The sequence below is a fragment of the Comamonas composti DSM 21721 genome (genome assembly GCF_000429845.1).
GTDB classification, from domain to species: Bacteria; Pseudomonadota; Gammaproteobacteria; order Burkholderiales; family Burkholderiaceae_C; genus Comamonas; species Comamonas composti.
Genome location: NZ_AUCQ01000013.1, coordinates 1 through 54,227, shown reverse-complemented (window position 1 = coordinate 54,227; position 54,227 = coordinate 1). Strand labels below are relative to the sequence as shown.

The window sequence follows — 54,227 nt, the reverse complement described above, 5'->3', positions numbered from 1 at the left end:
CCGGCGATAGACGACCATGCGCACGCGCCGCGTCTGGCCGCGCCAACGCAGCCGCGTGACCACCGTGTCCTCGAAGAGCCCGCCCGGCTTCGCGACCGCGCGCAGGTGGTGTCCGAAGAAGCGAAGGTAGAACTCGGTGAAAGCCGTATTGCGGGCGCGCGGCTGCACGTAGTCGCGCAGGGTCTGCATGTACTGGTCGAAGCTGGGTTCGTCCTGGGCGTAGAGCTGGAGTACCCAGGGGTTCTCGTCCAGTTCATCGAACGAGTCCTGGAGCGCGTTCTCCAAGGCGTCGCGGGCATGCGCGAGCCAGCCGGGTTCCCGGCCCTCGGTGCCCAGTGGCACCAGCTCGTAGAATGCCGCGACCGATTGCCCATCTTCCAGCAGCATGGACTTCGAATCGGGCAGGAACTCCACCCAGGGCAGGAATTCCGCGAACGACGGCGCGACGTCGTACAGCGCCTGCTCGTCGGCCACCGTCGCCGGCCTGCGGCCATGGGCCGCCGTGCCGGGTTCTGGGATGCCGGCCTGGCGCAAGACCTCGACGTGGCGCTGCCAGCCCTCCGGCCACTCGTCATCGCCTGTGCCGGATGCGGCCAGCTTCGGCGCAGCCGACTTGGGCCAGGGGAGTTTCCAGCGCATCAGTAGTCCTCCACGCGCTCGCCAGGCATGGCGTACTGCACGCGCTGATACAAGGGAAAAACCGTCGTATAGCCCGGCACGGGCACCGGGTCCGTGCCTGCCAGGTGCGGGTACAGGTACATAACCAGGTCGGGATTCGGCAGGCGCTGGAACTGGCGATAGACCTCGTTGCGCGCTGTGCGCGTGTAGCGCATCTGCTCGGCGGCCGCGGCCTGTACATCCATCTCGGTCAGCGGCCGGCGCAGGCTCTGGCGCGCGTCGAGCAATTGCCTGCGTGCCACCTGGCCGGCGCCACCGCCGCCGTCACCGGCGTTCTGCTGCCAGATGTCCATCATCGTGCTGTCGCCGTGGGGCAGCAGCTTTTCCTTGCTGGTGGCACAGCCACCGAGTACTGCGATGGCGAGGGCCAGCGCCAGGCCCTTATTCAAGTTCGAGAGCATGGCTTTCTCCTGCGCGGTGATCGACCTTGCGACCTTCGGGATCGAAATCGATGGCGAGCGGCTTTTCGAGGTGGACGGCGACCTTTGCGCCGGGCTGGACATAGACGGCGGCGAAGGCCTGGCCGTACAACTTGTTGACCCAATCGGCCATGTCCCGCACGCCACCGGCCAGGATGCGGCCCACGGCCTCATTGCTGGAAATGCCGACGCTGCCGATGGAGCCGTCTGCGCCTACGTAGGACATCTGGCCGCTGTCGCTGTCGATCAGCGAGGCCACGCCAGCACCGGCCGCAGTGATTAGAGCCTGCGAGCCGAGGTACTGCTGGGCGTTGCTGCGCCGCTCCCCGCTGACGCAAGGAATGCCATACGGGTCGCTGATCCAGCCCAGGCCGTCGCGCTGCTGGTTGTTCTGCTGGTTGCCCTCACGGTCTTCGGGAATCGTCCGAATGGTCCCGTCATGGAACACAAAGGTGATGCTGCGCACCTGACCGCGCACGCAAGAGAGCGTCCAGTCGCCCGAGGCAGTGCCAGAAAACACGGCGCCGGCCACGTCGGGAATGTCGATGCCGTTTGCCGTGAGATTGTCGGGACCGACGAGGACTTTGAACGGATACGGATCGTTGACCGTACCGTCGATCGGCACGCGGCCGATCAGCGCCGTCATCGCCACCGATCCCATCAGCGTCGAGTTGGTCGGCACCGTGTAGACCGGCTTGGCGCTATTGGCGCCTGCGGCGCGGGCGCCCGCGTTCGCCACGGTTTTTGCCGTGGCATCCAGCGTGCTCTGCGCGGGGCCAAAGCTCGTCGGAAAGCTCATGCCGCCACCCGTGCCACGACTGCCGTTACGCCCATCAGCCGGCTTCGCGTCGTCTGGCTCGACCCAGCGCACGCCGCCTTCCATGCCTGCCTCGTCGCCGTCGCGCAGCCCCAGGCCCACGGGCAGATCGTTGTGGCCGCCGCCGCGCCCGCCGATGCCTTCCAAGCGCCGCTGCAGGTCGGCGAGCTGCCCCTCGGTCTGCTGGCGCTCGCTGGCCGCCTGCTGCTGGTCGCGGCGCAAGTTGGAGCGCTCGGATTCGAGGGCCGAACTGATGCGCTGGTCGATCGAGTTCTCGCGTTGGCGCAGGCGCTGGTTCTCCTCGCGCTGGGACTTGTTGTCGGACAGTGCCGTCTGAAGCTCGGTGCGCAACTGCTTCACCTGCGCCACGAGCGTCGCCACGGTATCGCGGGGGGTATCGCCCTCGATGCCCAGCGCCTTCATTTCCTCCGGTGTGAGCTTGGCGCCGGCACCCGCGGCGGGCGGCGCCGACGAGCTTCCACCCGAAAACAGCCGGATGGCGACAAACAGCACCAGCAGGGCTACGGGGATCATCAACCACTTCAGGAGTCCGTTACTGCGCATGGCGGGCCTCCTTGGCGTCGGTGGCCTCGGCTTCGGGCTGCGGCAGATGCGCGGCAGGATCGAAGCGGTTGATCGCCGGCAGCAGCGATTGCGCGAGGCCGTGCCCCCGCGTCACCAAATACAGGACGGTCGTGTCCTCTGGCGTCCCGCGCGGGCCGAGGGCTTCGTGCTGAAAGGTGGCGGTGAGGAAATCGCCCTGCAACACGCGCGGGTCGAGGGTGATCCAGCCGCCGCTGCTATTGGTGAGGCGGACGGCAGTGACCCACTGGTCTTCCAGACGCCATGAGGCGAGCGCGACCGCGCGCACCGGCAGCGTCGGCACCAGCGTGCCGAGGTCCAGGTCGCGGCGCAAGTTCACCCGCATGACGCCCGCCAGCGGCTCCACGGTGCGTAGCGGCGCGTAGAGGTTCTGCGCGGCGAAGCGCGTCAGGACAACCGGCACCGGGGTCTCGCGTCGCGCCGCCCGCGCGCCTGCCTGGTCCTGGGCGCGCACCGGAGCTTCGTTGTCATCGCCGGGCTGATCGCCATAGCGCGCCGGGGTGCTGTTGCCCTCGACGATGCGCACTGGTTCCAGCTCGGCTTCCCCGTCCTTGGCTGGCTCCGCCGCAATGTCCAGCAGGATCAGCGCGCCCGTGTCGGCGTCCTGCAATTGCAGCCGCGTGGGCTCGATCGGCTCGCTGGCGCGCAGGTACACCGCGCCGCCCGCGCTCTGCACCCGTAGGCGCTCGCCGACGCCCGCAGGTACGCCCACGCGGACGTTGCGGTCGATGAACACGATGCGCTCCTGGCCGACCTTCAAGGGCACCGCCAGCGGCATGCGTTCCCAGCGCAGGATTTCCACCGCCTGGGCAGCGGAGGACATGACCACTGCGGCGGCCACGGCCAACAGCCCCGGCAGCTTGAATACAGGATGCTTCATGGGGTGCTTCCTCCTTGGGGCGCTTGCGGAGATAGGCCGCTTGGCGTCGGGCGCGTCGGCTCCGGCGTACTGATGCGCTGGGGCGTGCCGTCGTAGCAGTCGAGCGCCAAGCCGAACGGGTTGCGCGCCGGATCGACGTCCACCCGCGTGACCTTCACGGGGTAGCGCACCAGGGCTCGCTTGACCTGCTCGGCGCCGTAGTACTCGTCGGCGGTGATGTCCAGCGTCACCACCCAGTCGCGGTCGGACACCACGCGCACGCGCGCCGTGGGGTCGTCGCCATAGCCGCGGCCGGGGATTTCGTAGATGCCGCGCACGCGCTGGCGCAGCTCGCCCGTGGAGCGGCGGTAGTCGTAGTCCGCCCGCAGGTAGGCCTGGCACGACGGGGTGAGGTACGGCGAGAGCGTGTGGAGGTTGCGCGCGTAGTCCTCTTCGCCATTCGTCGGCCAGCGGTTGAGGGTCTGAAACACGTAGAACGTGAACGCGTAGACCGATTCGGGCGGCACTTCCCACCACTTCCGGGTACTGCCGGAGCGCAGATCAGGCGGGACGTGGATGGTCAGGTCGCGCGGAGCGCTCCACCAGCCGCCGCCCATGACCAGGGCGACGATGACCAGCGCGCCAGCACCCAGGCGAAGCGTCTTGATGTGCGCCTGCAGATGGGTGATCTCGTTCTTGAAGCGGCTCATCGTGCCCCCCTTGCAACAGACCTTCGGGTGGTCCAGAAGCCGGAGCGTGAAATCAGCACATGGCCGCGCACCCAGCCCGCCACCGCCGGGTAGCGCGTGGCGATGCGCCACTGGAGTTGCCGATACAGCCAAGTGTCGGGACGTCCCCGCTTGAGGCGACGCAGGATGCCGCCCCCGATGAACACGCCGAAGGCCACGCCCAGCACAACGAAGGTGGGCGCGAGCGCGATCGTGCGGAACACCCAGGACAGCGGTGCACCGACCAGCAGGCCGGCGACGCCGGACAGGCCGCAGCAAATCCACAGCTCGTCGGCGGTGAGGCCGCGCACAACAACGGGATGGCGGTTGAGCCGGTGCGGAAGGAACGTGACCGTCCCGTCAGCACGGACGTGCTGCTGCTCGGACATACCGGCCTCGCCTTACAGGATGCCGGTGGCTTCGGTGAGCAGCCAGATGCCGATCACGAGCAGCACCGCGCCGATGGCAACGGTGAGGCCGAACTGGCCCCAGGTCTTGCGGCCCGTGTGGATTTCCGCGTAGGTGCCATAGGCGTGGTAGCACACGCCAATGAACATCGACGCCACGACCAGCAGGGCCACGAGCATGATGATGTCGTAGCCGTAGTTCCTGATCGTTTCCATGATGCCGTTGCCCGTGCCGCGGGTCGGGTTCTCCAGTTGCGGCAGCCCCTGCGCGAACGACAGCGCGGGCAGCGCGGCGGCGCCCAGGGCCACGGCGGCGCGCTGGACAAAACGGGAAGTGAGGATGCGGTTTTGCATGGTCAGGCCTTTCAGGTCAGGAGAGGAGGAAGAAAGTCAGCACGAGGTACATCGCGACGAAGCGGATGCAGACGCCGAGGAACTGGCGCTGGTTGAGGCGGCTCTCGGACCACCCCACGTAGGCCGTTCGGATGGCCCAGACGCCCCAGACGAGCAGAACCGCGAACACGACGCCGACCAGGACGGTCGCCATCGCGGAAGGCGCGATGCCGCTGTTGGCTTGAAACGCCGAGACTTGGGCGCCGTTCATTGCTTGCCCTCCGCAGCCGTTGCCGGCAGTGGCTCGGCGGCCCGCTCGGTGCGGTAGTCGCCGGCCAGTTCGGAGGGGTCGCGCGGCTGAGCGCGTGATGGCGTCAGGTGGAACTGGATGCCGGCACGCACTCGCGCCAGGTCAGCCAGGAGCCGCGGGTAGTCGAAGTGGTAGCGCTCGCCCGGGATGACGGGGGTATGCGCGGCGCTGTCCGCGACGGTGCGCTCCAGCGCGTCGAGTTGGCGCAGCGCGGCGGCCAGTTCCTGACGTTGCGCCGGAGACTCGGCCAAGGCCATCGGGGACTGGCCCAGCAGGAGGGCCATCACGAGAAAAGTGGGCACGCCGCGATGCGCGGCGCGCAGCCAGGTTGAAGCCACCATCGCGCCATTCCTGTGTGATCAGCAATGGCTTGATCGTGGAGATCAGGGCTGCTTTAGGCTGCAAACAATAGGAACCCGCGGATGACCGGATTGATGGCTTAGAGGTACTTCTTGAAGCTGCCTGCGGTCAGGCTCACGGCCAATCCAAGCAAGGCAGCGCTGGGCAACAGGATCACCAAGGGATGCACCGAGATCGGCAGTGCCAAGTACGTGACCCAGGGCAGCACGGCCAGCGGCATCAGACTCGCCTTCGCGCGGTGGTAGATGAAGCCGGATTCGCGGCCCGCGCCGAACCGGCGCACATCCCGTCGCACCAGGCCGTCGATCAGGCCGACGAATGCGGCCGTGAGGATCAGCGGCAGCGTGAGCACCAGGACCAGCAGGCGCACCAGGAAGGTGAGCGTCGTGAAGGCCGCAGCGATCAGGTAGCTTTCGGCCCAGACATAGACTTGGCTGATGTAGTAGCGGAAGTTGCGGCTCTGCCCGTGGCTGGGCGCGCGGGCGCGCTCGGCGGTCTGGCTCATGCGCTCCAGCAACCCCGAGCGCACGAACACCCACTCGTACCCGGTATCCACCAGCTCGTGCGCCGTGCGCCCGGGCTCCTGCACGACCACGCTGCGCGTAAAGTGGTTGGACAGGTGCCCGAGTTCGTACTGCAGCATCTGCTGGGAGTGCCGCCAGCCCTGGTCCTTCCAGAACAGGTGCATGCCGACGCACTCCACCACGATCGAGAACAGCAGCGATCCGATCAGCACCCCGAGCAGGCGGAACGGCAACGTGATGGTGCCGACGATCAGCCCCTGGCGCTGGTTCTGCTCCCGCTGCGCAGTCGAGGCGGCGTCCTTCATGGCGAGGCCTCGCCGGTGCTGTCGTCGGCGCCGGTGGCCACCGCGTCAGGCTCGGCTGGAGCGGCATCATCCAGCAGGTCGTCGGGCAATGCCGCATCCTGCAAGGCCGGAAAACTGGTGAACTCCCACCACTGCGTGGCCTCGCTGTAGCTCTGGCGCATGTACCCAGCCAGTTGCTGCAAGTCCGTCGGCATCACTTCATCGGGGTCCGGCGCCGGCAGCGGCATGCGCACCTTCCAAAGCTGACCGCCCTGCAGCAGCGCGAAGCATTGGCCCTTGGGCAGGCCGACGACGTGCGATGGCTCGATCATCGGCACGCTGGACATACTGATGCGGTCTTGGGTGTTCGACGTGAAGTCGGTTGCGCCGCGAATGTCCGAGCTGTCGGTGGCGCCCGAGACGATGGTGGTGGTATAAACCTCGACCTTCGGCAACTGCCGGGTCAGCAGTTCGGCCGTGGCGGTCTCCCTGACCCTGAGCATGAACAGGTTGTTGAAGTTGCCGATCACCTGACCGGCCTTCGCGCGGTTGCCGATGCGGGCCTCGATGTCCGAGAGCGTCTGCGTGTACGCCGTGACTTGCAGGCCAGCACCGCCGCCCTTGTTGATGAGCGGGATGAATTCATCGCCCATCAATTCATTGAACTCGTCGGCATGGACGTTGATGGGCACGCGCGCACCGGCCGATGCACCCGGCAGACCGTCGTCGATCCCGTGCTTGTAGATGTGGCCGGCGACCGAGACGAGATCGCTGAACATCGAGTTGCCGACCGCTGCGGCGACCTCGGCATCGGACAGCGCATCCAGGCCTACATAGACGATGGCCCGCTTTCGGATGACCTGCATCCAATCGAAGATCGGGCGTGGATCGGCGAGGTCGGAGTAGTTCGGTGCCAGAAGCTGGGCGATCTTGCCGCTGGTGAGCTTTTCCAGCAGCGGCAGCAGCGATGCAACGATCTTGTCGAAGTAGGTCTTGTCGTAGCGCACCGCCGAGCGCAGGCCATCGAGCACAGGGTCGTAGTTGCGCGCCTGGGAGAGGTATTGCTCCAGGGCGACCACGCGCTTCTCGCGCCCGATCATGTTCCTGGGAATGTTCTTCTCGTTGAGCTTGGCCTCGATCTGGACGATCACCTCCCATGCCTTGGGTTCGGTCTTGGCGAAGTAGTGCTGGGCGTACTCGATGAACAGCGCGTCGATGTTGATGACGTGCCGCTGGATCAGCATGTAGTCCGGGCGCTGCCCAAGTTCCACCAGGGCGTGCGCGATGATGTTCACGAAGCGCCATGCGAACTCCCTGAAGGCGGCCGAGTTGCCTTCGCCGGAGAGCTGGCCCGCGATGCGCGTCGCCACTTCCGAGATGCGGCCGAAGCGGCCCACGGCGTTGTAGCGGGCGCTGATTTCCGGCCAGCCCAAGTGGAAGATGTAGAACTCGCCTTCACGGCCCGCGCGCTGGGCCTCGACGTACATCCGCTTGAGCAGGTCCGCGTCCCCTTTGGGGTCGATGACGATCACGACCTCGTACTCGCCTGCGGCGTTCTTGCGCCGGATGTCCTGGGTGACGAACAACTCGGCCAGCCGTGTCTTCCCCACACGCGTGGTGCCCAGCACCAGCGAGTGCCCGACGCGCTCGCCCAGTGGCAGGCTGACGTCCACCTCGTCGGGTTCGATGCCATGCAGGCGCGGCAGTCCGCCCACGGGCGGCAACGGGCGCACAGGGTTGAAAGGCACATCCCAGCCCGTGAGCGCGGGCAGCCGGGACAGAGGGAACGGCGCGAACTCCAGCCGTTCCTCCAGGCGCCTGGCCAGCCGGTAAGCCGGCGTCGGCTCGACGTAGCGGCGGAATTCCGGCCGGTACGTCTGCATCAGCCTATGGGTGTGCTTCTGCTCCCAGAGGAACCCGCGGCCCACGAACAGCCGCTGCTGGCTGACCGGCACGTCGCGGCTGGTCATCACGTAGCGCGGCAGGCGGCGGATGTTGCGCCGGTAGCGCAGGATGACGCGGGCATCGCGGTAGCGGATCGCGCCGTAGGCGCCGAACGCCAAGGCGCTGCCGACGCCCATCGACGGACTCAGCGCGAGCGACCATGGGGCCACCAGGCACAGAAACGCGGCGCCTGCACACGCCGCGACGGTGTATAGCTCCACCGCTGGGCGTAGCAGAACCTCGACCGGCTGTTTGCCCGACATGGCGTCATTGCTCGATGCCGGTGGCCGTGATCAGCGCCGGGTAGTGCCGCAGGCCCAGGCGATCGGCCAGGTCGTCGCCGGCCACGGGCGCGAGCGGCACGCCCGGCGCCAGGGCGCGCAGCCGAGCCAGGCCCTGCACGGTCTCGACGTTGACCACCAGGCCGACCGCGCCGCGTTCGCGCAAAGCGGCGGCGCGGCGGTGCAACCAGGCCCGGGAGACCTCGTCGTCGCCGACGACCACGAACGGCCGCAGGCCGGGTGCTTCGATCACGCGCCGCGCGACGGTGCCGGGCGTGAGCTTGGCGCTGCGCACCGGCAGCATCGTGGCCTCGTCCGCCGGTGTGGCAGGAACCTGGAGCGTTGGGATTGGCGGCCGGACCGGCGCGCTGGCGCGCGGCTGGAGATTCAGAGCTTCGTAGTACGGCAATGCCGACGTGCCGCCACGGTCCTCGACCACGATCAGCGGTTCGCCGGCACGCGAGGCCAGCGGCAGACCTGCCAGTAGCGCGAGAAGGCCCGTGAACGCGAGATGGGCCGGATGGGGTTTCGTCATGGGGAAGTCTCCTGGCGCGCGGCGAGAGCCGCGGCCGTTGGGCGCGTGCCCTGCACGCGGGCGAGGTGGCGCGACACGCTGCGCCGATAGCGGGCGGCGGGCTCGCCGCCTGCGGGGCGGTGGTAGCGGCCGATCGCCAGCAGCCAGTCCTCGCCGGGGGTGTGCTGCTCTTTCAGGATCTCGGCGGCGATGGCGAGGTTGCGGTACGGGTCCAGCAGGTCGCACGCGCTGGTGAAGCGGTGCTTGTGGTAGCCGAGGTTGATTTGGCCCAGGCCCGCGTCGATGCGCGTGTGCGGCGTGGCGCGCATCGCCTGCTGCAGGCCAGCGCAGGCGTCGGCGCGCGTGGCGAAGCGGCGGGACTGGCCGGCGACGTTGAGTGACCAGGGCCACGGCACCAGGCGCCCGTTGCGCCGGATGCCGCTCTCCTGCAAGGCCACGGCGTAGAGCACGGTCGAGGGGACGCCCGCGCGCTGGGCGGCAAGCTGGTAGGCCGGTGGTGGAACCTCCTGGGCGTGGGCGATGCCGGCATACAGGCCGGCAGCGAGCACCAGTGCGCGCAAGAACCGCGATACGGAGGCGGCTACGGCTGGCGTTGCCATTGGCCGTTCACCTCGCGCACGGCGGCGGGCAGATCGCCGGGCAAGCCCAGCGACAGCCAGCGGCCGCCGTCGTGGTTGAGCGTGATGCTGCCAGCGCGCACGCGCGCCGGGTCGATCTGCGCGCGTTTGGCCCAGTCGCGGATGCGCGCGTCGTCCTGGCGGCTGCCGACCATGTACAGGTCGAACTCCTCGCCCGAGAATTGCAGGCGCTGCACGACCTGTCCGCAGGCTGCGCAGCCGTCCTTGACAAACACCGCCATGCGGCCGCTGCCGCGCAAGGGACTGCTGGATGTGCCGGCGCCCGGCTTGTCGTCGGGCAGGTTCACGCGCTGCATACCCGGATTCAGGCGCTGCCAGGCCTCGTCGTAGGCGCGCTGGTAGGCGAGCAGCTTCTCAACGCGGCGCGCCTCGACCTGCACCTGCAGTTCCGCATAGCGGCGCCGTTCTTCGTCCGTGCGAGCTTCGATGCCCAGGGCGGACAGCGGGTCCAGGTTGGGCGAGTAGATACCCAGTGGCCCATCCATCAGCTCGCGGTAGCGTGCCCATTCTTGTGGCTGCAAGCCCCATTCGGTTGCCACCCGGTCGTCCAGCACGCGGGCGGCCAGCGGGCGCTCCTGGCTCTGTGCGTTGCGCGCCGGGGTCGTGGCGGGCTGCTGCGCCCAGGCGGGCCATTGCGCCGACGCCAACAGGGCCGCGAGAAGGATGATCGACGGCTTCATGGGGTGCTCCGGTCAGGGGATCGCCACACGGCGGGTCTGGTTGCCGGCCTGGAACACTGCGGTGTTGCCTTCGATCGCCTGCAGGCGCCACGGGCCGACCGCATCACCGGGCAGCAGCACCTGAAGTTGGGCGGGCGTGACGTCCCCGGTGCTCGGCGCGACGGACACGCTGCGCTGGCCGGCGCGCAGTTCGGCGCCGACGACGCGGAACGGCAGCGGCGGCGGCTCGGTCTTGGAGGCGGCGGACGTGCGCGATGCGCGCGGCTGGGCGGGTGCGGTGGCACGTGCGGCGGCCTGGCGCGCCTTGATCTGCTCGACCTCCGCGTGCAGCGCCTGGAGGTCGTCGGCCGCTGCGTAGCCACTCAGAGACTTCTCGACCTGGGCCGCGCGTGCTTCCAGGATCTGGCGGGTGTCCTTGAGGTCAGCGGCCGTTGCGACGGCTGGGCGCTGCTGGATGGCCTCGATCGTCTCGGCCAGGCCAGTCGCCTGCGCTTCGAGGCGTTGCAGGCGGGAATCCAGCCGCTCCTGGTCAGCCTGGTCGCTGAGGGCCTGGTAGCCCAGGGCCACGAAGACGCTGAGGAAGATCAACCAGAGCCACATCAGGCTCTGCACCACCACGGCGGCGGTCGATCGCTGGGCGTGTTGTGGGGCGTTCATGGCTGGCCTCCCGAAACCATGGGTGCCAGCGGGAACGTCTGCACCGCCTCGGTGGCGGGTGGCTCGGATGGAGACTCGGCGACCGCGCGATCGCCGGGCCGCTCGAAGCAGATTTGCCGTGCGCGGTCATCCGCGTGCAGTTCCCAGGCCGGTCCAGCCAGCGTGAGCAGCGCATCGCGCAAGGTCATGGGGCCGAGGTGCAGGTGTGCCGCCGGCAACGGCAGCGCGTACAGCTCGATCACGGCATGCGCGGTCTGGCACAGGCCGTAGCCGCTACGTTTGAGCACGTGCCGAAGCCCATCCCCGACCGTGGCGCGGGCATCCTCGGGCATGGACACGTCGATGGTCTGCAACAACAGGTCGCGCTGCGCCGCCATGGGTGCCAGTTCGACCAATGTGTAGCGGGCGTAGCGCACGACCGGGATGTACTCGGGCGCCTCGGGTTCGTGCGCGGCCGAGACTTCCTCGATGGTGTCGGGCGCGACCGGCGCAGTCGTCGTCGCGCAGCCACCGGCCAGCACCGACCACAGCAGGCCGAGAAATCCCGCCAGAAGGCGGCGTTCGGGATGGTGATACCACGGTGGAGAGGGGCACATAGCTCGGCGTCCTGAAACATCGAGCCCTCACCATCGCCGCTCGGGCAACGAGCGGCAGCAAACAATGCGAACCAGGCGGCGTCCGATTTACCGGGAGCGGCAAAAAAAACGGCCCCGAAGGGCCGTAAATGGAACGTGTCATGCGGCGACAAGCTGCCGGGCCAGTGCGACCTCGACGGAATCGCCGTCCTGGTTCAGGACATCGAGCCCGGATTCGGGCACGTCGCCCGAGGTGGACTGCGAGACCATGATCTTCTTGGCCATCAGCCCCAGGCAGGTCATCTGCGAGGAACCGGCGTAGCCGAGGTAGATCACGCGCACGGGCTGCTTCTGCCCGATGCGCCAGGAGCGGCGTGCCGCCTGCTGGAGCGAGTACACGTTGTAGCCCGACTGCATGAACACGATCGTCGGGAACTCCAACAGGTCCAGCCCCGTCTTGACCAGCTCGGGGTTGGTGATGAGCACGTCGATGCCACGGTCAAGTTGCTCGGCGATCCAGTCTTCGCGGCGGCTGGCATCCACGCTCGCGCGCAGCACCGCAACCTTGAAGCCTTCTTGCTCCAGCAGCACCTTCAGGCGCGACGTGGTGTCGCGCGTGCCGGTATAGACCGTGTAGGCCAGAACCTTGCGGCCCTGCGCCTTCTCCTCTTTGCAGATGTCGATCAGCTCACGCTCCTTGGGGCTGATCTCGAACTCGTTGAACTGAGCCGGGACAAACGCCAAGGTGTTGCGTGTGCGCGGATGCACCACGGTCTCCGACCGGAAGCAGCAATCCGGCCAGGCCAGCAGCACGTTGAGGACCACACCCAACAAGGTCGTATCGCGTCGCGCCAGAGCCTGTTTCAGCTCCGCGGTCAGCCGACCCGCCAGGTCGCGGTAGGCCGCGGCTTGCGCCGTGTCCATCGCAACTTCGCGGAACTCCTCGTCATACGGCGGCAGGACGTTTCCGCCGATGTCCTTGAGCTTGAGGAAGATGGTGAACGGCAGGATGCAGCGCAACACGCCCTTGGGGCCGAAGCCTGGGGCCTTGACCGTGCGCACCGATACCTTGGTGCCCTTGGCCGTCTTGTGCGCCGTGCCGGTGCTCTCGGAGTAGATGTCCTTCAAGACCCCGTGATCGCGCATGAACGCCATCGCAGCCGAGGTCATGCTGCCGCTCGTGGTCGGGCGATAGCCGTCTTCGATCATCCGCCCGGGAAGGGCTCGGAACAGCAGGTGAAAGAGATCATCACCGTAGCCGCCCATCAGCGTGCCAGTCAGCAGCAAGGTCTTGCGAGCCTTCGCCGCCAGCACGCCCATGGCCTGGCCCTGGGCACTGCCGCCGTTCTTGTACTCATGCGCTTCATCAGCGATGAGCAGGTCGAACGTACCTTGTGGAAGATAGCGCTTCACATACTCGGACGGCTGGTAGCCGCCCTCGCCAAAGCCGAACTCCATGTTGGCCATCGCCCGTTCCATGCGGGTAGCCTGGCGGTCGGAAAACACCAGCTCGCCGTTGCCATCCATGAGGTTGATGAACTCGTGGATGTTGTCGCCGAGCATCGATGCCAGGAACCCGTCCCCGAACTTCTGCATCAGCTTCTGCGCGGTGACTTCCCCGATGGTCGGAATGCGCTTCAAGGCTTTGAGCACGGCCGAGGACTGGTCGCTGCCGGACAGGCTTCGCGGGCGGATCAGCGTCCACAGGGGCGCGGCGCAGTGGCCGCACTTCCTGCGGTACTCCTCGGCTTGAAGCGCGACCGGATTGACCGGCTCGCCGTCGAGGTCGGTGATGACCGTGCCGCAGTCCGCGCAAGCCGCCACGTCGCCGTGGCGGGTGCGTCGCTGGGTGAAGACGGGCTTCCAGTGGAAACCCATCCGCATCCTGACGCGCCCCAGGACGAAGAACTCCTGGCCCGTGGGCTGCACACCCAACTGCTCGCGCAGCCGAATGAGCTTGACGAGCGTATCCGGCCCGTTGAGCACCCACACCTTGGCGCCCGCCACCGTCTCCTGAATCTCCCGCCGCCACTTGTAAACCAGGTGTGGCGGCGAGAGCACCAGAGTGCGGCGGTAGCCTTCGGCGTTGAGCACGGCGGCCGTGGCGATGCCGACGGTAGTCTTGCCACAACCCATCTCGCCATTGACGATCGCGGCGCGTTCGCCACGATCGACCAGCAGCTCGGCGGCAGCGTGGACTACTTCGGCCTGGGCCGGGAACAACTTGCGCTTGAGGCTGGCGACGACGAGTTGCCGGTGCGCCTGCGGTTGGCCGGTATAGACCGGCGGGTTGGCGCTGTTGAGGGCGTCGAGCAGTTCGTCGCCGAACTCGCCGACGAAATCCTGAAGGCTCAGGGTCAGAGGGGCAGATTCCGCATCGAGCAGTTCGCCTTGGACGGGCGCGGCTTCAGCGGCAGTGGTTTCGAGATCGAGGGACATGGTGATGCTCCAAAGAAAAATGGGGCATGCACCACCCCCAGTGGGGCAGTGGCATGCCCCGTGGTGGGAAGAGAATCGGCGCGCGGCCGAAGGTGGTTGAAGATGCTGGTCTGGGTGGCCCGCGGGTGAACCGTGCTCAGTCTTCGGACGGCAGCACAATGGCGGTGACGCTGCGCCCCGCATCGGTGACGATGCGAATGGCGAGCCCCGGGTGGATCACGTAGTGCGATTCCAGAGGCGCGCCTGATTGAAGCGCAGAGCTATTGGCCTCCCATTGCTGGGCAGACACGTCGCCCCAGTCGCCACGGGTGTGCCGTCTGAAGTACGGAATTGGGTTCAGGCGACCCGCGGTGACCAAGCGGTTGATGCCTCTGCTGAAGATGAGCGCCCCGACGGGGAACGCCAGCCGCTGGCAGTAGGTTTCGATGCGATGCGATGCCATGGGCTCCTCCTTGATGGGTCATTGAGCCACGACACCCCTGGCGGAGTGAAGTGGCTCCGTCAGGTGGATGAAGATGACGATGCAGGACCTCAGATCAGGTCTCGCTCTTCGGGAAGCTGCACCACCGTGGTCTGGTGGTCCTCGCTGGTCTTGACGATCAGCACCAGGTCCGGCGTGATCCGATACTGGGAGATCATCAGGTTGTCCTGTTGGATCGCCACGTCGTTGGCTTGACGGGTGGCCTCGTCGATCTCGCCCCAGTCCCCGCGCACATGGCGCTGGACATAGGCCAAGGGGTCGATCAGGCCACGCCGGGCCAGCCAATGCACCTTCTCGCTCAACTTCAACGTACTCGGTGCGAACAACGGTTGCTTGTGCGGCGCAGGCCGCTTGAACGGATTGGGGAACATGGTGTTTCTCCTTCGATGTGGTACAGCAGGACGGCGGTGCGTCCGGTGGATCAGCGGATGGTCAACACCTCGCCCCGTGTCGGGGAGCCAGGCGTCATGTCCCACGCGCGGATAACAGGCACGAACTTGTCGGTGAGGATGCGGGTCTCGGCGATGGAGCCGTCTTCGCGTTCGGTGAACTCCCGCTGGAGCGTCTTGTCCTTGTGGGTGTCACCTTTGACGACGAGCACGCGCCCGGTCTTGGAGCGCACAACCCCCGAGATCGCACCCGCGGCCAGAGCCAGGGCGAGATGCCAGTGAGACAAGGCACGCGCCGGCGGACGCAGCGACTGCTGCGCGGCCCCCAGGTGCGTGTCCAGCGACGGCCAGAGGCCTTGCAGCCGGCCGACTTCATCGGCGAACTGTTCGGGCTCCATCGTCACGCGGAAGAAATGCTCCGGCTCGGCCGGACTGGCGGGGACGATGTACGGCAGGAACGGCCATTCGCTCGGCAGTTCCTCCGTTTCGACTTCGCCTTGCCCAACCTGCAGCAGCAGATTGCGCACGGCCTTGACGCCATCGGGTGCCAGCTCGCGCTGGCGCACCCGGCGGCCGAAGATCACCACCTGCTTGAACTGCGTTTCCACCGCTCGGTAGATCCGCAGATCGGTGTAGTGGCGCGTCAACCAGCCGACCAGCTCCGCGTCGAGCACGTAGCCGGGGACGATGAAGACCAGCACGCCGCCGTACTGCAACAGCGACAGGCTGCGCTGGTAGAACAGCTTTTCGAGACGGGCACGGCCCTGGCCCTGATAGCCGATGTTGCCGTTGACGTCCTTGGAGAGGTCGCCATACGGCGGGTTGAGCCAGAGCAGCCCGAACGACTGCTTGGAGATCATCGTGTCCATCAGGTCCGCGTGCAGGCAGTGATCGACCAGGCCGCGGGCATGGCGCGCCCGCTCCGCGTCGAACTCGACCGCGAACGCCTTGGCCTGCTCGCGCCCGAGGGCGTGGGCGGCTTCGGCGATCGCCACGCCTTCGCCAGCGCAGGGATCGAGGATGCACATCGGCCCGTCGCTGGGCATCAGTGCGTTGAGGGCTCTTTCGAGCGTGGGTTCGTCGGCCGGGAAATATCCGTTTTTGACGAAATTGCGGGCGAGCCGCGGGAACATGAGGGCCATGGAAGTCTCCTGGTTGGCGGGGATGAAGGACGGAAGCACGCCAAGGCGTGCCTCCGGGGGTCAGGTCGCCACCACTTCCGGCGTCCAGACCTTGGCCGGATAGGGATAGGCGGTGAGCACGTCACTGCGGATCAGGGAGCCCAGCGCCAGGCTCAGCGCTGGCACGTCGATGGCGAGCCGATGACCTTCCAACGGCCCGAGGGCGAACGGAAGGCGGGCCAGCATCTCGCGGCTTTGCAGCAGGTCCAGCACGGTCTCGCGCCAGTGGTCGAGCAGCGGCAACGGGCAGGTGTCCCGCACGAGCATCCACAGGCGGTCAAGCCGGTGGGCGCTGTCGCGCGGCAGCAGTGCCAGTGCGCTGGCGTTGGCCTTGTCGGGCTTGACGCACCGGCAGTCGAACAGCCACACGTTGGACAGCGAACCGAACAGCGTTCGCCGGTAGGCGCGCGTGACGCGCTTTTCCAGGCGATCGACGTTGCCGATGAACACCGGGACGCTGCCGCCCTGGTCGGTGATGACGTGGAACTGGTCCAGTCCCTGCTCGTCGCGCCCGAGGGTCAAGCGAGCGAGGAACTGCTGGACGGCGGTGTCCCGCGCCCAGATGGACAGGAAGATCAGGTTGCCCTGGTCATCGCCGACGCAGGCGTCGGCCATCACGTCCGGGCATTCGTCGATGCGGTACAGCGTGGTGGATGAAGTGTGTGCGGGCATGGTGGTGTCCTCGGATGAACGGGAACAGCACCGCCCGCTGGGGCAAGCACTGCCCCAGGGGGTGGGAGAAAACCGCTCAGTCCGGCTCGAACTGCCGGGTGTGCGGATTGAAGTGAAGCGCCTCGTCCACCGCGGTGATCGGCGTGAAGCCGTCCAGGTAGATGTTGTTGAGGTACTGGTCGCGGTAGGTCAGCGCCTGCCGCGCCTGTTCCTCGGTGAGGCCGTTGTCGATGAAGTACGCCAGCATTTCCTCGTCGGAGGACACTTCGTCGTTGGACAAACTTCCTTCAACGAGTGCCAACAGCGAGGGTGAGAGCGCAGCCAGGATCGGGTCCATGTTGGTTCCTCCTGGCTCAGGCCATCGGCGCCGCGGCGGGAGCCGTGACAGCCGTGGGTGTGCGCCGCCGGGCGTGGTAGGCGCGAACGCCTGCACGCCAGTCGGCGGACTGCTCCGGTGCGAGGTCCAGATAGGACAGCGGGCACGAGTAGTAGTACGGGTGCATGGACTCTTCCAACGGCTTGTAGCCCCACTGGTTACCGCTGCGTTCCAGCAGATCGCAGCGGATGTAGCGCAGGGACTGGCCCGGCGCGAGATCACGATGCACACCCTCGACCTTGGCGGTCAGTTCGACCACGGACCACAGCACGTTGCCGCGCAATGCGTGAGCGATGACCTTCGCGCTGGCGCGCTCGGTCTCCTGTGGTGCGATCAGTTCCGCGATCAGTTCAGACCGCGATTGGGGAGAGAAATACCAGCCCATGAGAGGCCTCCTCGAAAAGTTGAGCCGGAGGCCTCCCCGCTGGGAGGAACCCCCAGCGGGTGATGAAATGCCGCATCTGCAGCGATGGAACCTATACCTTGCCCTCAATCCCAGTCGTCATCGTCTCGATCACAACCGGCCGGGCAGTAGCCGAACTCGATGCCGTGCGAGCAGTAGCCGTGCGTCGCATTCCAGTCCTGGGATTCCTGCCGCTCGGCAGGTGTTGCGTAGTCCCATTCCTGTGCCGCGATTTCCAGAGCCTGAGCACGCTGCTCATCCGGCAATCGATTGGCCTGCGCGTCGATCTCCGAACTGAAGAGCGTCACGTAGTGGTCGTAGGACAAGCCGCAACCGCGCTGGGCGTGTGCGGCGGCCGCTTTACAGAGTTCCCGCCACGCGGGTTCATCCAGCGTGGCACGCGGGGTGTCGCAAGCGATGGTGGACATGATTGAGACCTCCGGAAGAAAGCCGGGGCCTTGCCCGCATGGGGAAAGGAACCCCGGCGGGTGGATGAAGACACCGCGGATGCGGTGCCGGCGATCACGCAGGTTGCAGTTCGGCCTCGCGGCTCCACTCCTGCGTCTTGAAGTCCAGCGCGTAGCCCAGCTCGCCCAGGCGGGCGATCTGCGCGCGCAGGGTGCGGCGGTCGATGGTCGAATCCAGTTTCACGGACTCGCCCAGCGGCCACAGCAGGCCGAACAGCGCGGCGTCACCGTCTTCGGTGCTGCCGGGGGCAGCGGCCGTAGCAGGCGGTGGCGCATCCACTCCGAACGGCGTGGTATCGACCAGCGGGTCCTTCGACGCCTGCACGGGTGCGGGCTTGGCAGGCCTGGATGCCTTGACGGGCTTGGCCGGCGTTGCCGCAGGCTGCGCCCCTTGCTCTTCATCGAGCGGATCGACGTCCTGGGTGGCGAAGCTGCGGGCTTCGTCGCGGCTCAGTTTGTCGATGCCGTTGAGCGTCATGCCGTCGAGGCTGGCACGGATCTCGAACCGCATGCCGCCGCCGACCGGGTAGGACTTCGGGAAGATGTACCTGATGATGAATTCCCCGTCGTACTTGCCTTCGGGGTACTGCTCCAGCTCCGGGTCTTTGACCTCGAACGTACCGAGGTGCGTGGCGAGGCGACCGACCGTGAACGGGCCGTTCTTGCCGCGGATGGTGCGCAGCGTGAGCTGGCCGGGGACGACGATGGGCGCGACCGATTTCTCGGGTGCCGGTGTGGCTGCCATGATGGTTCTCCTTGAAGAATAGGAAAAAGCAAGGCCCCGTGAGGGGCCATGCCGGATCAGAACGAAGCAGCCAATGCCGGCTCCTGCTCCTCGACTTGCGCCTCGGGCTCGCGCTCGGCGGGCTCGGCAGGTTGGTTGGCAGCGGGGGCGGCGGCGGTGTCGATGGCGTCGTCGGCTTCGGACGCGGATGCGTCTTCGGCCGGCGGCGCCTCGGCTTGCGCCTGGCTCGTCGGATAGACCTGGGTGCCGTCGATCTTGATGAGACCGATGTGGACCAGCGTCGATTCCAGGCTTGCGGCCGGTTCCCCGGCGTGCTCGCCCTTGGTGCGGATGTACGGATCGATCTTCATGTCGTTCAGACGGAAGGCGATCAGCACCTTGCGGTCTCCCTCGATGGCCTGGACGCATCGGCGGACAAGATGCTCGGCTTCCGGGGTGGCGACGATGGTGTCGAAGTACCGATACTCGGGTTCATCGACAGGGCCAGCCAGTGCTGCGACGCAGCACGACAGGAACGGATCGCCATCCTTGGGGATGACGTCCTTCGGACGGTTGAGATAGCCGATGCCGCGGGTGATCAGCTCGTGCTGCTCGATCGAAGTCAGTTCGGCCCGCTCGATCAGCTCGGCCTTGAGCAGTCGCGCCTTGAGGGACGCGGCGGCCTGACCTTTCTGCTCACCCTTGTCGCGGATGTACGCATCGCCCCACAGGTCACCGAGGCGAAAGCGCACCAGCGGGCGCTGCTTGGGATCGTCAATGCCGATGTAGTGCTGAACGAGCTTCTTGGCCTCGGCACCCGAGACCTTGACGTCGAAGTAGCGGTAGCTGGGGTCCCGGGCGGGGCCGACCATCGCGGCGATGGTGCATGCCAGGAAAGGCTGCGCACGGCGGCCGCCCCGGACGGGCACCTCACGGACACGCTGGATGTAGCCGATGCCCGAGGTGTGGAGGTCGAAATACGATTTCTCGTTGGACGTGGTGTTCATGGTGAATCTCCATTGGGATGAAGCGAAGACACACCGGCCCCACGCATGCGGGGAAAGGTGCGTAACCCCGCGGTGGGTTGATAAGTCGAAAGCATCCGCCACCAGAGACTGGTGGCCGCTCGCGAACGGATGCGGTGCGAGCTGGCTCGGTCACGCAGTGGGAACTGCGCCGCAACCTCGAAGACCGATGGTTGCCTGGCATGTCGCTGACAACGTCAGCAGGCATGGGGTCAGCATGGCCGGGCCTCGCGTGCGCGACAGCAATAAATCGGAATCCGAGCGTTTCCCCTTTGTCCAGGTCGCCCGGTTCTACCAAAAGGGAAGCCCCCAAACTGGGGGCTTCGAGGGGTATGCAGAGATTTTTTAGCTATGCCGATTCCACCGCTGCCAGTGACAGGTACGTCGAAGTGGCGGACAGCTCCAGATCATCCGAGCTTTGCAGAATGCGGGTGAAAACGCGGTCCTTCGGGTCGAAGAATTCACCAAAGTCGTCACCACCCAGCTCGGCGCGCGCCAGTTCCCACCAGTCATCGAACGGGTCGGTATCCGGGTTGCAGCCGACGGCATAGGCCAGCAGCTTCACGCGGCCATCGGGACGGCGCTCTCCGTGCTCGGCGAGGAAGTACACGCCCTGGTCCTTGGCGAGGACGACGCGGCATTGGTTGGCAGCGGCCTCGGCCAGCACGGGGCGCAGGTCGGAGCCTTTGAATCGTAGTGACATGGTTGATCTCCTGAAGAAAAAGGCCCTCCACCCGAATGGATGGAAGGCCTATGGGGCAAGTCGCCGGTAGGCTGCGGATCAGCCGTAGCGCCGCTTGGTTGCCTTGGAGTCGATCACGCTCACGTCGATCAGGCGCCAATGCCCGTCGTCGATAAGCCGCTCCAATACTTCGCCGAGCATGTCGAAATACACCTCATCGTGCCGGTCGATCAGTTCACCGTCGCGGCGCAGCTCCACCACGTAGGTGTCGCCGCCGCGGTCGTAGAGGATCGTCACCTGGCCCTCGAACTTCGCGGTCGAAACCGAGAAGCTGATCGCCGGGGGCGTCTCGATGATCCTGGACGGCTTCGGATCGACCCAGGTGAAGTCGCGGGCGCCCGCATCGACCAGCATGTGGGTGATGCGCCGAAATCCGTCGGGAGCCGGCATTTCCTCCAACTGCTGGATGAGCTGCCCCAGTTCCATGCACTGCGGCTCGGGAATGGGCAGCTTGGCAGGCGCGGAGCCGAGGATGTGCCTGGTGACGGTGTAGGGAACACCGTCTGCGGTCTTCTCGGTGATCACTTCCGGGGTGTCCGCGCGCAGGCCGTCGAAGCGGCGACGGGCATACGGTTGGACATGCACCTTGGCGCCTTCGCTGGGAACGGTGGTCACCAGGTTGGGATCGAGCACCGCGAACTCGCTGGGCTTGAGCTTGACGACGATGGCGTCGTCGTTGGCCGCGACCACCTTGCCGTCGAAGGGCTTGGGGTCTATGGCGAAGCCCAGTGTTGAGGACTGTGGCTGATCATCGAACACGCGGTACTTGAACGACCGCACGTTGCGGGGCACATGGCCTGCGACAAGCGAAGGCATCATGGATTTGACGAGGGAACGGTCCATGGGAATCTCCTTGAGGAAGAACAAGGGATTCCCCGCCCGCAAGGGAGAGGTCCCTTGTGGGTGGATGGACGCGGTGCGTCCGTAGGAAGAAACGACCAGCGCGGTTTCCCGTGCATGCAGCCTCGAAGGTCGCGGCTGCCTGGGCATGTGTCGGCAACGCCGACGAACATGAGGGCAAGGATGGCCCTGGGCCGAGCTACCCGCCTGCATGAAACGGCACTGCGCCGCACCCGGTTTCCTGCGCTGCGGGCGAAAAAAAGCCCCTCGAAAGGGGCTTGGTTGGGTCAGGCTTCGTACACGAAGTAATGCTCGCGCTGACGCGGGAAGAAGACATGCTTCCATGTATCGCCGCTGGTGTTTCCACCGTCGAAGACGACCATTTCGTAATCGTCCACGTCGGTGTCCACCAGGTCGGCGCTGGCGATATGGCGCATGTGCAGCGTGCCGTTCATGCGCTCAAATACCAGGATCTGGCCGATGGCGTCGTCCTGGCTCATGGCGTTGACGCAGGCGCCGAGCTGGTGCTGGAAGTCGGGTGCGCGCGAGATGAGGTCGGGGAACATGAGGTTGCTCCTGTGAAAATGGATCAGCCCGACTCCTCGCAGAGAGTCGGGCTGGCATTGGGGGGACAATGAGGAAGGCTGGCGCGTCGCGCGGCTGCTAGGACTCGGCCAGCGGCAGGCCCAGCAGCGCGGGTGCGTCGGCATCGAGGATCAGGATGCGCACATCGGCCTGGCCCGCCAGTTCAAGGATGTTCGCCAGGTCGTCTGGCATGCCCTTGTCCCGGTGCTCCTGCCGAAGCCGCTCGGCGTTGATGCCCTCGGCGTGCTCCAGGTTCTGATCCGTCCAGGGCGTGGAGATCAGCTTGACGCCGATCGCCGGGCTGTACGGCACCCGGAAGGCGATGAACAGCATGGCCTCCGGCGTGGCTAGGTCAGCCAGGTTGGCGAGGTAGTGCCAGGTATCGACCGTGATGTGCTCACGGCTGATCTCCCAGCACCGGCTGTAATAGCCAGTCTCGAAATTCAGGCGCTGCATCACTTCCCGCGCGGCCTCGGCCGAGTAGGTGTCGCCGACGTGGACCGGGCGGCCGTCGAAGTCCTCACCATGGATGGCATAGACCACGGCACCAATCACGCCTTCGCCGCTGACGCCTTCAGCAGCATCGCATTCAGCCAGAACTTCGGCGCTCACGGGTTCGGGACCGTTGCTGACCACGGCGAAATCGTTGGTGACTATGCAGGGGGACGAAACCAGTTCCTCGTCGGAGAGGTGCCGCTGGCTCGGGTGGATGTTTCGCCAGACATGCGGGCTTCCGTCCTCATGACTGATGGACAGCGTGCGGACGATTTTTTATTTCACCATGACTCCAGCACCGAACTTCGCTGGACTACGCCGCAGCACGATACAGCAGGTTTATCAATAACTTAGGCGGATTCATCATATGCCGGTGCTTTCTGAAACTTGACCCGGCTTCCACCCGCTTGGCTCCCAACAGGCTCCTGGAAATCGGGTCTTCCGAGGAGTCATCATGGCGAAAATCAAACTCACCAAGTCCGCAGTCGATGCGGCACAAGCCCAGGCGCAGCCAGTCGAACTGCGCGATACCCTGGTTCCTGGCTTCCTGTGCAAGATCACCCCGGCAGGCCGCAAGGTGTTCATGCTCCAATACCGCACGAACGCCGGAGAGCGGCGCAAACCTGCCCTGGGTCTGTACGGGGAGCTGACCGTCGAACAGGCTCGGTCGCTGGCGCAGGAGTGGCTGGCGCAAGTGCGCCGGGGTGGAGATCCTGCCGCAGAGAAGGCTGCAGCGCGCCAGGCACCCACCGTCAAAGAGTTGTGCATCAAGTTCATGGAGGACTACTCAAGCCAGCGCAACAAGCCGAGCACCCAGGAAGGCTACCAGAGCGTCATTGATCGCAACATCGTCCCGATGCTTGGCCGCATGAAGGTGCAGGATCTGAAGCGGCCTGACGTGGCTTCGATGATGAAAAAGATGGCGCACAAGCCCGCCGATGCGAACCGCACGTTCAGCGTGATGCGCAAGATGTTCAACTTGGCAGAGGTATGGGGCTATCGCCCTGACGGCACCAACCCATGCCGACATGTGCCCATGTACCCGAACAGCAAGGCGACTCACCTCATCAGCGACGAGGAAATGGGCAAGTTGTTTCGCTACCTTGATCAGTTGGAGGCGGAAGGGCTGGAGCATGCTGTGATCCCGTTGGCCATCCGTCTGCAATTCGAGTTTGCCGCTCGCCTTTCTGAGATCGTCTCACTCCAATGGGATTGGATTGATCTGGAAAACCGGCGGGTGGTGTGGCCTGACAGCAAGACAGGCGGTATGTCCAAGCCCATGAGTGAAGAAGCCTATCGGCTTCTTTCGACGGCGGCTCGCAATGCTACGACGCCCCATGTATTACCGTCTCCGCGTCACCCTGATCGGCATTTGACCGACGGAGAGTATTACAACGGTTGGAGCCGCACTCTCAAAGCCGCTGGCGTGACGCATGTGGGTACGCACGGCATCCGTCACCGCTCGGCGACGGACATTGCCAATTCTGGCATCCCGGTGAAGGTCGGTATGGCTCTGACGGCGCATAAGACCGTGGCGATGTTCATGCGCTACGTCCACACTGAGGACAAGCCAGTGCGCGAAGCGGCTGAGTTGGTGGCAAACCGGCGCAAGATGATCACAGGTGTATCCCGCGCTTCGGAGGCGACGGAGTGACCGGCGACCATGCTCCCGCCTTGCCTGCCCCGATTGTTGTGTCGCTGTCACGACAATCGCGTGTGCCGCTCCTTCCGGGGCGGCCTCACCGCGCCAACTTGAAAACTATACCCTTTACGGGTATAGTTTGGGGGCGATATGACGCGCATTCTCAAGCGCAAGGACTTTGCGCGATGGCAGTCGGGCGAGAAGCTGCCCGATGCCGCCTTGTGCAAGGCGGTTCAGGAAATGGAAAGCGGTCTGATCGACGCGGACTTGGGCGGCTTCCTCTACAAGAAGCGGGTGGCCCGCCCTGGTGGTGGCAAGAGCGGCGGCTATCGCACGTTGCTGTCGGCCAAGTTTGGCAGCCGTTATGTGTTCTTGCATGGGTTCCCCAAGAGCGACAAGGCGAACATCACGCAGGATGAGAAGAAGGCGCTGCAATTCGCCGGCAAGGTGTTCTTGGAACTGTCCGCCGAAGCCTTGTCGAAGGCGTTGCAGTCGGGTGTTTTACTGGAGGTGCATTGTGAGCAAGATCATTGAATCGCTGCGCGGCGACCTGACGGCGCTCCAAGAAGTCGGAGCGATCAGCAAGGTGACGATGCGCGAGTTCGACGCGATTTGCCCGCCGCCGGTGCGGGAGTTCGGCGCTGCTGACATCAAGCGCCTGCGTGAAGCCTTGAAGTTCAGCCAGCCGGTGTTCGCGCTACACCTGCATACTTCGGCCTCGACCGTGCGCAAGTGGGAGCAAGGTGAAACCCATCCCACCGGCCCGGCACTCAAGCTGCTGAACGTCATCGCCGACAAGGGCTTGCAGGCCATCATCTGATGCCGGACGAGGGAGATAGGCATTGGCGACGCGAATTGATCCTTTCAGCTCACAGCATCTTGAAGCCGCTTGCCGTGTGCTTGCAGATACCGAACGGGGCCTGAGCGGAACGCAGATCGAGCGCTTGTTGCAAGAAATCGAGGTTGCCGACACGTCGCCCGGCATTACCAAATGGAAGCGGTTGTTCAATGCGCTGGCTGGCGCGCAGAACCGGCACCAGATCGGGAACCATCTCATCATGTTCATCAATCGCGCGATGAACCCGGTGAACTACGCCCGCGACCCCGCGACATTCACTTGGCGGCGCGACGAACTCAATGTCGTCCTGGCCTTCTCCGGTTTCTACGTGCGCGAAGACGGTAAGGTTGGGCACGCCGACAAGGCCACGACGCTTGATGCCGCGCGCGCCCGAGCTGGACGACTCAAAGCCGCGCTCGAAAGCCGCGTCGTCCACGCGGAAGTGCTGAACTATTGCTGTGCCGAGCTGCTTGACGAAAACTACTTCCATGCCGTGTTCGAGGCAACGAAGGGCGTTGCGGAGCGGATTCGCCTGCTGTCGGGCCTGAACGGCGATGGCGCTGACCTGGTGAGCAAGGCATTCGCAGGCCAGCAACCCATTCTCACCTTGGGATCACTCGCCACCGAGTCCGAAAAAAGCGAGCAGAAAGGCTTTGCTAACCTGCTGATCGGCCTGTTTGGTGCCGTGCGCAATCCGCTGGCCCATGCACCCAAGACGAATTGGCCTATGTCCGAGCAGGACGCACTGGACATCCTGACGCTGGTGTCGCTGATTCACCGCAAGCTGGATGGCGCCACGAAAGTCGCCGCCGTATCGCCATAACGGAAAGAGAAGAATGGACGAGGCGATCGTTGTCTTCTCTCGGAAAGGGATCTTTCAGACCACGATCGCCGCACGCGACGTTCGCAGCCGGGAGCATGCGCGCAAGCTGTGGCCCCTGGTATCTCCCGGCGCATCACGGCAGATGGTGACATGGGTCAGCCCATCCTTTGAAAGCGGGAAGCTGCGCCGGCGATCCCATTTCCGGATGCTTCCTGCCCAGCACACCTATAGCCCCAAAGCGCACTTCGATGATGAAGAAGCCAGTCGGTGGCGCACCGTGCAGGAAAGCGCCGAACACCGACGCGCGAAGGAACTTGTCGCGGCTGAACTAGCCCGACGCTTGAACGCCGGACTTGCAATGCCCTGGGCGTTCAAGGATGCGGATGCGTCGGACTATCCGTTGGAAGGTAACTTGTTGCTCGGTGCCGACCAGGTGGCAACCGAGCATCCTCTGGAAACGCCATTCGGCAGCAAATTCCGGCTCGACGTTGCCGTGCTTGGGCCACCTGTTCAAGCCGAGCCGATGGTACTGGGTGGCGTTGAAATCGAACTCGGCCACGCATTTGACGGGCGGAAGGCACTAATCGGGAAGTCACTCGGATTTCCGCTGATTTCCATCGACATCACAGAAATGATGCTGGAGGAACTTACGCCCGAGTGGGCAAAGCGGGTACTAACCGCAACCACGCGGAGCCACGAGCAAGGACGCCGGCAGACCTACATCTATCTTCACGATCTGTTGTACCCCCTCTACGCGCAATTGCCGGCGTTTCTGGATGACGAGCAACGCCATCAGTTCCTTGTATTCGCCGACGATCAGACCCTGAACAAGTTGGTGCGCTGGATGAACCTGCTCGCCGAAAAGCTGGGCTACTCGAAGGGTACGGTCGCCGTTGCGCTGGTCAACGGCAAGAACGAGCAGTCGCGCAAGATGCTTGAACGCGCGGGGCAGGTCGTTGGCCCTGACTGGAGTGAATTCAACGCCCAGCGATGCCTTCGGCTGACCCTACCGCGCCCCAGAAGCCCGGCGGACCTCCAGGCCCATCGCTTCCACATGACGATGGCGCGCATCCTGCTGTCGCACATGGATGCGCTCGTTGGCTACAAGTATTGCAACGGCGTGGACAATAACCACCCCGAAGAGGACGTGTGGGTGGCACACCGCTGGATTGCCGATCAGAAAACCCATACCCAGCACCGTGTATTGCCGAAGCGGCTGGCCGAGCCGATCAACAGGTTGATCGCGGTGGTTTCAGATCTGCACCGCAATCATGTGGAAACAAGCCAAGAGGCGTGACTAGCTTTCCGCCTCGCGCGGTCCTGATGAACCGATTCCAGCAAGCAATACTACCGCGTTGCTGCTGGCTTGGCTCGTGATCGCTCGCCTGATTCTTGTGCGCCTGATACAAACTGCAAGAAAACATCGTAAGTGACGAAGTTCCATTTCGACCTCTCTTCACCCCGTTGCTCTCTAGACCCAAGGGGCACCATCGACGACTGAAAGCCAGCATCTGCTCTTATTCGTCGGCCCTGGCGACAGCCTGGAAGACGCCCGGCAGTCGAGCAAAAAATAGTAAGTCAGATTGGTTTAATGCATACCAACAGTGCGACAAGCAACACCGTACTCCCAAGCAAGATCGAAGGCATAACGACACCGCGACCATTGTGCAAATTGGCCCCGTCATCAAAAGAAAGCCTGCGAAGTCGCCCCCGCAGCAATCCATGACTCGCAGAGAGACCCGCGACCAGTACTAACTTCACCAGTAACCACGGTTGGGGAAACCATCCACCTTGCAGCGCAAGGTACAGTCCTAGTGCCCATGTCACCATCATTGCCGGGGTGGTCACATGCTGATCCCAACGATGTACCAGTGTGAGGTACGCTAGCCCTGCATCGCGGTCGTAAGCCTTCAAGGTGTGCCGGGAAAATGCTATTGAGAGCATAAGGAACAATTGCCCTCCCATCCACGTGATGGCGGCCGACAGGTGCACCGCTTTGATCGATAAATACAGCATGACCATTCATTCAACGTTGGGAAGCTAGGGTTGCCTCGCGTTTCGCGAGTCTGCGTTCGCAGGCAAACGCCCCAAAGGGAATCAAAGCGGCCAACACCATGAAGACACGCTCAGATCGTGACCAACCATAGCCAGAGATCGATCCCACTAGCGTCCAGAAGTAGAAAATGAACGCTAGGCCGTGGATGGGGCCTAGCAACGTCGTTGCAGTCGGCATTCCAGCCAAGTGCTTGAGCGGAACCGCCACCCCTAGTAGCAACACCAACGTAGCGCCCTCCACTAATGAGGCCACCCGCATGCGACGCACCTGAAGGATTTCGGCGTCTACTTTCGACAGGGGCATCATGCGTGAACCTCGATTATCCTGCTGCCAGTTAACCTCGATGCCGGCAGAAGGCCGGCCTTTGCAGTACCCGTCATTACGTCAGCCTCCACCGTGACTGAGAATCTCAATGTCAGCCGCATAGGCTTGGTCACGCGCTGAGTCCATTGAAGACAATCGCCGTGAAGGGAGATATCTTGGAACGACACCGTTTGATCTCCTTGCGTTGCCCGACCATGCAAGATGCCTTGCAGGGATGAAATGTCCAACGTGATTTGCAATGCGCCGATCGGCGTTGCCAACTCAACTTTCCAGACGCCGATAAATCGATTAGCCAAACGCTCATCGCCCGCATCCAGTGCGGAAGCGGGCTTGTTAACGGAGATTTCGTGTAGCTGGGAAACTGCTACGGTATCAGGCCGCTGCCCATTGAGACTGGCGCTGCGCCAGACGGTGCCGCGCCGCTCATATTCAAAGAGCTTTTCAACACCAAGCGCTACATCCGCACCAAGTTCGCGTTCAAGCAAGTAAAGAGCCACGTCTAGGCCGGACGTGACGCCACCACCAGTGACTAAGTCGCCGTCGTCGACAACCCGACCTGACATTGGCAGTGCCCCCAGCGCACTCAATAGCTCTAGGCCCATGTGATGGGTTGTCGCACAACGTCCCTTAAGCAAATCGGCCATGGCAAGAATCAATGACCCGCCGCATACCGTGGCCACGATGACGTCCGGATCTTCCATTGCTTCTCGCATAGCAGAGGACAGTTGCGTTTGCGATGCCTGAAGCAGCAATTGCGGGACGGATTCGGAGCCATCTCCGCTCACCTTACCGGCGGCACCCGGCACCAAGACGATACCGCCATCATGGGGAGCCAAGGCTGCGCTAGCCGGGATGCGCACGCCGCTGACACCGCACGGGACATCACGGGCACCCTCGGCACTGACCAGTTCAACGTGGACGGGAACTGCACTGAGTTCTCCAGCTGCCAGGAACACCTCGTATGGAGCTATTGCATCTAACAGGTCGAAGCCGTTGAACAGCGCAATCTGCACCTTAAGCGGTGCTCGCGCAGCGGTATATGAGTTACTGAGGTCATTAGCGACTACATCCATTGTTTGCATAGGTCACAACAAGTAAACAGGTCCGATATGCCGGAACAACTGCGGCTACGAGCAAAGTATGGAGTGCCGCAGTACGGCCGCCAACTGGCCAAATGGACACTTATCGACTGATTCGAGCCAAGCATCTCCTTGGAGCAGCCCCCTGATTCCCCGGCCCCGTCCTGTCGCTTATCTTTAGAGATAGGAACAGGGCTGTGCATATGACTGGGCATACGGAGTCAGTAGAGGTAGTGGCAAAGGACCTGTGCCCCAGGCGCTGGCCGCTTTCAGAGAAGGCGGCCCTGGTGCGCCGTACTTATGAGCCGGGCATGAGTGTGTCGTTGCTGGCACGCCAGGAAGGTGTCTCGGCGGGACTGCTGTTCCAGTGATGCAAGCCTGAGCGCCAGGGTGTCTTGACGGCGGTCTCGGCTGGCGAGGCAGTCGTGCCGGCATCTGAGCTGGCGGCGGCCCATGGGGAAATCACCATGAATCTCCCCGGGGCGATTCACCAAGCTCCAGCGCGTGCTCGGCAAGAAGATCCTGAAGAACGAAATCCTAAAGGAAGCCGTGGAGTATGCCGCGACAAAAAAGTGGATTGCGCGCTCGCCCTTGTTGTCCATCATGGCGGGGAATGGCGGGGAATATGTGCAATAACAGCGTACAACCACATCGCCAGATCGAGTCTGGCAAAGGTTGAATCCGATCTTTACCAACCCGGTCAGATCATTGTGTCTCGCTCAGCTATCTCCAAAGTTCTTCCTATATTGGCGAGGACTGACTCCAACTATGCGCTGGAACTGCAGACGGAAGTTGGCGGCGGAACCAAGGCCCACTTCTCCCACGATCTGCTCTACTGTAAGTCCGCTACGTTCCAGTAACTCTTGTGCCCGTCGAACTCTTGCGCGAATAATCCACTGAGCCGGTGACTCTCCATACTGTTCGTGGAATCGCCTATGTAGTGTCCGCGGGCTGGTGTGTGCCTGGCGAGCAAGCAAGACCAAAGACAGCGGTTTATGTAGATTGGCCAAGGCCCAAGTGAGCAAAGGTTGAAGACTCCTGTCAGCTCCTTGGGGCTTGGGAGGGATGAACTGTGCTTGCCCGCCCTCACGCTGCAGCGGCACAACCGACAGTCGGGCCACCTGCGATGCCACCGCGACACCAAAGTCACGGCGGATCATGTACAGGCAAAGATCAAGGCCTGCGGCAGCCCCTGCCGAAGTGAGCACCTGTCCGTTGTCCACAAAAAGTACCCGAGGGTCCACATTAATTTTTGGGTAAAGGCGCTGCAGATCTGCGGCAGCAGCCCAATGAGTGGTAGCACAAAGACCATCTAATAGGCCGGTCTCTGCTAGAACGAATGCTCCAGTGCAGATAGATGCAATCCGCGTTCCCCTCATTAATGCAGTGCGAAGTGCTTCGGTTACTCCAGGCGTCAGTGCTCGCTGTGGCATATGGACGCCCGGCACGATGATCGTATCTGCAGTCTTCAGAATAGCCAGATCGTGGCGAATTCGCAGCGAGAACGGACCAGCGTCCATCTCATCCTGCTCTGCACATACGGCCACTTGGTAGCAAGGAAGGCCGTTCTCGTGTGTTGCGAAGCGAAAGGTCTCGCAGGCAGTCGCTAGGTCGAATGACAGCACCCCCGGTACTGCTAAACAGACGACCTTGTGTGGTGAGTGCTGCAAAGGAGGCTTCATCTGCATGCTGGCAACGAGTAGGAAGGTTGGCGAGAAATAGTCGATTGTTGTCATTCTAGCCAGTTCCCCGAATCAACGCTATCCAAGAAAATCGAATGCATTGAGCTTCACGCGATGTGCAGTCGCAATGATTCTCAATAGGCATCCTTTCGTCATCAAGCCGCGCAGCCGCAATTGATCCGCTTTGACAGAACTCTGTTTGGTCCCAAAGAGGGGTCTACGAATCTCGCGCTGGCCACAATGGAGATAATCTATGGCGGCGTATTTCACTATGCTGAGAGATCGGTGGATTTTTTGTATGGCTGATACGTTTGCGCTGATAGCCGCGTATACCTTCTTGCCATAGAAATGTCTGCCAATTCCTCGATGATGTATTTATCACTAAAAACCCTCCACCTAATAGCAGCGCTGACCTTCTCCGGGGGGGTAATGAGTTTGGCTCTCGTAATGTCGGGCTGGTCACGGGTTTATGGTGTAGTTCTGCCTCACGAGAGGAGTATTGGCCGTACGCTTCTTTGGTGGGATCACTATGTAACCGTGCCGGCCATGCTTACAGTTCTTGGGCTTGGATTTTTTATGGCAATCAGTGGCGGCTGGATGGAGCAAAATTGGCTAATTGGGAAGGTTATTCTCGCAATTGTCCTGACCGGCCTGCATCGATTACTCAGATCAGCCTTAAAGAAGCGAGTGGCGGGCGATGCATTATTAGAGTCATCGTGGTACAGAGCCGGCCCCATGATTGTTACTGCGGCTTTGGCGCTTATCGTGACGCTCGCTATTTGCAAGCCAATCCACTCATAAGCTGCACCGCATGATCAAAATATTTTTATATACCGGCAACTCGGATCAAACTCTTTGGCATGTAGATACACTTAATCGTCCGGTTTTCTTCGGCAAGGTCGCCCTTTCCTTATTAGCAATTTTCCTAGGTTCGACGCCTGCCGGCCCAGCATGGGCTCAGACTGAAGAGGTGGCCGTATTGCCCACCGTCACCGTAACAGGTTCTCTGACGCCCGATGATCTAGCCAGAGAGCGGCTCGAACAGGCGCGGGAAGAAATGGCGTATCGTGCTGGTGGAACCAGCGTGGTCGATGCGAAAGACTATCGCGATGGCCGAGCCGGAAACATGGCTGATGTAATGTCATACGCTCCCGGAGTTTATGCCCAGACTCGACACGGCGAGGAAACGCGTTTTTCGATACGTGGTTCCGGTATTCAACGGGGGTTCTTGCTTCGCGGCATCTATCTTTATCAAGACGGTATACCGTTAAGCCATGCCGACGGAGCCGGTGACTTCCAATCAATCGATCCACTTGCTGCTGAGTACGTCGAAATTTGGCGCGGTGCGAATGCGTTGGAGTTTGGAGGAAATAGCCTTGGAGGGGCGGTAAATTTCGTCACTCCAACTGGTTGGACCGCACCGCATGTTGTCCTGCGAGCGCAGACAGGATCTTATGGCCAGAGTCAAAGTCACGCTTCCTTTGCAGGAGCCAATGAACGCTTGGACGGATTTTTGAGCCTATCACATAGCGAGCAAGACGGTCATCGCGATCACGCAAGGACGCGCGCAACCCGATTCTCAGGGAATGTCGGGTTGATGTTCAATTCTGCGTGGTATGCGCGCCTTTACTTAACCCATATTGACAGTAAGCTGCAATTGCCAGGTGCTCTCACCAGATCAGCCATGAGGGCTGACCGCCATCAAAGCGCACCAGGCTACGCTGAGCTGGATGCAGATAACAACTATCGAATGAGTCGCGCAGCTCTAAAATTGGAGTGGACTCCTACAGATAAGGTGAAATGGATTAGTTCAATTTATCTTGCTAACCGGGACCGATTGCACTCCATGGCCTATGGCATTCTCGATCAACAGTCTATAGATACAGGCATGGACAGCAGGGGGATCCTTAATCTGTCAAAGGGAGCATTAACACGACGGTTGGTAGTAGGGGCTTCGTTTATGAAACACCGGGCGGATGAGCGCAGCTATGCCAACTTGAATGGTAAGGCCGGTCGCCAAACTCGGGATAACGTTCTGATAGGGCGCCAGTACACGCTGTATGGAGAATATTCGCATGAGTTGGTGGAGTCTTGGACTCTTCAGGTCGGGGCACAGGCCGTGTATGCGGGGCGTGATTTGCGGAACCTCTTTGCACCCTCAAATAGTTACAGCAAACATTTCACGGGCGTGAGTCCCAAAATCGGCCTTATCTACAACTACTCCGAGAATTCACAAATCTATGCAAATCTCAGCCGAAGTTTAGAGGCTCCTCCTTTCGGTGAGTTGGTTGTACGGCCCGCATATCCTCTCGCTTCTGACCAGAAAGCTACAACATTGGAACTAGGGTATCGGTTTCGGAATGGCGATTCGTGGGTAGACGCGGCAATCTATCGCTCGCGCTTGCACGGTGAACTTCTATCACTTAATGACGCAAATGGAGTGGCGCTGGGCACTGTAAATGCAGATCGCACCATCCACCAGGGGATTGAACTAGGAATGCAAATCCCCCTTTATACTCATGCTACAGGACGATTTAATTATTTATTCAATGACTTCCGTTTCAATCATGACTCTGTCTATGGTAAAAATCGCTTGGCTGGTATTGCGCCACATGTCCTTCGTGCGGAGATAGAATGGAAAATCTCACCTTACCTGTTTATGACGCCTTCTATCGAATGGTTGCCAGGTAATACAAAAATCGACCATGCAAACACATTGTCGCAGGGTGGGTACGCCCTGTTCGGCCTAACAGTTGGCGGTAAAATGGCGCGAAATTTGCGCTGGTTTGTCGAAGGACGCAATCTGACGAATCGCAAGTATGTCGCGGGTACAGCCGCGCAAGCCAACGTACAAGGTCGCGATGGCGCATATTACTTTCCTGGCGATGGGCGTGCTTTCTATGCCGGGTTGGAGTGGCGATTGTAGCGATGAACAAGACTGATTAAAGAAGAGCGAGCAGGTGGTCGCCGTTGGTTTTTACCAGCATTTCGTAAAATTCTGCGCCCATTTAAAATTGAACAGTGATCGCCAAGTCTGTTACCCCAACCACAGTGCCGTGGTGGAGCTTTTTCCGGATGCAGTCCCGTCGCCCGATACGCTGTCTTTCTGGTTCTGGCGACTGCTGCGCTATCCATAGTAAATAGAGCAGGAATCTGAAAAGTCCGACTTGATAATGACCGAACCAAGCTCAATTCCTTTCATCCGGTTCTGTGCTCAGGAGGAAGGGAAGCAGCTCCGCCAGCACGTCTTCAGGTGATTCTTCGGGCTGAAGATGACCGCCTCGAATGGATTTGCCGCAGACGTTTCCAGCCCAACGCTGCCAGATGCAGATCGGTGATGCGCTATGCCCGCTCCTGACCATAGAACGAGGACAGGACAGTGCAGTTTTTTCCTGCGGAGCGGTCTGCTGCATCATGAGCACGGTCTTCTTGTGCGGCCGCCCGATAGTCCTCGCAGATTGCATGACGAACATTCGGATTGCGGAATGCGTGCCGATTCCAGCGTCAGCTTGGCTTCTCGAAGGTTGCGATGATCAGGATTGATAGGTGTCAGCCATGCTAGGGTCACGACCAGACGCCCCTCCGTCACATGACCCAAATGCTGGGTATCGCCAAAAGCCTGCAGGGCATTTGGAAGCGCCAGCACGAACAGCAAAGTGACTGTGCGTTGGCCTTGGAGCACGCAAGACTAGCTCAGCACGCTTATCCAGGCCGATGTAACCAGCAGCAGTGCCATTCCCTGGTTGAAGCACCGTATGGCCCTCGGCGATGCAAGAAGGCGAGCAGCGCCCCTGCCCAACAACGCCCAAACCGTCAGACAAGGCAGCGCTACCAACAGGAAGATCGCCGCATACAAACCATAGGTTGCCGGGCCTGAGCCGGCACCGACGAAAACGCTCACCACTGACAACGCCATCATCCAGGTCTTGGGGTTGATCAGTTGCAGTCCGGCGCCATGAATGGCACCTGGACAATTGCCGGAGGTTTCGACCTCGATACCACTGGCCGGGGCGTTGAAGAGCTTCCAACCCAGCCAACTGATCCATGCCACCCCCACCAAGGCCATGCCATTCTGTAGCAGCGGATAATGCAGAAGCATCTCACCAAGCCCGAGGCCAACCACCAGCAGCAGGCCGGCCGCACCCACAGCGGCGCCGAGCACAAGAGGCAAAACAGCCAGCAGACCGTGGCGGACGGCGCCACCGAGAATCAATAAATTGGTGGGGCCCGGTGTGATAGAGGCAACGAAGGCAAAGAGCACGAAGGGCAAGAGTTGGTTGAAAGAGAGGGTGTTCATTGACGGACTCCAGTCACTTGCTAGGAGTCGATTGTCCGCAGCAACTCACCAGTGATCTTGAAGATTTGTGCAGGATCGGCGGTAGATTGCCGGCGTAAAGCCATAGGCCCGCCGGAACCAGCGCCCCAGGTGGCTCTGGTCGGCGAAGCCCAGGTCGATGGCCACGTGGGCGGGAGGCCAGCCATTCGCGAGCAGGCGCCGAGCCTGGGCCAAGCGCAATTGCACTAGGTAAGCATGCGGCGCCAGGCCAAAGGCTGCCTTGAACGCGCGGGAGAGACGAAAGCGGTCAACCCCGCACGCATGGGCCAGATCCTCGAGGTTGATGTCCTGCTGAAAGTGCCCGTGCAGATAGTCGCGGGCACGAATGGCCATCGAAGGCAGACGCGGGTCCACCGCATCCCGTGTACGCCAAAGCAGTTGCCGCGAAAGTCGCTCCAGCAGGGTATCCAACGATGCCTGCCGCACTATGCGTAGCTCATTGCGCTGTAGCGCCAAAACGGCGTTGACGATACAGGGCATCAGGCCGGGTTCACAGGGTAGGGTCTTGTCGAAACTCGGCTGGCAGTGATCGGGTGCATTCTCGAACAATGCTCGCAACTCCCGCTCAATCCATTGCGGGTCCAAGTAAAGCATGGAGTATGTGAAGCCGCCCGGCGCGGGTGCATAGCCATCGTGGATTTCACCGGGTTCCAGCATGAACACCTGGCCCGCGGTGCTGTTATGCAGCTCCTTGCGGCAGTGGAACTGTTGCACACCCTGCTCGGTGAAGCCGATTAGATAACTGTCGTGCCAGTGCGGATCGTAGGCGTGCCCCTCGAAATGGGCACGAATGGTTTCGATACCGCTTTCGGGGTCCTGCTTCACGTTAATCCAGCTGTCGGTAGCCATGGTTGCCTAGCAGGAAGGACAGTTAGCCGAGGTGAACGATCATCTTAGCCCCTACCCACAGAAAATCTGGAAGATTTGTGCAATGCAGCGGCTGCGAGCTACCCGACGCTAGGCGAAACGGCCAAGGCTAGGGGATGGTTACGGGGCTCAGGGGCCTTTTTGCGCCACTATCTGCGCTGCTCGCCACGTTGGCCGCAGCGCTGACAACGGCACAGCGGGCGAGGAAGACCGGCTCAGATCGCTCGGCCTTGGCGGCTGCGTGAATTTTGCAGGGCCGACTGGGTAGCCAAGTGCCAAGCGATACCCGGCGCGCGCCCCTCGGTCATGCCCGACAACGCCAAACCGACCGTGTCCGAGCTTGGCCATCAAGTCGATCAGTGACTCAGCCACGCGGCGCTTTGTCCAGCGCGGGTGCTCTGAATATGTCCGGCTATTGCCGTAGCCCGGCAAGTCCGGCACTACGACTGTGAGCGATTGGGCTAACCGTGACGCAATGCGGCGCCATGCGAGATGAGTTTGAGGATAGCCGTGCAGCAAGAGCATGGGTGGCCCAAAGCCACCCGTAACACCGCAGAATGCCACGCCGCCAGCTTCGACATGCAGCTCGGAAAATCCGGGGAAGAACCCTAGCGAAAAATTTTGGTCGAAATCCGGCATCAACGTCTCCCTGACACGACAAGTCATCAATGCGGATCAGCCTTGTGGATGAACTCCAAGAGATCGTGGTTGAAGCGATCAGGCTCTTCAAGGAACGGCGCGTGCCCCGATGCCGGATACAGCTTGCTTTGCACTTTGGGATTGAGGCTCTTGGCTCTGGCGATAGCGGGTTTGGCTTTCACAAGCGCGTCCTGGGCGCCATAGATCAACAGCAGGGGAACCTGCGTCTTGCCAAGTCCTTCCGCTGCGGCAACCGTCATCGACTGCACGGAGCGCTGCATGTCCCATGATGCCAATGCGGCGTTGGCCAGCAGCAGGTCGAACGTAGTTGCGTCGGGCTGGCGATGGAAGCACAGGCGCAGAAAAGCGCGTTCGGCATCCAGGTGAGTCTTCAAGTCCGAAGCGACCATATCCTGATAAACCTCGGGATGCGACACGATTTGGTCGGGTTTCAACTCGATCACGCCATCGACATATACGGCACCAGCGATGTCGTCATCTCCGTGGGAGGCCAGGTAGTTCGATATCACCGCGCCGCCCAATGACCATCCGACAAGCACCGGCTTGTGTGCATGGGTGTATTCGATGACAGCGGCCAAGTCATCAGCCCACCGGCGACCATCAGTGTATGCCTCTGCCTCCACTGGCTTGGCGGACAGGCCGTGGCCTCGCAGATCGTAGGTAATCAAACGATGGTGTTGAAGTTGGGGATCAAGCAATTGCTTGTTCCAGTTCAACCGGCTGCCAAGCAGTCCATGAACAAAGATGATGGGGGTGCCGTTTGGATTGCCAGCCTCCTGCACAGCCAACACGACGCCATCGGGTGCGGTGACGGTGTAGTCCTTGGTATCGGCACGCGCGGCGGATGACGTGACCAGCAATGCAAGGGTCACGAACAGCGCACCAAGCGCACCACGAATCTTCGGTAGAGACATGAATCAACACTCCTGGGTTTTGGGAAGATTCCTAGTCTCAACCTTCACATTGATGTGAGTGTCAAGAGAAAAAAGTGGTATCGTTTGTTCATGTCTAAAACCACGACACAAGCCTCAATGTCCATCGGCGAACTTGCCCGCAAGACGGGGGCGAGTCTGCGCTCGATCCGGCACTACGACGATAACGGGCTGCTGCCCTCCGTGCGCGCCGAGAACGGCTATCGCTTGTTCCCTGCATCAGCCATCACGCAAGTTCGCCAACTCCAGCGATTGATTGCGGCAGGCTTCAGTCTGACGGAAATCCGAGGGTTTCCCGATTGCATGAAGATGATCGAAGGGGCGGCGGCGTGCCCTGAGACGACGGAAGTGCAGCGCAAAAGGCTTGCGTCCATCGAGCGACAGATCTCAGAGCTTGAACAGCGACGCGTGCGGTTGCGCAAGATGCTAGCGGAGGGAATCGGGCCTGTGGCAGAGTAGTCGATGCCTTAATGGTGCTGAGGCGTGAGTCGGAATGCACCGACTCGACGCTGCGCGTTGTTCATTCTGGAGCGCCGCGATCGACTAGGCTAGGATAATTAAATATGCCCGCCCTCTGCTGGCAGTCGCCTCCGCTGCAGCACGCTCCGGCTTCCTACCGCGATGCTCTTATGTGGCTCCTAGTCCACAACGTCGCAGCTCCGCAACGCGGCCAAAATTAGAGCTAACCCCACGTTCCATATAGGGTTCTAGCCGTCCGGCTGGTTTCACTAAACGCTTGACGTCGGCCATTTTCAGATTCCAGTAGCCGCGGAGAAAAGGGTTGGATTTCTGGGACATGGGAACTCTCCAGATTGAATAATGGGGCCAAATCCCGCCACCGGGAATTGGACCCGGTGGGTTGAAAGTCGAAAATGCGTCAAGCGGTGCTGATCCTTTGTCTTGGATCGGCCTCGCACTGGGCAATGGAAAGTGATTCGAGGGACATGGCCTAATGGGCGCATGTCCCTCATGGGGATTGAACGAAAGCGGAGGTACGCGGAAAACTGGCTCACCAGCCGCTGTAGTTCACCAGCAGGTCGGCGATGACCTTGCGGCGTTGCAGGTCGAGCCCGTCGAAGTCCGACAGCCCGTGGAAGTGGCAGCGCTTGAGCATGGCACCGCCCTCGCGCGCGTTGTAGAAGCTGACCATGGCGGACAGGAACATGCGTTCACCGCTGCTCAGGACGCCGAGGGCGTCGTTGAGGCGCAGCATGTCGGGACGCAGATCCCACTTGCTCTTGGCCTGGTTCAGACCTTCACGAGTACCGTCGCCGAACCACTCGGGGCCAGCGATCTCGACACCGCGCTTCCAGGCCTCGAAGAAGGCTTGGGGCGCGGCAGCGAAATGCTGATCCTCCCGCATGATCTGATCGACGACTTCTCGCGGCAGTAGCTGGTTCATGACGTGATTCCTCCAGTTGGATCAGGGAATGGCGAGTTGGGACCAGCCGCCTCTTTCGAGCGCACGTTGAGCCGCGGCATAGCTGCGGAAGTACTCGCGGGATTCCCGCGAAACGGGACCTTCGGCATCGCGCGTGCCGATGTAGTGGCCGGCGGCGCTTTGCAGGACTTCGAGCGGCAGGAACTTGCCGCAGTAGGTCGAGGCCAGTTGGCCGAAAGAGGCGTGCTGGGACATGGATGGGCTCCTTGGAAAAGCGGGGCCTCGTCCCTCACGGGATGGCAGCTCCCGCATGCGGTTGAAGAAAGTGCATCGGCGTCACGGGGACGCGCGTCCGCGGAATGGATGCGATGCGGACTGGTGGGTTGCGCGGAGAGAACCTCGCGGCAGCCTGAAACCCTGGCTGCTGGCATGTGCTGACGAATCAGCGAACATGCAGGCAGCTTCGTGCGAGGGCCGCCTGGCGTCAGTGGGAAAACGGCATCCAGCCCAGCCCCGATTGATGGAGCGGGACAAAAAGAAAGCCCCGCATCGAGCGCGGGGCAATCAGGAGGCTGTGGGAATGCCGGATCAGTCGGGCTTGTCGCCTAGGACGTGCTGCTTCCACAGGTTGAATGCCTGCTCGGGCGGAAGCTCGGCGAGGATGACGATGGGCTGGGCCTGTCGGCTGCGCAGCTTTGCGAAGTACGCCGCGCGGTCGGCAATGGCCTTGAGCTTGATGCCCTTGATGAACAGCAGTTTGCCGTCCTTGACGAACAGCACCTTGCTGCCGATGTCGCGATTGAACGCGGTCCGTACCTTGCGTTCCGCGTGCATGGCATCGGCCAGCTCATCGACCAGGAAGTCGAGCGTCATGTCGATGTAGTGAGGGTCTTCGCCCTCCTGGCTGAGGTCGAGTGGCGCGGGTGGCAGGCTTTTGGCGAAGGCTTCGGCCTCAGCCAGCAGCGTCGTCTTGCCATTGAGCGCGCGCAGGAATGTCGAGCCGCCGTGCCCGTCATTGCGGGCCTCGGCGATGGGAGCGCCGTCGAACACGACGGTCGCGGTGAAGCACAGCGTTTCCTCGCTGGCGAAGTCGGCGACCTTGAGGTTCTTCAGCGTGATGCGGTCTTGCTTGGTGATGGTGTCCATGGGAAGTCCTGAAATCGACCGGGTGGCGACATGCCCCTGACGGGACGTGGTGACCATCCCGTGGGTTGGAGAAAGGAGGCATCGATGCCCCGGTGGGCAGCGTTCGCCGGTGAGATGCCGAGGCGAACTGGCGGGTGGCGTGGGCGGAACCCACGGCAGCCTTGACACCCTGGCTGCTGCTGCCGATACGTCGGCAATGCAGGAAGGAGAATGGCGCGGCCCGCAGGCCGCGTCGCCGATCAATCCGAAGCGGTCGAGTCCGTCTTGTGCAGGCACTGCACCAGCCGGTGGCCCAGCCAAGCCATGCACGGGACGGCCATGGAGTTGCCGATCGCCTTGTAGCGCGGGGCGTCTGCGGCAGGCTTGCCGCGGTACGGGATCAGCGTGTAGTCGTCGGGCATGCCCTGCAGCCGCTCGCACTCCATGGGCATCAGCCGCCGCACCCGCCAGTGCGACCAGTCGCCGGGGCCGGGGTCGTTCCAGTCGTAGCGGAAATGCGCCTCGAAGTCGGGGGCCAGCACATGGGGCCTGTCCGCGCCGCCGCCGCTGGTGCGCAGTGCGGCCGCTACGCTGCCGCCCAGCTCGGCGGCAAGACCCTGCGGCCGTCCCCGCAGGGCAACGCAGGCCACCATCGGCACCCCGTAGCCCGGCTTGCCGTTGGACAGGACGGTGCAAGCCACCTGTCCGTGGCCCGACTCGAAGCGCACTTCGCCGCGGTTGTTCTGCGCGAAGGCGATGGCAGGCACGACACCGGCGTTGGCATGGCTGTTGCGATGCCCGCCAGCGCGCAGCGTCGGCGTCAGGTCGATCGTCGCATCCGCGCCGCTGCCTTGGGCGGTGAAGGCGATGATCGGCACGCCCTTGCCCGTGCCGTCCTCGCTGCTGCCCTTGCCGTTGTTGGCGGTGTCGAGGGTGTGGGCGATGCTGCCGGCGATGGACTGCACCATGAACGTCTCGGTGCGGATGTCGTGCTTGGGACCTGCGGCCATCAGGCATCCCGCCACATCGACGGGGCCAGTGCCGCCGCTGAATGCAAACGTCGTCGTGACCTTGCCGTAGGGCTGCTTCAGTCCTGCGTATCCCGAGTACTTGCCTGCTGCCGCAGCACCCGGTCCAGCAGCGCGGGCAGCTTCTTGCCACGGCGCGCGGCCCGCAGAAGAATCCCCGAGCAGGCCTGCGCGCTCAAAAAGTACTTCGGCGGGATCGAGGTCATCACCACCACATGCCACAAGAAACACGCGCTTGCGGCGTTGGGCGACACCGAAATATTGAGCGTCGAGCACGCGCCAGGCGATGCGGCGGCGGGGTCCAGACACACAACCAGCGTGCGCCCATTTTTCCCCTGGCGGCTGGAGCGCACGGCCCTCTCCGGCCAGTGCGCCCAGGAAATGCCCGAAGGCGTTGCTGCGGTCGTTGAGGACGCCGGGGACGTTTTCCCAGACGAGCGTTGCCGCCGGACGGCGGTCTTGGTGGCGGGTTTGGTCGATGGCATTTGCAAGCTCCACATAGGCAAGGGTCAAGGCGCCGCGCGGGTCGTTCAGCCCCTGGCGGCTGCCTGCAACGCTGAAGGACTGGCATGGCGTGCCGCCGACCAGGATGTCGGGCGCTGGCACGATGCCGGCGAGGACCTGGCGGGCGATCGCGGTCATGTCGCCCAGGTTGGGCACGTGGGGGTAACGGTGGGCGAGCACGGCGCTCGGGAACGGCTCGATCTCGGCGAACCACGCGGCTTCGAGGCCGAGGGGTTGCCAGGCGAGGCTCACGGCCTCGATGCCGCTACAAACGCTCCCATACAGCAGCGGTGCGTTGCGCGGCGGTGCGCGAAATTTCGGGTGCATGTCGGTCTCCTGTTCGTATGGCGCAGGGCCATCGCCCTGGCCGGGGCGTTGAAAGGCAGGAGAAAGGCGCCGAAGGCCCGGTGGCCTTCGGCTCGGGAGGAAAGAAGAACCACCCGTGGGCTGATTGGCAGGCCCGGTCGTCGCTAGAACCGTCTGCTCATCAAGCAATCACACCCGGCCCATGTCGTGGCTGGGGCCGGCATCGTCTGGCGCACATCCGCGCACAAAGGGAGCCCGTTTTTGCGCCGGCGGGCACCGGCACCGAATACCGCTGACCACGAAGGGTCTCCGGGTGGCTCGCACAGGCAAGCCATCGGGGGACCCTTCGCAGCGGACGGAAGAGATGCAGACGAGGAGAACGCGCAGGCTGCGGCTCGCGGAGAAGCTACCTTCAGGTCCCGCGGCCGGGGACGGCCGAGCGGGACGCGCACACGGACAAGAAGGCGTTGCGCGCTGGGCGTCCCGCAGGGCATGCGGGACACGGGCCACGCCGCCGATGGCGGACACGGCTCACGGGGAACGGGGTCGGTCAGGAGCCTTTGCGGCCGCTGTCACTGGTACGGCGCGGGCGCGAGGCCCCGCGCTTGGACGTGCCGGATTCGACCGGCAGCGTGCCTTTGCAGTCGGGGTAGCGACTGCACGACCAGAACGGGCCGCTCTTGCCACTGCGTTGGCGCGTGGGCGCCCCGCACTGCGGGCAAGCCGGTCCTTGGGGAACCTTGATGGACAGCGAGGTGCTGCCGTACTGCGCGATCAACTGCGAAATCCATGCGGCCTGCTTGCTGATGAACACGTCTAGCGTGAGCTGGCCCGCCTCGATCATGTCGAGCGCCTGTTCCCACACGGCGGTGGTGCCGGGGTCGGCAATCGCCGCAGGCACGGCATCGATCAGCGTGAACGCCGCATCCGATGCACGGATGGAGCGTCCCTTCTTCACGATGTAGCCGCGGGCGATCAGCCCGCTGATGATGTTGCCCCGCGTCGCCTCGGTGCCGATGCCCGTCGTGTCCTTGAGCTTCTGCTTCAGGCGCGGATCGGTCACGAAACGCGCAACACCTTTCATCCCCTTGACCAACTCGCCCTGGGTATAGGGCTTGGGCGGCATCGTCTTGAGCGCCTTGATCTCGACCTCGGCGACCTGGCATGCCAACCCGTCGCGTAACGCGGGCAGCACCTGGCTGCGCGCCGGGCCGTCGCCGTCCTCGTCGGCGCTGCCTTCACGTTCGGGCTCGGCCAGCACCAGGCGCCAGCCCTTGACGACGACCTGCTTGCCCGTGGCCACCAGCTTCTGCTGGCCGCAGGAGAGATCCGCCACGGTGCGGTCGAACTCGTGGTGCGGGAGGAACTGGGCCAGGTAATGCGCCCGGATCAGCCGGTACACGGCCTGTTCCTTCTCGCTCATGGCGGAGAGGTTCGCGGGTTCGAGCGTTGGGATGATGCCGTGGTGCGCCGTCACCTTGCCGTCGTTCCAGGCGCGCGAGCGCTGAGTGCGGTCGAGCTGGCCCATGATCGGGGCCAGCGTGGGATCGGTCTTGAGCAGGCTGTCCAGCACCGTGGGCACCTCGGCGAACATGCTTTCGGGCAGGTAGCCGGAATCGGAACGCGGGTACGTCGTGGCCTTGTGCGTCTCGTACAGGGCCTGGGCAATCTCCAGCGTCTCCTGCACGTCCAGCCCGAGCTGCTTGGAGCACACCTCCTGCAAGGTGCCCAGGTCGAACAACAGCGGTGGGCCTTCGCGCACGCGCTCGGTCTCGACCGACACCACCTGGGCACTGCCCGCGGCGCGGATCTGCTGCGCGGCCTGCTGGGCGACGGGCTGCTGCAGGCAGCGGCTCGCGTCGTCGGTGCAGCCCTCGGGCGGAACCCACTGCGCGGTGAAAGCCTGGCCGCCAGCGGACAGGGACACGTCGATGGCCCAGTACGGCACGGACACGAAGGCTGCGATCTCGCGATCCCGGTCCACGACCAGTTTGAGCGTCGGGGTCTGGACGCGGCCGACCGACAGCACGCCGTCGTAGCCCGCCTGCCGCCCCAGCACGGTGAACAGCCGGCTGAGGTTCATGCCCACAAGCCAGTCGGCGCGCGAGCGCGCCAGCGCCGAGTAATACATCGGCAGCGTCTCGGCCGAGGCCCGCAGCTTGGCGAGCGCTGCCCGAATGGACGCATCGTTGAGCGCCGACAGCCACAGTCGCTCGATGGGACCGCGGTAGCCGCACAGGTCGATGATCTCGCGGGCGATCAACTCGCCCTCGCGGTCGGCATCGGTGGCGATGACCAAGTGGGTCGCCTTCGCCAGAAGCGCCTTGACGACCTTGAATTGCGTGGCGGTCTTCGGTTTGACCTCGACCTGCCACTGCTGAGGGATGATGGGCAACTGCTCCAACGACCAGCGCTTGAGCGCTGCGTCATAGACCTCGGGTGCTGCCGCTTCGACGAGATGGCCGATGCACCAGGTGACGGTGACGCCAGAACCGTTGAGGCAGCCTTCACCGCGCTGCGTGGCGCCGAGAATTCGGCCAATGTCTTTGCCCTGTGAGGGCTTCTCGCACAAGAACAGCCGCATGTCCGTCCATCCGATTCCCGTTGTTCATGGAGTTGCTGGGATCGAGGATGCCGAGCGGCTTCGGGAGCAGCAGCAAACAAGCTGCATGCGGCGGCGACCACTTTCACGCCAATGGAATGGCTGGGGCGGGAGTGACGTGCGGCCGGGGTGTGCGGGCCGGGAGCGGCGATTTTCGGGCGCGCGCGGAACTCGGTGGACGTTGATGGAGCTATCCCCAGGGGATAGCTCGCGGATACATGCAGAGCGGCGAGGCCGCCACCCTGCATGCCTGCTCACTTCCTGCGCTTGGTCTCCTTCGGCGCAGCCGGTTCCTCGGCGGACTGGGGCTTCGGCGGCGCTTCCTGCGCGGGCTCCTGCGATTTGGGGCTGAGGGCCACGGATTCGATGCGGAACGGCAGGATGCCGACGCTGCGCGCGTTGATCTGCCAGGTCTCGCGCGGCTGATCCTCGTTGTCGATCCAGGGTTCGCGCTCCATGCGGCCGACGACCAGCACGCGCATGCCCTTCTGGTACAGGTCCTTCCAGTGACCGGCGTCGCGGTGCCAGATTTCCACCGGCGCCCAGAAGCCGCCGCGGTCCTCGAAGTCGCCGCCCTTGGTGGGAACGGGGTTATCGAAATACACGTTCAGCCGAAGCAGCCGGCGCGGTTCGTCGTTGCCATTGGGGAACTCCCGGTACTCGGGGGGCGAGCCGATGTTGCCTTCGCCCGAAAAATGCGTGCTCATGGTGTGATCTCCGTGGTGGTTGAAATACCCGCGCCTCACTGCCGCCGGGCGCGTGCTGGGGTGCCTGTCGCGATCACCGATCGCGCATTGCGGCGGGAATGGACGTGAGCCGGCGCAGGTAGGCGTCATCCGCCTCGGCCGCCTTGCTGGCGCATTCCTGCGCCTGCCTGCCCAAGGTGTGCAACAGGCTGATCTGCATGTTCAGCGTGATGCGCTGCAGTTCGATCGCATGCAGGTCAGCCAGCAAGTTGAACGGCGTGCCGGTGCTCGCCATCAGCGCCTGCCACAGGGCCACGCCCATGGCCGAGCGGTCGTGCCTGCGCCAGCGCAAGAACGTCGTTCCTGCGCCAGTGGTCTGCTGGGCCAGTTCGATGGGCAGCAGATGGAAGGGATGCCCACACGCCTGCGCCAGCACCTGTCGCTGCGACAAGGCAATCAGTTCGTCGCGCATGGCGAAGCACTGGCTGGCCCAGGCCTCCAAGTCCCCTTTACTCTTAAAGGGCTTTAAAAGGCCTTTTAGAGAGGCCGCGTGTTCCAGGCGCATGAAGGCTCCCTGTTGCAGGCCCCGGAAGTAACGGGAGGGTTGGTTCAGATCGCTCATGCGGATTCGTCCTCACCGACAGTGGCTGCGCCTTCGGACGGGGCGGCTGCGGCGGCCGCATCACCATCGACGCTGGGAGTGGCTGCGGCAGGACTGTCACCGCGCTGCTGCAGGCCGCGGCGCACGATGGGCGGCGCAAACTTCGAGCGGCGGGTGCCTTCGAGCACCTCCTGCGGCAGTTCGCCGAATTTCTCCAGCGCAGCCCGCGCTGCGGCATTCTTCGCCGCGAAGTCGTCGCGGGTGCAGCCTGAGTAGCGGTACTGCTGAGCCAGCGAGAACAGGCTGCGCAGCGCATGCGCACCTTCATTGAGCCAGCGCTCCAAGGTGCTGCGGTCGATGAGTGCGGTGTGGTGGGCGAGGATCAGCTTGCGCGCGATGTCGTCGTAGTCGGCCAGCAGATAAACCGCCGCAAAGCCCAGTTGGGCGTTGACGAACAGGGGGAGCTTGACGGGCTGCACGTTGAGGTTCTCGCCCAGGGTCAATGCCGCAGGCACGCCGGCCAGTGCCTGGTCCACTTGTTCGCGCAACGTCTGCAGCGTGGTCTTGGTCTGGTCGAGCTTGTCCTCGATGCGCAGCATCCACCAGTCGCTGTATGGATCGTCCTGTTCCGAGCCGCGCTTCATCTTGTTCATCACGGCGATGTAGCCGTTCAGGCCGACGATGCCGGGTCGCCCTTCGGCGGCGGCGCGGCCGTGCCAGATGCGCGAGGCGTGATGCGTGTGCAGCGTCAGCGACATCGCGCTGCGCAGGGAGCCGAGGTTGAGTTGCAAAGGTTCGTTGTTGGTTGCCATGGTGTCCGCTCGTTGTTGGAAAAGGAGCGGCCAGCTTCGGCAGGAAGCGGAAGGCAGTCAGTCAACAAACCGAAACCCGCACGGCCCCGGTTCAGGGCGTGGCGGTTGCATGCGGCGCGAACTATCCCCAGGGGATAGCTCCATGGAACGCCAAGGAAGCCTGTTCGCGGCGTTCAGGGCGAACAGCGCCCATACTGCGGCAGATGCCCAATGCCAGACCTGCACCTGTTCGGCGTCGTGCCCAAGCGTTGAACTATCCCCAGGGGATAGCTCCACTGGCGGCCATGGGCATCTGCTTCGCGACCTGGCAGATCAGATCACTTGCTGGCGAGCAGATTGCGCAGCCGTTCGATGTGTTGCTTGGCCACTTCCGGTGGCACTGGCTTGCTCTGTGGCTGGGGCGGCGGCGTGGGTGGTGGTCGCTCATTTGGCGACGTGTTTTTTGATGGCGCGTCTTGCTTGGCCCAGGCATTGAACTCGCCGTGGATGGCGCGCTGGATGATGCCGAACAGATACCCCGCAGGATTGCGGATGCCATGGTTGCTGCATCGTGCGGCCCATTCGTCCAGCACGGCTTGCCTCAGCGAGGCATCGACCTGCTGCAAGGCCATCCTGGCTCCTGCCTGCTGTTCCGCCTTCAGTTCCGTGAAGCGCTTGGGCCATTGCAGATCGCCCAACGCGCGCGCTTGCGCGGTAGTACGTACTTCATTAATACAACTACTACGTACTGTACGGGCCTGCTTCGGATTCCGAAGAGCGCCGTCTGGCGCGGGTTTCAACCCTGCTTCGGAATCCGAAGACGGGTTCTCGGCATTCCGAAGAAGGCTCGAAATCCCTTCTTCGGAATCGTGGACGGCATCCTCCTGTGGATAACTTTCGGTGGCCGGGACGCCTTGGCTGGCGAGGCGTCCCGCCAGGACCTGCAACCGCGACGGCAGCGTGCGGCCGGACAGCAGCGGGTCTTCCGCGATCTCCCTGAGCGTGTTCAAGCCGACCATCTGGACGGCCTTGGCCGAATGGTCCAAGGACTGGCTGACCAGCGCGAGGTAGTCGGCGTCGAGCTGCATCGCCTCGAACGGTGTCAAGGGCTCGTCGTGCAGGACGTAGAGGTTGCCGAGGATGCGGCCGGTCTTGGGGTCGCGCCGTCGTTGCACGAGGCTCAGCCACCGTGTCAGACGCAGCAGCGTCAGCGCCCGCGCGACAGTCTCATGGGAGGCCTGTCCCGCGCAGGGCATGGACGCCAGCCAGGGACGCAACTGCTCATAGGTGGGGAACGCCGTCACCCCGTCGTCGTTTAGCATCAGCCGGAACACCTGCCAGGCGTTGCGCTCCAGCGGTGTCAGGCGGCGGTCGAGGAACAGCCGCCGCGGAACGGTCTCGTGCCGATTGCCGCTGAACAGGAAGGCATCGCCGGATGCCGGGGGTGTTGGTGTCGGTATCGACGTCGGCATGGGCGATGGCGCGCTGGGGCTGGGCCTGGGCGCGAGGTCCTTCAGCGCAGCGTCGAACAAGTCTGCGAGTGAGACGGGGCCAGGGCGTTGGGCTCGCGGTGCGGCGTCGTCCACAGCCATGGCTCAACCCAACCCCTGATCAACCCAGCTCTTGATCGCGGCCCAGACCACAGAGAGTGGCAGTGACATGCCCTCGGCCAGGTCCATGGCCGCATCGAGAATCGAGGTGTCGTCCTCCAGATCGACGTTCCTGCTGCTGGTCACGGCCTTCCACTGCCGCCACAGTTCGGTGTCCTGGGTCTCGTCCAGGACGGGATGGCGCCCCTTGCGTTTGGGCAGGCCGAGGATTTCCCGTCGCAAGGCGACTTCCTGATGGGTCAGGCCATAGAAGCGGCTGACCATCTCCGTGCTGGCACCCAGGCGCAACATGCGATCGACCGTGGCAATTTCCTTCTCTACGTCCTGCGCCTGCTTGAGCAGCCGCCGGAGCACTTCGCGGTTGACGGTCACCGAGCACCAGGAGACATTGGCGTTGGCCAACACGCTGATCAACGCAGGATGCTTGAGGGCGTCCAGGTCTTCCTCGCCAAACCCCATCAGCTTGCAGCGGCGCAGTTGCCCATTGCGCAGGTCGTAAAGGGCCTGGGCGATGACGGCTTGGTTGAGTGGGTGTGGTGCGGACATGCTGGCCTCCCTTGCTCAGGTTCCAGAGCCTGCGGCGTCGGCTTCGAGGTCGAGCAGGCGCCGAGCCAGCCGCAGCAGTCGGAACAGCTTGACCAGCGCGGTGTCGCTCAATCGACGGGCTTCGGTGCCGCCACTTTGGCCCTGGCCGTGCAGCAACGCCGGCAGGTCGATGATGACTTGCCCGTTGTCCAGGCCGACGTCGGCGGGCTGCTGGCCGGCCAGACAGACCAGCAGCGTGAGGACGGCACGGCCCCGCAGCGCCGGGGCCTGGGTATGGGTATGGCATGCGAAGCCGATACCGTCTGGACGGTCATCGATGCATTCGCCCAGGTCCGCCTCGTCCGCGATCTCGCGGGCGAACTGCGCGATGTGGATGCGCAACCGGTCAGGCGTGTCCAGGCCAGGATCGATGTACCAGACATCGGAGATCGGATACAGCCCGCCGGCCTGCACCGGGATGGACTGCAAGACGCTCGCCGAAAAATCGGGCGGCAGCGCGTCGCCCAACTGATCGGCGAGCATGCGCTGGATGGACTGAAGCCGTTCGGTGGTCGGTGCCGGCGAGACGATGTGCTCGGCAAGCAGATCACCAGTCGGCGCGAGGCTGGCCGTGCCCGCCTGGCTGGCATCCGCATCGCTCTCGCGCGTCGAGGTTGCAGCCGCTGGCGGGTCTGCAGGCGGCGCAGGCATCGCGGCCGGCAGTGCGATTTCGGCAGGTGGACGCGCGACGGCCCCCGGATCAGGCAAGGTAGGCGGCTTCGAGGGCAGCGTCGGGTCGCTGACCAATGCGCGTTGGCGGCTCTCGGATTCGGTCATGTCCAGAGCGAGTACGTCGTAGTCGATGCCCAGCAGCTCGGCCATCTGCCCGATCAGCTCGTCCTGTACGCGCTGTGCGGAAAACTCGTCGGCCTGAACATCAAACTGCGACAGCACCTCCTGGAAGAAGTCGTCGAAGTCCTGAGCCAGGGAGCGGCCCCTGGCGTAGTGCTCCCAGGTGCGCTCGCTGGCCTTGCGCATGACAGATAGCCGTTCGACCTGGTGGCGCCCCAGCCCGGCATAGAGCACGGTCGGGATCGCGGGCAGCAGGTAGCGCACGGCGTCGGCCATCCTGCTGATGTGCGACTGCTGCACGGGGTATCCGTCGGCGGCCAGGCGGCGGGCCAGTTCGGACTGGCTCAGCGGGATGCCGCTTTCCAGTTCGTAGAACTCGCGCGCCTTCTCCACGCCCAGGGCTCGCTCGATGAAGGTAAGGCCGCCGCGCAGTTCGTTCTCCGCGAGATGCCCGGTCAGCGCGACGATCTCGCCGCGCTCGGGCCACGGGCGGAACAGGCACGATATGCGGAAAAAGCGTTCGTCCTTGGTCTCCGACCACAGTTCACGCAGGATCGCCAGCCGCGTGTTGCCACCGTTGCGGATGATGTAGTGGTCCTCGCCTGGACGCCGGGTGATGGCCGGTGCCGCATCCAGGCCGCGTTCGCGGATCGATGCCTTGATTTCCTCATAGGCCGGATTGCGCTTCTTGCGCGGGTCGTGGTCGTAGGGGCGCAACTGGTCCAGCGTCACGACCATGGGTGTGTCGGCGATCGGATCGCTTAATGCCGTGGCCGTTGGACCGTTGCGCTCGAACCCGGCTGCGAGCAGCTTGCCAGCCATGTCCTGCGAGGTCATGTCAGACATGGCCGCATCCTCCGAAGCCGCCGGCCTGTGCCATGCGGGCCTCTCGCTCGGCGAGTCGGATCTGCGCACGGGCATTCAGTTCGGCCCGGTGGTCACTCGCGGTCGAGCTGGTGTAGATCGCGGCGCAACCGACCTTGGTGAACTTGAGGTGCCCACCGCGTGTGCGCTTGACGTGCCAGCCTTCGCCCACCGCGAACTCGATCAAGGCGCGCAGCCGCTTGTGCCCGCGGGCCAATTCATGTGCGTTCGCCATGGGGCCTCCCGGTTTCAAGAGGTCGTTGCAGGCGGCCTGACACTTGAGCGAACTGGTCCTGCCACTGAGGGAACAGTTCGCTGGCCAGCGCGCGCATCGTATCGAGCGCGGCGGGCGCGACTCTGCCTGGCGGCAGGCGGTACTCGACCCGATGCACCGGCAGGCCGCGTGTTGCGGCGCGTGGATACGCTTCGATGGCCGGCACGCCGGTGGCGAGCACGCGAATGCCGGCATGGTCCTGGAACAGGTCGCGCAGGGCCTGCTGGATCAGCCGTGCGTTGGCAGAGACCGGATGCACGCGGTTGATGAGCAGATGCAGCGGTGGCGGCTCGATGCCGAGGTGGCGATACGGCGCGATGTCTTCCAGCAACTGCATCGTGCCGCGGCGCAGTTCGCGGGCGGCGAGAATTTCCGGGGTCACGGGCGACAGCGCCAAGTCGGAGGCCAGTACTGCCATCTCCAAGGCCACGCTGCGCGCGCCCTGGGTATCGATCAGTACCAGGTCGTAGAGGGGAGCCAGTGCCGGCAGCAGGTGCCGCAGCCGCAAGCGCCCATCCGGCGCGTGCAGCAGCAAGGTGTTCAGTTCGCTCCGGTGATCGTTGGAGAGCACCAGGTCCAGGCCCGCGATGATGGTGCGGGACACGAGCTGGCCAAGGTCGCGCTCGTTGAAGGCCAGCAACTCATAGATGCCGCCAGGCGCGCGGTGAGCCAGCTCGTAGTATGACGACAGCGTGGGCTGTACGTCGAGATCGAGCAGCAGCACGCGCAGCCCCGCATCGGCGACGAGTCCGCCGAGATTTGCGGCCGTCGTGGTCTTGCCGACGCCGCCTTTCGTTGAAATGATGGATACGACCTGCATGGCGCTCTCCGTCTAGGAATGGGAAATCCGCGGGAGAACGAGTCAGGTCCGGTGGTTGAGGCGCTCGGCGATCCACTGGTCGATTTCGATCGAATCCCAGCCGACGGCACGCACGCCCAGGCGCAGCGCCTGGGGGAACTGGCGCTTCTTCATCAGGTTGTAGATGTGGGCGCGTTTGAAGCCGGACTTGGCCTCGACTTCATCGAGGCGCAGGATGCGGCGCTCGTTCGGCGGGAGTACAGGTGTCTGCGACATGGCGGTCACTCCTGAACGCTCGGTGGCGTTTGTTGGCGTGACCTCTATTCAATAGACATGACCGAGAAAAGGCATTGCAAATGCAATCTCCGCGACTGCACATACAAGCTGGGAAACCTCATCCGCTTGCGCTACGGATGTACTTCCTGGCATTGGCGAACTTGCCGTTCAAAGTTCGCTCCGTGATGCCCATGGTTCCGCCGTAGTGGGCGACCAATGCCGAGACGAGGGCCTCCTGCGTTTTGAAGCTGGAGTAAGGCACACCCGAAGGGGACTGGCCCAGCATCAGCGTCAGCATCCCGCCGATGATGTTGAGATACGTCGTCTCCGCCCGCTCGCTGATCTCGCATTGCTTGGAGGCCAGCAGCACGGCAGACTGCTTGAGTAAGGTGTCGTGCTGCTCCTGCAATTCCCGCATCTGACACCGGGCATGCTCCAGCGCGGCCTGAAGGGCTAGCCGCTCGACCAGAATCGCCTGTCCAGTTTCCATGGTGATGAAGGGGTGCGCCATGCGTTCGCCACGACTGAACAGGAATCCTGGCCGGTGCTCGGGATAGTGGGTGCGCATCCAACGCTTCAAATCGACATGGCGAACGGTCAGATCCGGCGATTGCAGCAGCTTCGGGTCATTGAGCGTGATCCCATTCTGGCCGTAGGGCAGCTCCCCGTTGAGGATGCCGTCATAGATGCGCTCCGAGTACAGCCGGCACTCATTCCATCGCGGGCAATTCAACGATGGAGGCAAGAAGCGCGGTGATGCGATCGCGGCCAGGATCATCGGCAGGTACCTCAGCAACCCGGCCCACCGTATGGCGGCTTCGATGGGACGATAGAACACCTTTGATGTTGGAATGTCCTTGTGCATGTCTTCGTCTCCTTTCGGATGCGCTACATCACCGGCTCCTTTCTTGCCCTGCCAAGGGCTGTTGTGCGGTTATGGCCTGCGGCGGATGCCTGGGACGATGCCCTGGACGTAGGCGGGCGAGATGATTGGCATCCGCCGCAGGTGGCCTCGTCTTGCCCAATGTGCAAGAATTGATCGGTTACCGGCCCATCGAGCGATGAGGACACAAGCTCGATATTGGCGCTCACGGTACCAGCGTCATGGGTGGCGCAAAGCCCATCAAGACCGATTTGGTATGGTGTGATAGCCCAGCGGTTTCACAGGGCGCGCGAGAGATGTTCCCGGCACCTGATGCCCAGGTGGACATGAACGAAGGCCGGGTGCGTCATGCTCCGTTCGGCATCCTGATATATCAACATAGCATCCTGCAGTGAAGCACTGTGCCCAGTGTGAGCCCGTTGCGTGACGCTCCTACTCAATCATGTGCAACGGCGTGCGCGTGCAATATGTGTTTGTCGCTGTGCTCACGCGCGTCCACTATCGGCGACGCAGGAGCGCGCGAGTACGGCATCAGCGCGGGTCCGTTCCAACCTCCGTCGCAGTCGCGATGCCGCAGGTGGAAGCGGACGGGGTAGGATGGTTCCGGGTACAGCGACGCGGCGGTTGGAACGTCCTTGGACGTTGGTGGATGCCGCTGGATGAACTTTGTTGCCGAGGGCGAAAAACAAGGCTATAATTGAGGCCTTCGCTGATCACCACAGTGGAGAAAGTGATTGGGAAACAGAGACTTAGCGCTCTAGTGCATGACTCGTTTCCCGCTCCAGTTTCGTGCATGCGAAAGCGTGCAAATCTTGGAAGTGAAAGCTTTCAGAAGTGCGGGAATAGCTCAGTTGGTAGAGCGCAACCTTGCCAAGGTTGAGGTCGACGGTTCGAGACCGTTTTCCCGCTCCAAACTATAAGGCCTACAGGTAATCGCTATCTGGTAGACTAGTCAGTATTGGCGCGATAGCAAAGCGGTTATGCCCCGGATTGCAAATCCGGTTAGACCAGTTCGACTCTGGTTCGCGCCTCCAAATCCCTCTAAGAAAATCAACAAAACTGGCCATCCTAGCAGGTGGCCTTTTTTGTTTCAATCACTTGGTATTCCATCTCATGTGATCATGTCCCTCGTAGAAGCTGGGCACTCTTTGAAGCAAGAGAGATCATGCTCAGTGTCCTGGAGTCCTTTCAACGGGAGCAGATCACATGAGCCAAGTACATGCCCAGGCGCGCACCACCCCCAAAACAAGGGCTGAGATCAAGGCCTCGTCAGCCACCCATGAGCAATTGGCTCAGCGCTACAACATCAGCCTGGCGACGGTTCGTAAATGGAAGCGTCGTGAGAGTCCCCGAGACCTTTCACACAGGCCCCACACGCTTCATACGACACTCTCGCCCATGCAAGAGGCCATTACCGTGGAGTTGCGTCG

General features: G+C 63.2%; 62 protein-coding genes, 2 tRNA genes and 2 pseudogenes (1 of these 66 running past the window's edge). 12 read left to right on the top strand and 54 right to left on the bottom strand.

Annotated features, from left to right (window positions below; all coding sequences use genetic code 11):
• From G486_RS0109295 to G486_RS21890, 30 genes are all read right to left on the bottom strand, one after another.
• A protein-coding gene (locus tag G486_RS0109295) for a conjugative transfer ATPase (RefSeq protein WP_027015301.1) crosses the window boundary here: on the bottom strand, positions 1-639 show its 5' portion. The gene continues 2,244 nt to the left of window position 1, outside the view; 639 of the gene's 2,883 nt are visible here — the first part of the coding sequence; it begins with the start codon at positions 637-639; its stop codon lies beyond the left edge, outside the window.
• A complete protein-coding gene (locus G486_RS0109290; RefSeq protein ID WP_027015300.1) occupies positions 639-1,079 on the bottom strand; it encodes a TIGR03751 family conjugal transfer lipoprotein in 441 nt (146 codons plus the stop codon). The genes G486_RS0109295 and G486_RS0109290 overlap by 1 nt, the downstream gene beginning before the upstream one ends.
• Entirely contained in the window at positions 1,060-2,478 is a 1,419-nt protein-coding gene (locus G486_RS0109285) for a TIGR03752 family integrating conjugative element protein (RefSeq protein ID WP_027015299.1), read from the bottom strand. The genes G486_RS0109290 and G486_RS0109285 overlap by 20 nt, the downstream gene beginning before the upstream one ends.
• Positions 2,468-3,340: a TIGR03749 family integrating conjugative element protein gene (locus G486_RS0109280; RefSeq protein WP_455350717.1), complete on the bottom strand. Its 873-nt coding sequence runs from the start codon at positions 3,338-3,340 to the stop codon at positions 2,468-2,470. The genes G486_RS0109285 and G486_RS0109280 overlap by 11 nt, the downstream gene beginning before the upstream one ends.
• Positions 3,341-3,393: 53 nt before the next feature.
• Positions 3,394-4,086 carry a PFL_4703 family integrating conjugative element protein gene (locus tag G486_RS0109275; RefSeq protein WP_027015297.1) on the bottom strand — a complete coding sequence of 231 codons (693 nt, stop codon included), beginning with the start codon at positions 4,084-4,086 and terminating at the stop codon, positions 3,394-3,396.
• Positions 4,083-4,493 carry a TIGR03750 family conjugal transfer protein gene (locus G486_RS0109270; protein ID WP_027015296.1) on the bottom strand — a complete coding sequence of 137 codons (411 nt, stop codon included), beginning with the start codon at positions 4,491-4,493 and terminating at the stop codon, positions 4,083-4,085. The genes G486_RS0109275 and G486_RS0109270 overlap by 4 nt, the downstream gene beginning before the upstream one ends.
• A 12-nt stretch (positions 4,494-4,505) precedes the next feature.
• Positions 4,506-4,865 carry a TIGR03745 family integrating conjugative element membrane protein gene (locus G486_RS0109265; RefSeq protein WP_027015295.1) on the bottom strand — a complete coding sequence of 120 codons (360 nt, stop codon included), beginning with the start codon at positions 4,863-4,865 and terminating at the stop codon, positions 4,506-4,508.
• Positions 4,866-4,881: 16 nt separating this feature from the next.
• Positions 4,882-5,115: a TIGR03758 family integrating conjugative element protein gene (locus tag G486_RS0109260; RefSeq protein ID WP_013520781.1), complete on the bottom strand. Its 234-nt coding sequence runs from the start codon at positions 5,113-5,115 to the stop codon at positions 4,882-4,884.
• Positions 5,112-5,495 carry an integrative conjugative element protein, RAQPRD family gene (locus G486_RS0109255; protein WP_027015294.1) on the bottom strand — a complete coding sequence of 128 codons (384 nt, stop codon included), beginning with the start codon at positions 5,493-5,495 and terminating at the stop codon, positions 5,112-5,114. The genes G486_RS0109260 and G486_RS0109255 overlap by 4 nt, the downstream gene beginning before the upstream one ends.
• Positions 5,496-5,593: 98 nt before the next feature.
• Positions 5,594-6,343, bottom strand: a complete 750-nt coding sequence (locus G486_RS0109250; protein WP_027015293.1) for a TIGR03747 family integrating conjugative element membrane protein — start codon at positions 6,341-6,343, stop codon at positions 5,594-5,596.
• Complete coding sequence (gene traD / locus G486_RS0109245) at positions 6,340-8,529, bottom strand: type IV conjugative transfer system coupling protein TraD (RefSeq protein ID WP_027015292.1); 2,190 nt, start codon at positions 8,527-8,529, stop codon at positions 6,340-6,342. The genes G486_RS0109250 and traD overlap by 4 nt, the downstream gene beginning before the upstream one ends.
• A gap of 4 nt (positions 8,530-8,533) precedes the next feature.
• On the bottom strand, positions 8,534-9,082 hold the full coding sequence (locus tag G486_RS0109240) for an integrating conjugative element protein (RefSeq protein ID WP_027015291.1): 549 nt from the start codon (positions 9,080-9,082) through the stop codon (positions 8,534-8,536).
• Entirely contained in the window at positions 9,079-9,681 is a 603-nt protein-coding gene (locus G486_RS0109235) for a transglycosylase SLT domain-containing protein (RefSeq protein WP_027015290.1), read from the bottom strand. The genes G486_RS0109240 and G486_RS0109235 overlap by 4 nt, the downstream gene beginning before the upstream one ends.
• Positions 9,663-10,400: a TIGR03759 family integrating conjugative element protein gene (locus tag G486_RS0109230; protein WP_027015289.1), complete on the bottom strand. Its 738-nt coding sequence runs from the start codon at positions 10,398-10,400 to the stop codon at positions 9,663-9,665. Before G486_RS0109230 ends, G486_RS0109235 begins: the two co-directional genes overlap by 19 nt.
• Positions 10,401-10,412: 12 nt before the next feature.
• On the bottom strand, positions 10,413-11,057 hold the full coding sequence (locus G486_RS0109225; protein ID WP_027015288.1) for a hypothetical protein: 645 nt from the start codon (positions 11,055-11,057) through the stop codon (positions 10,413-10,415).
• A complete protein-coding gene (gene pilL2 / locus G486_RS0109220) occupies positions 11,054-11,653 on the bottom strand; it encodes a PFGI-1 class ICE element type IV pilus protein PilL2 (RefSeq protein WP_027015287.1) in 600 nt (199 codons plus the stop codon). The genes G486_RS0109225 and pilL2 overlap by 4 nt, the downstream gene beginning before the upstream one ends.
• A 138-nt stretch (positions 11,654-11,791) precedes the next feature.
• Positions 11,792-14,071, bottom strand: a complete 2,280-nt coding sequence (locus tag G486_RS0109215; RefSeq protein WP_027015286.1) for a helicase-related protein — start codon at positions 14,069-14,071, stop codon at positions 11,792-11,794.
• Between the two features lie 136 nt (positions 14,072-14,207).
• Positions 14,208-14,513: a hypothetical protein gene (locus G486_RS0109210; RefSeq protein ID WP_027015285.1), complete on the bottom strand. Its 306-nt coding sequence runs from the start codon at positions 14,511-14,513 to the stop codon at positions 14,208-14,210.
• Positions 14,514-14,602: 89 nt separating this feature from the next.
• Positions 14,603-14,923, bottom strand: coding sequence for a hypothetical protein (locus tag G486_RS0109205; RefSeq protein ID WP_027015284.1), 321 nt, complete (start codon positions 14,921-14,923; stop codon positions 14,603-14,605).
• A 50-nt stretch (positions 14,924-14,973) separates the two neighbouring features.
• Entirely contained in the window at positions 14,974-16,107 is a 1,134-nt protein-coding gene (locus G486_RS0109200) for a DUF6094 domain-containing protein (RefSeq protein WP_281171905.1), read from the bottom strand.
• 36 nt (positions 16,108-16,143) lie between these two features.
• Positions 16,144-16,794, bottom strand: coding sequence for a hypothetical protein (locus G486_RS0109195; RefSeq protein ID WP_027015282.1), 651 nt, complete (start codon positions 16,792-16,794; stop codon positions 16,144-16,146).
• Positions 16,795-16,870: 76 nt separating this feature from the next.
• Positions 16,871-17,131, bottom strand: a complete 261-nt coding sequence (locus G486_RS0109190; protein WP_027015281.1) for a hypothetical protein — start codon at positions 17,129-17,131, stop codon at positions 16,871-16,873.
• A gap of 16 nt (positions 17,132-17,147) precedes the next feature.
• On the bottom strand, positions 17,148-17,555 hold the full coding sequence (locus tag G486_RS0109185) for a hypothetical protein (protein WP_027015280.1): 408 nt from the start codon (positions 17,553-17,555) through the stop codon (positions 17,148-17,150).
• A 104-nt stretch (positions 17,556-17,659) separates the two neighbouring features.
• Entirely contained in the window at positions 17,660-18,001 is a 342-nt protein-coding gene (locus G486_RS0109180; RefSeq protein WP_027015279.1) for a hypothetical protein, read from the bottom strand.
• 94 nt (positions 18,002-18,095) lie between these two features.
• Complete coding sequence (locus G486_RS0109175) at positions 18,096-18,785, bottom strand: DUF3275 family protein (RefSeq protein WP_027015278.1); 690 nt, start codon at positions 18,783-18,785, stop codon at positions 18,096-18,098.
• Positions 18,786-18,841: 56 nt separating this feature from the next.
• A complete protein-coding gene (locus G486_RS0109170) occupies positions 18,842-19,771 on the bottom strand; it encodes a DUF3577 domain-containing protein (RefSeq protein WP_027015277.1) in 930 nt (309 codons plus the stop codon).
• A gap of 367 nt (positions 19,772-20,138) precedes the next feature.
• Entirely contained in the window at positions 20,139-20,492 is a 354-nt protein-coding gene (locus tag G486_RS0109160; protein ID WP_027015275.1) for a DUF3085 domain-containing protein, read from the bottom strand.
• Positions 20,493-20,570: 78 nt separating this feature from the next.
• Positions 20,571-21,374: a hypothetical protein gene (locus tag G486_RS0109155; RefSeq protein ID WP_027015274.1), complete on the bottom strand. Its 804-nt coding sequence runs from the start codon at positions 21,372-21,374 to the stop codon at positions 20,571-20,573.
• 284 nt (positions 21,375-21,658) lie between these two features.
• Positions 21,659-21,937, bottom strand: coding sequence for a hypothetical protein (locus G486_RS0109150; protein WP_027015273.1), 279 nt, complete (start codon positions 21,935-21,937; stop codon positions 21,659-21,661).
• A gap of 97 nt (positions 21,938-22,034) precedes the next feature.
• Positions 22,035-22,724: a DUF5983 family protein gene (locus G486_RS21890; RefSeq protein WP_051303345.1), complete on the bottom strand. Its 690-nt coding sequence runs from the start codon at positions 22,722-22,724 to the stop codon at positions 22,035-22,037.
• 181 nt (positions 22,725-22,905) lie between these two features.
• Between G486_RS21890 and G486_RS0109140 the strand changes: the two genes are divergently transcribed.
• The 5 genes from G486_RS0109140 (at position 22,906) to G486_RS0109120 (ending at position 27,051) form a co-directional block, all read left to right on the top strand.
• Positions 22,906-24,105, top strand: a complete 1,200-nt coding sequence (locus G486_RS0109140) for a tyrosine-type recombinase/integrase (protein WP_027015272.1) — start codon at positions 22,906-22,908, stop codon at positions 24,103-24,105.
• Positions 24,106-24,243: 138 nt separating this feature from the next.
• Entirely contained in the window at positions 24,244-24,627 is a 384-nt protein-coding gene (locus G486_RS0109135; RefSeq protein ID WP_027015271.1) for a type II toxin-antitoxin system RelE/ParE family toxin, read from the top strand.
• Positions 24,611-24,913 carry a helix-turn-helix domain-containing protein gene (locus tag G486_RS0109130; protein WP_027015270.1) on the top strand — a complete coding sequence of 101 codons (303 nt, stop codon included), beginning with the start codon at positions 24,611-24,613 and terminating at the stop codon, positions 24,911-24,913. Before G486_RS0109135 ends, G486_RS0109130 begins: the two co-directional genes overlap by 17 nt.
• A gap of 76 nt (positions 24,914-24,989) precedes the next feature.
• Entirely contained in the window at positions 24,990-25,754 is a 765-nt protein-coding gene (locus G486_RS0109125; protein WP_245587278.1) for a TIGR02391 family protein, read from the top strand.
• Between the two features lie 13 nt (positions 25,755-25,767).
• Positions 25,768-27,051 carry a hypothetical protein gene (locus G486_RS0109120; RefSeq protein WP_027015268.1) on the top strand — a complete coding sequence of 428 codons (1,284 nt, stop codon included), beginning with the start codon at positions 25,768-25,770 and terminating at the stop codon, positions 27,049-27,051.
• Positions 27,052-27,332: 281 nt separating this feature from the next.
• On the opposite strand, the gene G486_RS0109115 is transcribed toward G486_RS0109120, so the two are convergent.
• The 3 genes from G486_RS0109115 to G486_RS0109105 are packed head-to-tail and all read right to left on the bottom strand — an operon-like array spanning position 27,333 to position 29,207.
• Positions 27,333-27,770 carry a CopD family protein gene (locus tag G486_RS0109115; RefSeq protein ID WP_027015267.1) on the bottom strand — a complete coding sequence of 146 codons (438 nt, stop codon included), beginning with the start codon at positions 27,768-27,770 and terminating at the stop codon, positions 27,333-27,335.
• A 10-nt stretch (positions 27,771-27,780) separates the two neighbouring features.
• Positions 27,781-28,068, bottom strand: coding sequence for a DUF3817 domain-containing protein (locus G486_RS0109110; protein WP_034387144.1), 288 nt, complete (start codon positions 28,066-28,068; stop codon positions 27,781-27,783).
• Between the two features lie 44 nt (positions 28,069-28,112).
• The gene (locus G486_RS0109105) at positions 28,113-29,207 is read right to left on the bottom strand and encodes a DJ-1/PfpI family protein (protein ID WP_051303341.1); all 1,095 of its coding nucleotides are present in this window, start codon (positions 29,205-29,207) and stop codon (positions 28,113-28,115) included.
• A gap of 209 nt (positions 29,208-29,416) precedes the next feature.
• Between G486_RS0109105 and G486_RS23465 the strand changes: the two are divergent.
• A pseudogene (locus tag G486_RS23465) lies at positions 29,417-29,809 on the top strand (transposase); the annotation flags it as partial.
• A gap of 123 nt (positions 29,810-29,932) precedes the next feature.
• On the opposite strand, the gene G486_RS23460 reads toward G486_RS23465, so the two are convergent.
• Positions 29,933-30,895 carry a GlxA family transcriptional regulator gene (locus G486_RS23460; RefSeq protein ID WP_033460411.1) on the bottom strand — a complete coding sequence of 321 codons (963 nt, stop codon included), beginning with the start codon at positions 30,893-30,895 and terminating at the stop codon, positions 29,933-29,935.
• 348 nt (positions 30,896-31,243) lie between these two features.
• Between G486_RS23460 and G486_RS0109090 the strand changes: the two genes are divergently transcribed.
• Both G486_RS0109090 and G486_RS23455 read left to right on the top strand, forming a co-directional pair.
• Positions 31,244-31,696 (top strand): CopD family protein, encoded by a 453-nt coding sequence (locus tag G486_RS0109090; protein WP_034387108.1) that lies wholly within the window; start codon positions 31,244-31,246, stop codon positions 31,694-31,696.
• Positions 31,697-31,706: 10 nt separating this feature from the next.
• The gene (locus G486_RS23455; RefSeq protein WP_084455147.1) at positions 31,707-33,821 is read left to right on the top strand and encodes a TonB-dependent receptor family protein; all 2,115 of its coding nucleotides are present in this window, start codon (positions 31,707-31,709) and stop codon (positions 33,819-33,821) included.
• A gap of 262 nt (positions 33,822-34,083) precedes the next feature.
• Here the strand turns inward: G486_RS23455 and G486_RS24285 are convergent, their stop codons facing one another.
• The 5 genes from G486_RS24285 to G486_RS0109075 all read right to left on the bottom strand — a co-directional run bounded on the left by G486_RS24285 (position 34,084) and on the right by G486_RS0109075 (position 37,672).
• Positions 34,084-34,368: a hypothetical protein gene (locus G486_RS24285; protein ID WP_211233769.1), complete on the bottom strand. Its 285-nt coding sequence runs from the start codon at positions 34,366-34,368 to the stop codon at positions 34,084-34,086.
• Between the two features lie 215 nt (positions 34,369-34,583).
• The gene (locus G486_RS0109085) at positions 34,584-35,192 is read right to left on the bottom strand and encodes a LysE family translocator (RefSeq protein ID WP_027015261.1); all 609 of its coding nucleotides are present in this window, start codon (positions 35,190-35,192) and stop codon (positions 34,584-34,586) included.
• Positions 35,193-35,237: 45 nt separating this feature from the next.
• The gene (locus G486_RS0109080; protein ID WP_027015260.1) at positions 35,238-36,080 is read right to left on the bottom strand and encodes a helix-turn-helix transcriptional regulator; all 843 of its coding nucleotides are present in this window, start codon (positions 36,078-36,080) and stop codon (positions 35,238-35,240) included.
• Between the two features lie 147 nt (positions 36,081-36,227).
• Positions 36,228-36,737 carry an alpha/beta fold hydrolase gene (locus G486_RS23445; protein WP_342667339.1) on the bottom strand — a complete coding sequence of 170 codons (510 nt, stop codon included), beginning with the start codon at positions 36,735-36,737 and terminating at the stop codon, positions 36,228-36,230.
• 26 nt (positions 36,738-36,763) lie between these two features.
• Positions 36,764-37,672: an alpha/beta fold hydrolase gene (locus tag G486_RS0109075; RefSeq protein WP_027015259.1), complete on the bottom strand. Its 909-nt coding sequence runs from the start codon at positions 37,670-37,672 to the stop codon at positions 36,764-36,766.
• Between the two features lie 90 nt (positions 37,673-37,762).
• On the opposite strand from G486_RS0109075, the gene G486_RS0109070 reads away from it, so the two are divergent.
• Entirely contained in the window at positions 37,763-38,149 is a 387-nt protein-coding gene (locus tag G486_RS0109070; protein WP_027015258.1) for a MerR family transcriptional regulator, read from the top strand.
• A 550-nt stretch (positions 38,150-38,699) separates the two neighbouring features.
• Here G486_RS0109070 and G486_RS0109065 read toward each other — a convergent pair.
• The 15 genes from G486_RS0109065 to G486_RS0108995 all read right to left on the bottom strand — a co-directional run bounded on the left by G486_RS0109065 (position 38,700) and on the right by G486_RS0108995 (position 52,779).
• Entirely contained in the window at positions 38,700-39,092 is a 393-nt protein-coding gene (locus G486_RS0109065) for a hypothetical protein (RefSeq protein ID WP_027015257.1), read from the bottom strand.
• Between the two features lie 21 nt (positions 39,093-39,113).
• Entirely contained in the window at positions 39,114-39,326 is a 213-nt protein-coding gene (locus tag G486_RS0109060; protein ID WP_027015256.1) for a hypothetical protein, read from the bottom strand.
• 333 nt (positions 39,327-39,659) lie between these two features.
• Positions 39,660-40,217 (bottom strand): hypothetical protein, encoded by a 558-nt coding sequence (locus G486_RS0109055; RefSeq protein WP_027015255.1) that lies wholly within the window; start codon positions 40,215-40,217, stop codon positions 39,660-39,662.
• A 239-nt stretch (positions 40,218-40,456) separates the two neighbouring features.
• Entirely contained in the window at positions 40,457-42,055 is a 1,599-nt protein-coding gene (locus G486_RS0109050) for a DNA cytosine methyltransferase (protein ID WP_027015254.1), read from the bottom strand.
• 529 nt (positions 42,056-42,584) lie between these two features.
• On the bottom strand, positions 42,585-44,618 hold the full coding sequence (locus tag G486_RS0109045) for a DNA topoisomerase III (RefSeq protein WP_027015253.1): 2,034 nt from the start codon (positions 44,616-44,618) through the stop codon (positions 42,585-42,587).
• 272 nt (positions 44,619-44,890) lie between these two features.
• Positions 44,891-45,343 carry a single-stranded DNA-binding protein gene (locus G486_RS0109040; protein WP_027015252.1) on the bottom strand — a complete coding sequence of 151 codons (453 nt, stop codon included), beginning with the start codon at positions 45,341-45,343 and terminating at the stop codon, positions 44,891-44,893.
• A gap of 73 nt (positions 45,344-45,416) precedes the next feature.
• Positions 45,417-45,944 (bottom strand): DUF3158 family protein, encoded by a 528-nt coding sequence (locus G486_RS0109035; RefSeq protein WP_027015251.1) that lies wholly within the window; start codon positions 45,942-45,944, stop codon positions 45,417-45,419.
• Positions 45,941-46,735 (bottom strand): PFL_4669 family integrating conjugative element protein, encoded by a 795-nt coding sequence (locus G486_RS0109030; RefSeq protein WP_027015250.1) that lies wholly within the window; start codon positions 46,733-46,735, stop codon positions 45,941-45,943. Before G486_RS0109030 ends, G486_RS0109035 begins: the two co-directional genes overlap by 4 nt.
• Before the next feature lie 317 nt (positions 46,736-47,052).
• Positions 47,053-48,306, bottom strand: coding sequence for an STY4528 family pathogenicity island replication protein (locus G486_RS0109025; RefSeq protein ID WP_027015249.1), 1,254 nt, complete (start codon positions 48,304-48,306; stop codon positions 47,053-47,055).
• 3 nt (positions 48,307-48,309) lie between these two features.
• Positions 48,310-48,870, bottom strand: coding sequence for a DUF2857 domain-containing protein (locus G486_RS0109020; protein WP_027015248.1), 561 nt, complete (start codon positions 48,868-48,870; stop codon positions 48,310-48,312).
• Between the two features lie 15 nt (positions 48,871-48,885).
• Positions 48,886-50,547, bottom strand: a complete 1,662-nt coding sequence (locus G486_RS0109015; RefSeq protein ID WP_027015247.1) for a ParB family protein — start codon at positions 50,545-50,547, stop codon at positions 48,886-48,888.
• Entirely contained in the window at positions 50,540-50,800 is a 261-nt protein-coding gene (locus G486_RS0109010) for a hypothetical protein (RefSeq protein ID WP_027015246.1), read from the bottom strand. The genes G486_RS0109015 and G486_RS0109010 overlap by 8 nt, the downstream gene beginning before the upstream one ends.
• Positions 50,784-51,659 (bottom strand): ParA family protein, encoded by an 876-nt coding sequence (locus tag G486_RS0109005; RefSeq protein ID WP_027015245.1) that lies wholly within the window; start codon positions 51,657-51,659, stop codon positions 50,784-50,786. The genes G486_RS0109010 and G486_RS0109005 overlap by 17 nt, the downstream gene beginning before the upstream one ends.
• Before the next feature lie 42 nt (positions 51,660-51,701).
• Complete coding sequence (locus tag G486_RS0109000; protein ID WP_003090093.1) at positions 51,702-51,914, bottom strand: AlpA family transcriptional regulator; 213 nt, start codon at positions 51,912-51,914, stop codon at positions 51,702-51,704.
• Between the two features lie 118 nt (positions 51,915-52,032).
• Entirely contained in the window at positions 52,033-52,779 is a 747-nt protein-coding gene (locus G486_RS0108995; protein WP_027015244.1) for a hypothetical protein, read from the bottom strand.
• Between the two features lie 854 nt (positions 52,780-53,633).
• Between G486_RS0108995 and G486_RS0108990 the strand changes: the two genes are divergently transcribed.
• The 3 genes and pseudogenes from G486_RS0108990 to G486_RS24280 all read left to right on the top strand — a co-directional run.
• A tRNA-Gly gene (locus G486_RS0108990) sits at positions 53,634-53,709 on the top strand.
• 48 nt (positions 53,710-53,757) lie between these two features.
• A tRNA-Cys gene (locus tag G486_RS0108985) sits at positions 53,758-53,831 on the top strand.
• Positions 53,832-54,003: 172 nt separating this feature from the next.
• Positions 54,004-54,227 (top strand): annotated as a pseudogene (locus G486_RS24280) (IS481 family transposase); the annotation flags it as partial.

Excerpts from the sequence above, each read along its gene's own strand:
- G486_RS23455 (WP_084455147.1), top strand. The coding sequence starts at position 31,707 with ATGATCAAAATATTTTTATATACCGGCAACTCGGATCAAACTCTTTGG.
- G486_RS0109275 (WP_027015297.1), bottom strand. The coding sequence starts at position 4,086 with ATGAGCCGCTTCAAGAACGAGATCACCCATCTGCAGGCGCACATCAAG.
- G486_RS0109185 (WP_027015280.1), bottom strand. The coding sequence starts at position 17,555 with ATGGGCTGGTATTTCTCTCCCCAATCGCGGTCTGAACTGATCGCGGAA.
- G486_RS0109070 (WP_027015258.1), top strand. The coding sequence starts at position 37,763 with ATGTCTAAAACCACGACACAAGCCTCAATGTCCATCGGCGAACTTGCC.
- G486_RS0109285 (WP_027015299.1), bottom strand. The coding sequence starts at position 2,478 with ATGCGCAGTAACGGACTCCTGAAGTGGTTGATGATCCCCGTAGCCCTG.
- G486_RS0109080 (WP_027015260.1), bottom strand. The coding sequence starts at position 36,080 with ATGGCTACCGACAGCTGGATTAACGTGAAGCAGGACCCCGAAAGCGGT.
- G486_RS0109205 (WP_027015284.1), bottom strand. The coding sequence starts at position 14,923 with ATGTTCCCCAATCCGTTCAAGCGGCCTGCGCCGCACAAGCAACCGTTG.
- G486_RS0109250 (WP_027015293.1), bottom strand. The coding sequence starts at position 6,343 with ATGAAGGACGCCGCCTCGACTGCGCAGCGGGAGCAGAACCAGCGCCAG.
- G486_RS0109075 (WP_027015259.1), bottom strand. The coding sequence starts at position 37,672 with ATGTCTCTACCGAAGATTCGTGGTGCGCTTGGTGCGCTGTTCGTGACC.
- G486_RS0109235 (WP_027015290.1), bottom strand. The coding sequence starts at position 9,681 with ATGGCAACGCCAGCCGTAGCCGCCTCCGTATCGCGGTTCTTGCGCGCA.
- G486_RS0109260 (WP_013520781.1), bottom strand. The coding sequence starts at position 5,115 with ATGAACGGCGCCCAAGTCTCGGCGTTTCAAGCCAACAGCGGCATCGCG.
- G486_RS0109140 (WP_027015272.1), top strand. The coding sequence starts at position 22,906 with ATGGCGAAAATCAAACTCACCAAGTCCGCAGTCGATGCGGCACAAGCC.
- G486_RS0109050 (WP_027015254.1), bottom strand. The coding sequence starts at position 42,055 with ATGCACCCGAAATTTCGCGCACCGCCGCGCAACGCACCGCTGCTGTAT.
- G486_RS0109035 (WP_027015251.1), bottom strand. The coding sequence starts at position 45,944 with ATGAGCGATCTGAACCAACCCTCCCGTTACTTCCGGGGCCTGCAACAG.
- G486_RS0109120 (WP_027015268.1), top strand. The coding sequence starts at position 25,768 with ATGGACGAGGCGATCGTTGTCTTCTCTCGGAAAGGGATCTTTCAGACC.
- G486_RS0109060 (WP_027015256.1), bottom strand. The coding sequence starts at position 39,326 with ATGTCCCAGCACGCCTCTTTCGGCCAACTGGCCTCGACCTACTGCGGC.
- G486_RS0109175 (WP_027015278.1), bottom strand. The coding sequence starts at position 18,785 with ATGGCAGCCACACCGGCACCCGAGAAATCGGTCGCGCCCATCGTCGTC.
- G486_RS0109225 (WP_027015288.1), bottom strand. The coding sequence starts at position 11,057 with ATGAACGCCCCACAACACGCCCAGCGATCGACCGCCGCCGTGGTGGTG.
- G486_RS0109135 (WP_027015271.1), top strand. The coding sequence starts at position 24,244 with ATGACGCGCATTCTCAAGCGCAAGGACTTTGCGCGATGGCAGTCGGGC.
- pilL2 (WP_027015287.1), bottom strand. The coding sequence starts at position 11,653 with ATGTGCCCCTCTCCACCGTGGTATCACCATCCCGAACGCCGCCTTCTG.
- G486_RS0109230 (WP_027015289.1), bottom strand. The coding sequence starts at position 10,400 with ATGAAGCCGTCGATCATCCTTCTCGCGGCCCTGTTGGCGTCGGCGCAA.
- G486_RS0109265 (WP_027015295.1), bottom strand. The coding sequence starts at position 4,865 with ATGCAAAACCGCATCCTCACTTCCCGTTTTGTCCAGCGCGCCGCCGTG.
- G486_RS0109290 (WP_027015300.1), bottom strand. The coding sequence starts at position 1,079 with ATGCTCTCGAACTTGAATAAGGGCCTGGCGCTGGCCCTCGCCATCGCA.
- G486_RS23460 (WP_033460411.1), bottom strand. The coding sequence starts at position 30,895 with ATGAAGCCTCCTTTGCAGCACTCACCACACAAGGTCGTCTGTTTAGCA.
- G486_RS0109020 (WP_027015248.1), bottom strand. The coding sequence starts at position 48,870 with ATGTCCGCACCACACCCACTCAACCAAGCCGTCATCGCCCAGGCCCTT.
- G486_RS0109105 (WP_051303341.1), bottom strand. The coding sequence starts at position 29,207 with ATGGATGTAGTCGCTAATGACCTCAGTAACTCATATACCGCTGCGCGA.
- G486_RS0109010 (WP_027015246.1), bottom strand. The coding sequence starts at position 50,800 with ATGGCGAACGCACATGAATTGGCCCGCGGGCACAAGCGGCTGCGCGCC.
- G486_RS0109170 (WP_027015277.1), bottom strand. The coding sequence starts at position 19,771 with ATGAACACCACGTCCAACGAGAAATCGTATTTCGACCTCCACACCTCG.
- G486_RS0108995 (WP_027015244.1), bottom strand. The coding sequence starts at position 52,779 with ATGCACAAGGACATTCCAACATCAAAGGTGTTCTATCGTCCCATCGAA.
- G486_RS23445 (WP_342667339.1), bottom strand. The coding sequence starts at position 36,737 with ATGCCGGATTTCGACCAAAATTTTTCGCTAGGGTTCTTCCCCGGATTT.
- G486_RS0109110 (WP_034387144.1), bottom strand. The coding sequence starts at position 28,068 with ATGCGGGTGGCCTCATTAGTGGAGGGCGCTACGTTGGTGTTGCTACTA.
- G486_RS0109015 (WP_027015247.1), bottom strand. The coding sequence starts at position 50,547 with ATGTCTGACATGACCTCGCAGGACATGGCTGGCAAGCTGCTCGCAGCC.
- G486_RS0109090 (WP_034387108.1), top strand. The coding sequence starts at position 31,244 with ATGTCTGCCAATTCCTCGATGATGTATTTATCACTAAAAACCCTCCAC.
- G486_RS0109255 (WP_027015294.1), bottom strand. The coding sequence starts at position 5,495 with ATGGTGGCTTCAACCTGGCTGCGCGCCGCGCATCGCGGCGTGCCCACT.
- G486_RS0109055 (WP_027015255.1), bottom strand. The coding sequence starts at position 40,217 with ATGGACACCATCACCAAGCAAGACCGCATCACGCTGAAGAACCTCAAG.
- G486_RS0109195 (WP_027015282.1), bottom strand. The coding sequence starts at position 16,794 with ATGCCCGCACACACTTCATCCACCACGCTGTACCGCATCGACGAATGC.
- G486_RS0109150 (WP_027015273.1), bottom strand. The coding sequence starts at position 21,937 with ATGTTCCCCGACCTCATCTCGCGCGCACCCGACTTCCAGCACCAGCTC.
- G486_RS0109000 (WP_003090093.1), bottom strand. The coding sequence starts at position 51,914 with ATGTCGCAGACACCTGTACTCCCGCCGAACGAGCGCCGCATCCTGCGC.
- G486_RS0109045 (WP_027015253.1), bottom strand. The coding sequence starts at position 44,618 with ATGCGGCTGTTCTTGTGCGAGAAGCCCTCACAGGGCAAAGACATTGGC.
- G486_RS0109030 (WP_027015250.1), bottom strand. The coding sequence starts at position 46,735 with ATGGCAACCAACAACGAACCTTTGCAACTCAACCTCGGCTCCCTGCGC.
- G486_RS0109040 (WP_027015252.1), bottom strand. The coding sequence starts at position 45,343 with ATGAGCACGCATTTTTCGGGCGAAGGCAACATCGGCTCGCCCCCCGAG.
- G486_RS0109190 (WP_027015281.1), bottom strand. The coding sequence starts at position 17,131 with ATGGACCCGATCCTGGCTGCGCTCTCACCCTCGCTGTTGGCACTCGTT.
- G486_RS0109270 (WP_027015296.1), bottom strand. The coding sequence starts at position 4,493 with ATGTCCGAGCAGCAGCACGTCCGTGCTGACGGGACGGTCACGTTCCTT.
- traD (WP_027015292.1), bottom strand. The coding sequence starts at position 8,529 with ATGTCGGGCAAACAGCCGGTCGAGGTTCTGCTACGCCCAGCGGTGGAG.
- G486_RS0109155 (WP_027015274.1), bottom strand. The coding sequence starts at position 21,374 with ATGGACCGTTCCCTCGTCAAATCCATGATGCCTTCGCTTGTCGCAGGC.
- G486_RS0109025 (WP_027015249.1), bottom strand. The coding sequence starts at position 48,306 with ATGGCTGTGGACGACGCCGCACCGCGAGCCCAACGCCCTGGCCCCGTC.
- G486_RS0109160 (WP_027015275.1), bottom strand. The coding sequence starts at position 20,492 with ATGTCACTACGATTCAAAGGCTCCGACCTGCGCCCCGTGCTGGCCGAG.
- G486_RS0109085 (WP_027015261.1), bottom strand. The coding sequence starts at position 35,192 with ATGAACACCCTCTCTTTCAACCAACTCTTGCCCTTCGTGCTCTTTGCC.
- G486_RS0109215 (WP_027015286.1), bottom strand. The coding sequence starts at position 14,071 with ATGTCCCTCGATCTCGAAACCACTGCCGCTGAAGCCGCGCCCGTCCAA.
- G486_RS0109240 (WP_027015291.1), bottom strand. The coding sequence starts at position 9,082 with ATGACGAAACCCCATCCGGCCCATCTCGCGTTCACGGGCCTTCTCGCG.
- G486_RS0109280 (WP_455350717.1), bottom strand. The coding sequence starts at position 3,340 with ATGTCCTCCGCTGCCCAGGCGGTGGAAATCCTGCGCTGGGAACGCATG.
- G486_RS0109065 (WP_027015257.1), bottom strand. The coding sequence starts at position 39,092 with ATGAACCAGCTACTGCCGCGAGAAGTCGTCGATCAGATCATGCGGGAG.
- G486_RS0109005 (WP_027015245.1), bottom strand. The coding sequence starts at position 51,659 with ATGCAGGTCGTATCCATCATTTCAACGAAAGGCGGCGTCGGCAAGACC.
- G486_RS0109180 (WP_027015279.1), bottom strand. The coding sequence starts at position 18,001 with ATGTCCACCATCGCTTGCGACACCCCGCGTGCCACGCTGGATGAACCC.
- G486_RS0109210 (WP_027015285.1), bottom strand. The coding sequence starts at position 14,513 with ATGGCATCGCATCGCATCGAAACCTACTGCCAGCGGCTGGCGTTCCCC.
- G486_RS0109115 (WP_027015267.1), bottom strand. The coding sequence starts at position 27,770 with ATGCTGTATTTATCGATCAAAGCGGTGCACCTGTCGGCCGCCATCACG.
- G486_RS24285 (WP_211233769.1), bottom strand. The coding sequence starts at position 34,368 with ATGTTCGTCATGCAATCTGCGAGGACTATCGGGCGGCCGCACAAGAAG.